This is a genomic window from Anoxybacillus sp. UARK-01 (genome assembly GCF_002075365.1).
GTDB classification, from domain to species: Bacteria; Bacillota; Bacilli; order Bacillales; family Anoxybacillaceae; genus Anoxybacteroides; species Anoxybacteroides rupiense.
This window is the reverse complement of the sequence record NZ_NASY01000030.1, coordinates 1-57,671: the sequence shown is the minus strand read 5'-3', so window position 1 is coordinate 57,671 and position 57,671 is coordinate 1. Positions and strand designations below refer to the sequence as shown.

Below are 57,671 nucleotides of genomic sequence, written 5' to 3'. Positions count from 1 at the left end.
GAACGATTGGTACGGTGGCAGATAAAACAGCCTACGGATTTGTCAAAGGATATGCAAGCGATCGTAATTTAACGCTAAGGGGCGCTGAGGTGGATCGGCTTGTTGCGGGATGCACAGGGGTGAAGCGTACAACAGGACAGCATCCGGGCGGAATTATCGTTGTTCCTGACTATATGGATATTTATGACTTTACTCCGATACAGTATCCGGCTGATGATACAAGCTCGGAGTGGCGGACTACACATTTTGACTTTCACTCTATCCATGATAACTTATTAAAACTCGATATTCTCGGGCACGATGATCCGACCGTGATTCGGATGCTTCAAGATTTAAGCGGCATTGATCCCAAAACGATTCCAACGGACGATCCGGAAGTCATGAAAATTTTTAGCGGAACAGAATCGCTTGGAGTGACACCGGAGCAAATTATGTGCAATGTCGGAACATTAGGCATTCCGGAATTCGGCACCCGTTTTGTGCGGCAAATGCTTGAGGAGACGAAACCAAAAACATTCTCTGAGCTCGTTCAAATATCGGGGCTGTCTCATGGGACAGATGTTTGGCTTGGTAATGCGCAAGAATTGATTCATAATGGCATCTGTACGTTATCAGAAGTGATTGGCTGCCGTGATGACATTATGGTTTATTTGATTTATCGAGGGCTGGAGCCGTCGCTAGCGTTCAAAATTATGGAATCCGTCCGCAAAGGAAAAGGATTAACGCCAGAATTTGAAGAAGAAATGCGTAAACACGATGTGCCAGAATGGTATATCGAATCGTGCAAAAAAATCAAATACATGTTTCCGAAGGCGCATGCTGCTGCATACGTGCTAATGGCGGTAAGGATTGCCTATTTTAAAGTCCATCATCCGCTGCTCTATTATGCATCGTATTTTACAGTCCGCGCAGAGGATTTCGATCTTGATGTCATGGTCAAAGGCTCTGCTGCCATTCGCAAGCGTATTGAGGAAATTAATGCGAAAGGTCTCGATGCATCTGCTAAAGAAAAAAGCTTGCTGACTGTACTAGAAATTGCTTTGGAAATGTGTGAGCGCGGTTTTTCATTTCAAAACATTGATCTGTATCGTTCGCAAGCAGCTGAATTTGTCATTGATGGAAACTCGCTAGTCCCGCCATTTAATACGATCCCAGGTCTTGGGACTAACGTGGCCTTGAGTATTGTGCGAGCTCGAGAAGAGGGCGAATTTCTCTCAAAAGAAGATTTACAGCAACGCGGAAAAGTATCGAAAACGATTCTTGAATATTTAGAGAGCCGCGGTTGTCTCGACTCTTTGCCTGACCATAACCAACTTTCCTTATTCTAGTCATCGGTTGCAAAACATTTTCCAATATGTTATAGTTTTAGGGGAAATGGCAAAGATAAGAGGTAAGAAAAGAGTGGGGAAACCCACTCTTTCGTATTGATTATAGCTTCCTGTCGATAAAGCGAATGGCGTTCTTAGGACGGCAAGTGAAGGATTTTTCGGTTTAGGAGGGACAAAATGAGCAAAAAAGTTACAGAAGTGGTGGGAGAATTAGTAACACCAATTCTTAACGACATGAACCTCGAATTAGTGGATATTGAGTACGTAAAAGAGGGGAAAAATTGGTTTTTGCGTGTGTTTATTGATTCAGAACAGGGAATTGATATTGAACAATGCGGGATCGTTAGTGAGAAACTGAGCGAAAAACTAGACGAGGTTGACCCGATTCCATACAATTATTTCCTGGAAGTGTCATCTCCGGGAGCGGAACGTCCGTTAAAAAAAGCCGCTGATTTTGCGAAGGCTGTCGGAAAAAATGTCTATATAAAAACATATGAACCGATTGAAGGAGAAAAGGAATTCGAAGGCGAACTTACTGCTTTTGATGGCGAGACAGCCACCATAACGGTGAAACAAAAGACGCGGACAAAAACGATCGATATCCCGTATGAAAAAATTGCCAACGCAAGGCTTGCCGTCATCTTTTTCTAATGTGCAGCTAAATGTAAAGGGGGATTTTCGTTTCATGAATACGCAACTATTGGATGCTTTGGCGGCTCTTGTAAAAGAAAAAGGCATTAGCCAAGAAGTGTTAGTCGAAGCGATTGAAGCGGCGATTATTTCCGCATATAAGCGCAACTTCGGACAGGCGCAAAATGTGCGCGTCGATTTTAATATGGATACAGGATCTATTCGAGTGTTTGCACGCAAAGAGGTCGTAGAGGAAGTATATGATTCTCGTTTAGAAATTTCCATCGATGAAGCACGAAGCATCAACCCGAACTACCAAGTCGGAGATATTGTCGAAATAGAAGTGACGCCAAAGGATTTTGGCCGCATCGCTGCCCAAACAGCGAAGCAAGTCGTAACCCAGCGGGTACGCGAAGCAGAGCGCGGAGTGATCTATTCCGAGTTTATGGATCGTGAAGAAGATATTATGACTGGAATTGTTCAGCGTGTGGATCCTCGCTTTGCTTATGTGAGCTTAGGGAAGGTTGAAGCATTGCTTCCGGCAAGCGAGCAAATGCCAAATGAAACTTACCGTCCTCACGACCGTTTAAAGGTATATATTACAAAAGTTGAAAAAACAACAAAAGGGCCGCAAATTTTTGTATCTCGCACACATCCAGGCCTTCTTAAGCGCTTGTTTGAGCTTGAAGTGCCAGAAATTTATGACGGAACGGTTGAGATCAAATCAATCGCTAGAGAAGCGGGGGACCGTTCTAAAATTTCCGTGCATTCTGATCAGCCAGAAGTCGATCCTGTTGGAGCATGCGTGGGACCAAAAGGACAGCGTGTCCAAGCGGTGGTCGACGAGCTTAAAGGTGAAAAAATTGATATTGTCCGCTGGTCTGAAGATCCAGTAGAATTTGTGGCTAATGCGTTAAGCCCAGCGAAAGTGCTTAGTGTCATCGTCAATGAAGAAGAACGGGCAACAACTGTTATTGTCCCTGATTATCAGCTGTCTTTGGCAATCGGCAAGCGTGGGCAAAACGCTCGTTTAGCCGCTAAATTGACGAATTGGAAAATCGACATTAAAAGCGAATCAGAAGCAGAGCAGTTAGGGATCGCATACGTTCCGAACCGTTCGCTTGATTCTTTTGACACACCGTTAAATAATGAAGATGAGCATGACCAAACATTCGATTTACCAAAAGAAGAAATCGAGTGAGAGGTGAGCAAATATGGCGGTTCAAAAAAAAATTCCGATGCGCAAATGTATTGTGACTGGAGAAATGAAGCCAAAAAAACAAATGATCCGCATTGTCCGCTCAAAGGAAGGGGACGTTTCCATTGACCCGACCGGCAAAAAAGCGGGACGGGGAGCCTATATCACGTTGGAAAAGGAATGCATTTTGCTTGCGAAAAAGAAAAATGTTTTAGCCCATCATTTGAAAGCAGAAATTGCGGAGTCTTTGTATGATGAGCTGCTTGAACTAGCAGAAAGGGAGAATGAAGCAAAGAATGGGCAATAAACAATGGACATCATTGCTTGGATTAGCAAACCGAGCTCGTAAAATTGTTTCTGGCGAAGAGCTGGTTGTCAAAGAGATTCGTAGCGGAAGAGCGAAACTTGTCATTTTATCAGAAGATGCTGCCGCTAATACAAGAAAAAAAATTCAAGACAAATGCACATCATATGAGGTTCCTTTATGCCAAGCGACTGATCGCTATGAGCTTGGAAGGGCGATTGGCAAGGACGCTCGTGTAGTCGTCGCCGTCATCGACGAAGGGTTTGCAAAAAAGTTAATGACGATGTTCGACGTATCATTGTGGGGGTGAATCTATGTCTAAAATGCGTGTATATGAGTACGCAAAACAAAATAACGTTTCTAGCAAAGACATCATTCATAAATTGAAAGAAATGAATATTGAAGTTTCAAATCATATGGCTACACTGGAGCCAGAAGTGGTTGAAAAATTGAACCATACGTATAAGAAAAATGAAGAAAAACAAAAAAACGCGGCAAAAGAAACGCAAAATGTAGCGGTGAAGCCAAAAGGGACCATTCGCGATTTTGATGACGAAGAAGCCGTGGCGAAGAAAGTGCCAATTAAAAAGGCAGTCGTGAAAAACAAAGAAAGCAAAAAGCATGATTTACAAAGCCAGCAACAGGAGAAAAAGGTGTTTACACATAAAAAAAATAAAAAACAAAAAAGCTATGAAGCTCCTCAACAAGAGGTGCAAAAGAAAAAAGAAAAAGAGCTTCCGCAAAAAATTACATTTGAAGGTTCTTTAACCGTTGCTGAATTAGCGAAAAAGTTAGGAAGAGAGCCGTCAGAAATCATTAAAAAGCTGTTTATGCTTGGAATTATGGCAACTATTAACCAAGACCTAGATAAAGATGCCATCGAATTAATTTGTTCCGATTACGGTGTAGAAGTTGAAGAGAAAATTGTGATTGACGAAACGGATTTTGAATCATTGGAAATTGTCGACGATCCAGCTGATCTAGTAGAGCGTCCGCCGGTCGTGACGATTATGGGGCACGTTGACCACGGAAAAACGACGCTTCTTGATTCGATTCGCAACTCAAAAGTAACAGAGCAGGAAGCGGGCGGCATTACGCAGCATATCGGAGCATACCAAGTGCTCGTCAATAATAAAAAGATTACGTTTCTAGATACTCCTGGCCACGAAGCCTTTACCACGATGCGCGCACGGGGAGCGCAAGTGACAGACATCGTTATTCTTGTCGTGGCTGCAGACGATGGCGTGATGCCGCAAACGGTCGAAGCGATTAACCACGCGAAAGCGGCAAACGTGCCAATCATCGTAGCGGTTAATAAAGTCGACAAGCCGACGGCTAATCCAGATCGCGTCATGCAGGAGCTGGTGGAATACAATCTTGTGCCGGAAGAATGGGGCGGCGATACAATTTATTGTAAGCTGTCTGCTTTAACTGGCGAAGGAATCGATAATTTATTGGAAATGATTTTGCTTGTTAGCGAAATGGAGGAGCTAAAAGCAAATCCAAAACGCCGGGCGATCGGAACAGTGGTTGAGGCTAAGCTTGATAAAGGAAGAGGTCCTGTTGCCACGTTGCTCGTGCAAACAGGTACGCTGCATATCGGCGATCCGATTGTGGTCGGAAACACATATGGACGTGTACGGGCGATGACCAATGATGTCGGCCGCCGTGTAAAGGAGGCAGGTCCTTCCACTCCAGTGGAGATTACAGGCTTAAATGAAGTGCCGCAAGCGGGCGATCGCTTTATGGTATTTGAAGATGAGAAAAAAGCGCGACAAGTGGGAGAAGCAAGGGCGCAAAAACAATTACTTGAACAGCGAAGCTCTAAAACCCGCGTCAGCTTAGATGATTTGTTTGAGAAAATCAAGCAAGGGGAAATGAAAGAGCTCAATATCATTGTAAAAGCAGATGTTCAAGGATCTGTTGAAGCGTTAGTGGCTGCGTTGCAAAAAATTGATATCGAAGGCGTTCGCGTGAAAATCATTCATTCAGGCGTTGGGGCCGTTACGGAATATGATATTATGCTTGCTTCGGCGTCCAATGCTATCGTGATTGGCTTTAACGTTCGTCCTGATGCAAATGCAAAACGGGTAGCGGAATCGGAAAAAGTGGATATTCGCTTGCACCGCATTATTTACAAAGTAATTGAAGAGATTGAAGCAGCGATGAAAGGAATGCTTGATCCGGAATATGAAGAAAAAGTCATCGGTCAAGCGGAAGTTCGTCAAACGTTCAAAGTATCAAAAGTGGGGACGATTGCAGGATGTTATGTCACGGACGGCAAAATCACGCGCGATAGCAGCGTTCGTCTCATTCGTCAAGGCGTTGTCGTATACGAAGGGCAAATTGATACGCTTAAGCGCTTCAAAGATGATGTGAAAGAAGTTGCACAAGGATATGAGTGCGGGGTTACGATTAAAAACTTCAACGACATAAAAGAAGGCGATGTTATCGAAGCCTATGTGATGCAGGAAGTCGAACGGAAATGATTGGTTACCTCCAATGCGAGTGCGTCATTTACGATGCCCAATCACTAAAAGAAAAAAGAGCCGTGTTGCAACGAATAATCACACGGCTCAAGCAAAAATATAATATATCAGTAGCCGAAATCGATTACCAAGATTTATGGCAGCGAACGAAGCTTGGGATTGTAGCGATTACAGCTGACCGATCCGCAACTGAAAGAGAGCTTCGTTTCGCGCTGCAATTGATCGATTCATTTCCGGAAATTGAACGGACGGTTACAACATTTGATTGGCTTTAGTCGAGGTGATAAAAATGAGTTTGCGGGCTACGCGTATTGGTGAACAAATGAAAAAAGAGTTGAGCGATATTATCGGTCGCAAACTTAAAGATCCGCGCATCGGTTTTGTAACCGTAACAGATGTGCGCGTGACGGGCGATTTACAGCAGGCCAAGGTATATATTAGCGTGCTTGGCGATGAAGAGCAGCGCCAAAATACGCTAAAAGGGCTAGCGAAAGCAAAGGGCTTTATTCGCTCGGAAATCGGCCAGCGCATTCGTTTGCGGAAAACACCGGAAATTTATTTTGAAATTGACGAATCAATCGATTATGGCAACCGCATTGAATCGTTAATTCGGGAAATTTCTCAAGAAAATAACGATGAGAAATAATGGATAGACGCGCGGTCTATCCATTTTCATTATGTGCAAAAAAGAGGTGGCAAAAATGGACGGGGTGCTTTTATTACATAAACCAGCGGGAATGACATCACACGATTGTGTTTTTCGGATTCGCCGACTTTTGCAGGTCAAAAAGGTAGGACATACAGGTACGCTAGATCCGGATGTGTCTGGCGTGCTGCCTATTTGCATCGGCAAAGCAACAAGAATTGCCGAATTTTTGACTGCGGATCAAAAAACATATGAGGGAGAAGTTACGTTAGGGACAGCGACGACAACAGAGGATGCTTCTGGTGAAATCATAGCTGTCAAAAAAGTGGATCGTCTGATTCGTCGTCCGGAAATTGAAGATGTTTTTCAACAGCTGACAGGAACGATTAAGCAAACGCCGCCCATGTATTCCGCTGTGAAGGTAAACGGAAAAAAATTGTACGAATATGCGCGGGCGGGAATGGAAGTGGAGCGGCCGACGCGCATTATCACCATTCACGAACTTGTCTTATTGGACGAAAAAGATACATTTTCCGGAGATGCGGTTTCGTTTCGTTTCCGTGTCACATGCAGCAAAGGAACGTATGTCCGTACGCTGGCCGTAATGATCGGGGAACGGCTCGGATATCCGGCTCACATGTCCCATTTAGTGCGGGTTGCTTCCGGACCATTTTTATTAGAACAATGTGTGACATTTGCGGAAATTGAAAAGCAACTAGCCGCTGGACGTATCGATAAACTGCTGTTGCCTATCGAAAAAGCGCTTTTTCATTTGCCGAAATATCAAATTAATGATAAAGTAGCAGAGAAAGTAAAAAACGGTGCGGTTTTACCGCTTCCCGACAGGCTGCAATCGGTAGATGAGCCAGTGCTTATGGTAGACGAGCAAAATCAAGCGCTCGCCCTTTACTGCAAGCATCCGGCTAAACCGCAAATGATTAAACCGCTCAAAGTGTTTCACTGAGCAAGAGAGCGAAAGGCAGAAGGTGAAGAACAAGCATGGAAACACGATTCATCACATATCCCCATTATCAAAAAAGAGAAGATTTTCCGCCAACGGTGATGGCTTTAGGTTATTTTGATGGTGTTCATCTTGGGCATCAAGAGGTCATTCGAACAGCTGTTCATTTAGCGGCGGAAAACGGATATAAAAGTGCTGTGATGACGTTCCATCCGCATCCCTCCATCGTGCTAGGAAAAAAAGAGCAGCACGTACAGCTGATTACTCCCTTGAAGGAAAAAGAACGGCAAATGGCTCGTCTAGGTGTAGATTATTTATACATCGTAGAATTTACACCTTCATTTGCTGAACTGCTTCCACAGCAATTTGTTGACGAGTACATTATTGATTTTCACGTGAAACATGTCGTAGCAGGCTTCGATTTTACGTATGGACGGCTGGGAAAAGGGACGATGGAGACGATCCCTTTTCATTCTCGGGAGCAATTTGCCCATACAGTGATTCCAAAGCTAACCCGAAACGGGGAAAAGATTAGCTCCACCTATATTCGCCGCCTTTTAAAAGACGGAGAAGTTCAGCAGCTTCCTGAATTGCTTGGCCGTTTTTATACGATCGAAGGAACGGTGATTGATGGCGAAAAGCGGGGAAGAACGATTGGTTTTCCAACCGCAAACATTGAACCGGAAGATGATTATCTTTTGCCGGCGCTAGGGGTTTATGCGGTGAAAGTGAGGATAGGAAACGAAACATTTGCAGGGGTTTGCAATGTAGGATACAAACCAACATTCCATCGTGACCGCCAAGGAAGGCCTAGCATCGAAGTCCACATTTTTCATTTTTCCAGAGAGATTTATGGAGAAACAGTCACAATTGAGTGGCATAAGCGGCTGCGGAGTGAGCAAAAATTTGCAAGTGTGGAACAATTAGTAGAACAAATCGAACGAGATAAGGAAAGAGCGGAAGATTATTTTCGAAAAATCAAGGAAAATACTTGCATTTTACCGCGAAAAGATGTATTCTAATAAAGGTATGTAAAATAACCATTGCTTGGCAGAGCGTATCACCGGCGCTTGCTAGGTAATTGGGGTTTCATAATGAGGAGGTGAACAAGGATGGCATTAACGCAAGAGCGCAAAAATGAAATTATTACCCAGTACAAAATTCATGAAACAGACACTGGTTCTCCAGAGGTACAAATTGCTATCCTTACTGAGCAAATCAACAACTTGAATGAACATTTACGCGTTCATAAAAAAGACCATCATTCACGTCGCGGACTGTTGAAAATGGTCGGTAAGCGCCGTAACCTGCTTACGTATTTACGTAATAAAGATGTTACGCGTTATCGTGAGCTAATTAACAAACTTGGATTACGTCGATAAGGAAAAAGCGGGAGCATTCCCGCTTTTTTGCTAGTTATATAAAGGTTGTTGATAACGGGATAGTTATTCGTTCATACTATTAAAGAGGAATCATTTATTTTGATTTGTACATAGAGAGGAGTACTCATCTGTATGGAGCAAGAAAAACAAGTATTTTCCATGGATTGGGCGGGACGGCCGCTTGTCGTGGAAATAGGTCAATTAGCAAAACAAGCAAACGGTGCTGTGCTTGTTCGTTACGGTGATACCGTCGTATTAAGCACAGCGACCGCATCGAAAGAAGCAAAAAGTGTAGACTTCTTTCCGTTAACCGTGAATTATGAAGAACGCCTCTACGCAGTCGGAAAAATTCCGGGAGGATTTATTAAGCGTGAAGGTCGCCCAAGCGAAAAAGCGATTTTGGCAAGCAGGCTGATCGATCGTCCGATTCGTCCGTTATTTGCGGAAGGGTTTCGTAACGAAGTGCAAATTGTCTCAATGGTGATGAGCGTTGATCAAGACTGCTCTCCAGAAATGGCTGCCATGTTTGGATCTTCGCTGGCGTTGATGGTTTCGGATATTCCGTTTGAAGGACCGATTGCCGGCGTCACGGTTGGTCGTGTCGATGGAAACTTTGTAATTAATCCGTCTGTTGAACAAACAGAAAAAAGTGACATTCAGCTTGTTGTGGCTGGAACAAAAGATGCGATTAACATGGTTGAAGCGGGAGCTGACGAGGTTCCGGAAGAAGTGATGCTGGAAGCGATCATGTTCGGCCATGAAGAAATTAAACGGCTGATTGCTTTTCAAGAAGAGATTACGGCACAAATCGGCAAAGAAAAAATGGAAGTTGCATTATATGAGCTAGATTCCCAGCTGGAGGCCGATATCCGCGCGCTTGCCGAGGCGGAAATTAAACGGGCTGTTCAGGTTCCGGAAAAACTTGCCCGCGAAGCAGCAATTGATGAAGTAAAGGCGGGAGTAATTGCCAAATATGAAGAGCAAGAGGCCGATGAAGAAACATTAAAACAAGCCAATGAAATTTTACATAAGCTTGTTAAAGAAGAAGTACGCCGTCTCATTACAGAAGAAAAAATTCGTCCGGATGGCCGGAAAATTGATGAAATTCGCCCGCTTTCTTCAGCAGTAGGGCTCTTGCCTCGCACGCATGGTTCGGGACTGTTTACGCGTGGACAAACACAGGCGTTAAGTGTTTGCACTTTAGGCGCGCTTGGCGATGTGCAAATTTTAGACGGGCTCGGCATTGAAGAGACCAAACGATTTATGCATCACTATAATTTTCCGCCATTTTCTGTCGGGGAAACGGGAGCGATACGCAGTCCGGGGCGCCGTGAAATCGGACATGGAGCTTTAGGAGAACGGGCGTTAGAGCCAGTGATCCCGTCTGAAAAAGAGTTTCCATATACGATTCGCCTTGTTTCAGAGGTCTTGGAATCGAACGGTTCTACCTCTCAAGCCAGTATTTGTGCTAGCACATTGGCAATGATGGATGCAGGGGTACCGATTAAAGCGCCAGTGGCAGGTATTGCGATGGGACTTGTCAAAAGCGGCGATCATTATACCATTTTAACAGATATCCAAGGTATGGAAGACCATCTTGGCGATATGGACTTCAAAGTGGCGGGAACGGAAAAAGGTGTAACCGCTCTGCAAATGGATATTAAAATTAAAGGATTATCGCGTGAAATTTTAGAAGAAGCCTTACAACAGGCGAAAAAAGGCCGCATGGACATTTTAAAACATATGATGCAAACCATCAGCGAGCCAAGAAAAGAGCTTTCTAAATATGCACCAAAAATTTTAACCATGCAGATCAATCCTGATAAAATCCGCGATGTCATTGGACCAAGCGGCAAGCAAATTAATAAAATTATCGAAGAAACAGGAGTTAAGATCGATATTGAACAAGACGGAACCATCTTTATTTCTTCAGTGAACGAAGAAATGAATCAGAAAGCGAAGAAAATTATTGAGGATATCGTGCGCGAAGTAGAAGTGGGACAAATTTATTTAGGAAAAGTGAAACGCATTGAAAAATTTGGTGCATTCGTCGAATTATTTAGCGGCAAAGACGGTCTTGTCCATATTTCTGAGCTGGCTGAGGAACGCGTTGGCAAAGTAGAAGATGTCGTCTCCATCGGCGATGAAGTTTTAGTGAAGGTTACAGAAATCGATAAGCAAGGCAGGGTCAACTTGTCGAGAAAAGCGGTATTACGTGAACAAAAGGAGAAGCAGAATCAATAAGGGAGCCTCAGGACCAGCCTCAGGCTTCTTTGTTGTTTATAATCAGTTCTATCTTGTCCTCTCTCGACATATTTGTAATAAAAAAAGAGGGGGGGATGAGCGATTTATAAGCGCTACGTAGTTTGGCTGATAGCTGCTTTTTTATTTGCGTGGGGCATTGCCAGCCAGCCGTCTGTCAATCAATATATGAATTCGTTAAAAGCAGGTAGCACAGAAGTAGCAAAAATGCGGGATAAGCTTTATATGGAAATTCAAACGAAGGCAAAGCGGTATGAAATCCCTCCGCAAGATGCTGTAATTGATCGAGTCTGGAAGGCGATTCCTGGGTATAATGGGTTAAAAGTGAATGTGGAAGCTTCTTATCAGAACATGAAAAAGGATGGTACTTTCGACAAACGCAAGCTTGTATACGAACAAATTTCTCCGAAGGTACACTTAAAGGATTTACCGCCTGAAGCTATTTATCGCGGCCATCCAGAAAAACCGATGGTTACCTTCTTGGTGAATGTCGCATGGGGAAATGAATATATCCCTAAAATGCTGGAGGTTTTGAAAAAATATAACGTTCAGGCGACCTTTTTTCTTGAAGGGCGTTGGGTAAAAAATTATCCGGATATGGCAAAAATGATTGCAGATGCGGGTCAGGAGATCGGCAATCATTCGTATAGCCATCCTGATTTAAAAACTATGAGCAATGAGGCGATTCGCCGAGAGCTGAAAAAAACAAACGAGGTTATAGAAGCAACGACAGGGGTAAAATGCAAATGGTTTGCTCCTCCAAGCGGAAGTTATCGAGATGATGTCGTAAAAATTGCCCACGATTTAAAGATGGGAACCATTATGTGGAGTGTTGATACAATTGATTGGCAAAAACCATCGCCATCTGTTATAGTGGAACGGGTAACATCTAAACTTCATCCTGGCGCCATCATTTTAATGCATCCAACATTATCAACAGCAGAGGCCTTAGAACCGCTCATTAAAGCCATTAAACAAAAATATGAAATTGGTAACGTATCAATGCTGCTAGATGAAAAAAGAATTGTACAAAAATAGGAGGAACGCTGATTTGATTAACAAGTACACATGCCAAAATGGGGTACGTATTGTACTAGAACAAATTCCAACAGTGCGTTCAGTTGCGATTGGCATATGGATTGGAACGGGCTCTCGCAATGAATGTGAACAAAGCAATGGGATTTCCCATTTTTTAGAACATATGTTTTTTAAAGGGACCAAAACGCACACAGCGCGGGAAATTGCTGAAGCGTTTGACAGCATTGGGGGACAGGTCAACGCATTTACTTCAAAAGAGTATACGTGCTATTACGCAAAGGTCTTAGATGAGCATGCTCAGTTTGCCCTTGATATGCTTGCTGATATGTTTTTCCATTCCACTTTTGTCGACGAAGAGCTGCAAAAAGAGCGGAATGTCGTGCTTGAGGAAATTAAAATGTATGAAGACACGCCAGATGATATAGTACATGATTTATTAAGCAAAGCATGCTATGCTTCTCATCCGCTTGGCTATCCGATTTTAGGAACGGAACAAGCCTTGCGCACATTTACAGGCGATTCTTTGCGCAAGTACATGGCCGATTACTATACTCCTGACAGAATCGTTATTTCTGTAGCAGGAAATGTGAAAGAGAGCTTTATCCAAGAAATCGAAGCATATTTCGGTACGTTTACAGCGAAGCAGCGCACTGAACGTCCACTTGTGCCGACGTTCCATCCGCAGAAATTAGCTCGCCAAAAGGAGACGGAGCAGGCTCACTTATGCATCGGGTTTAATGGCTTGCCAATTGGCCATTCTGATATTTATAGCTTAATTATTCTTAATAATATTTTAGGGGGGAGCATGAGCAGCCGCCTCTTCCAAGAAGTGCGTGAACAGCGCGGCTTGGCCTATTCTGTTTTCTCCTACCACTCTTCCTACGAAGACGGCGGGCTTTTAGCGATTTATGGCGGAACGGGAAGCAGCCAATTAGATGTTCTTTTTGAAACGATTCAAGAGACGGTTCGGAAGCTGAAAGAAGATGGAATTACGGCAAAGGAGTTGCAAAATAGCAAAGAGCAAATGAAAGGAAGCTTAATGCTTAGCTTGGAAAGCACAAACAGCCGAATGAGCCGCAATGGTAAAAACGAACTTCTCCTTGGCCGCCATCGCTCGCTTGATGAAATTATTGAGGAGATTAATCAAGTCAGCGCAGATGATGTTAATGAGATGGCACAGAAAATTTTCAGCGAAGATTATGCAGTGGCGTTAATCAGCCCAAGTGGACAACTGCCAGCGGCGCTGCAAAGCTAATAAAAATGCCTGCAAAAATCAATTGCAGGCATTTTTTTATGAATGACAACTTACAATGATAAAAAGGCATGAAAAAGGAGTGCATAGGCAATGAGGCTAAGCGAGCTAAGCGGAAAGGAAATTGTTGATGTCAGAAGGGCGGAACGATTAGGGGTGCTTGGGCAGACAGATCTTGAAATTAATGAGCAAACAGGGCACATTCAAGCGTTATTAATTCCAACAGGAAAGTGGTTTGGATTTCGAAAAGAAGGCAATGAGATTCGGGTTCCTTGGAACTATATTAGAAAAATTGGCACAGACATGATTATCATTGATTTTCCCGATGAATCATGATGTGCATGACGATTTATAGAGGTTCGGATAAAAAATCGGCATCAATAAAAAACGAAAATAGTTCAATCAATGAGAAGAAACACCACTATATATAAATGATTCATGATTTAGGCATAAGATTTATTTGCCAATGATAGAAATCCACTAGCCTCAAGAGCAAGGGCCCTTTTTGACGGCTGAAAACAAGTCCGTAACTTGTATTAGTCATGTTACATCAGGATCGTGCACTGGCCGTCATCGCGGACTCTTTACCTGCTCATTTGCGAGGAATTGTTGACACAACCAATGGAATTGATTATAAGCTACACTGGATTACGCTGTTAAATGGAAAATGACGAAAAGGAGCAGGGCGAATTCTCGCCATGCTCCTTTATTATTTGCTCTATTCACCTATTTTTATCTTTTACATAAGATGTGAAAGAGGCATTGTCAATCAATATGAGTTTTTATAAAGAAGGTGAAAATGCATGATGCTGACAGGGATGCACGTAGCTGTCATTGGCGGAGATGCGAGGCAGCTAGAAGTGATTCGCAAATTAACAGAATTGGATGCAAAATTATCCCTTATTGGCTTTGATCAGCTTGCCCATAGCTTTACTGGTGCTACGAAAACGTCGATTGATGAAATCGATGTTTCTGATTTAGATGCAATCATTTTGCCTGTTCATGGCACAGGTTTAGATGGAAAAGTCAATACCATTTTTTCCAATGAACCGATTTTTATTACAGAGGAGCTTCTCTTACAAACCCCGAAACATTGTACCGTTTATACCGGAATCAGTAATAGCTACTTAGATGAACTTATGGAAGCAACTCAGCGAAAGTATGTGCAGTTGTTTGAGCGGGATGATGTGGCGATTTACAATTCCATTCCCACCGCTGAAGGGACGATTATGATTGTGATTCAGCATACAGATTTTACGATTCACGGTTCACGCGTCGCCGTTTTAGGATTGGGGAGAGTTGGCATGACCGTTGCCCGCACATTCGCTGCATTAGGAGCGAAAGTGAAAGTAGGCGCACGACGAAGCGAGCATCTTGCACGAATAAGTGAAATGGGGTTTGAACCGTTCCAGTTGCAAGATATTGAAAAGGCAGTGCAGGATATCGATATATGCATTAACACGATTCCGACGATGATTGTGACCGCCAGTGTCATATCGAAAATGCCCGCCCATACACTCATTGTCGATTTAGCCTCAAAGCCTGGGGGAACGGATTTTCGTTATGCTGAAAAACGAGGAATTAAGGCGTTATTGGCACCGGGATTGCCAGGTGTAGTCGCCCCGAAAACGGCAGGACAAATTCTGGCAAATGTTTTATCACAGCTATTATTAAATGATTTAACGAAACGAAAGGAGAAAAAATAAATGAGTGTAAAAGGAAAGCGCATCGGCTTTGGTTTAACGGGCTCTCATTGCACATATGATGCTGTCATACCGGAAATTGAAAAACTTGTAAAAGAAGGGGCAGAAGTGTTGCCAATTATTACTTACACGGTGAAAACAACAGATACAAGATTCGGAGAAGGGGAGGAGTGGGTAAAAAAGCTAGAAGAAATAACAGGGAACAAAGTGATTGATACCATTGTTAAAGCGGAGCCACTCGGCCCCAAAATTCCTCTTGATTGTATGGTCATTGCCCCGTTAACAGGCAACTCTATGAGCAAGCTCGCTAATGCATTGACGGATTCTCCCGTGTTGATGGCCGCCAAGGCAACAATGAGGAATCATCGTCCGGTTGTAGTGGGGATTTCAACAAATGATGCCCTAGGATTAAATGGAGTCAATTTAATGCGACTTATGGCAGCCAAAAACATCTATTTTATTCCATTTGGCCAAGATGCACCATATACGAAGCCGAATTCGATGGTGGCTAAAATGTCGCTGTTGCGTGATACAGTGGTTGCTGCACTTGAAGGAAAACAGCTACAGCCAGTGATCATTGAAAAATATCGTGATGCAGATTAATAAATAATCAATAAAAAGAAAATTTATGCATATAAATAAAAAGTTTCTCTCCTTTAAAGATGAATATGTTAAAATAAAAACTATCGAAATGGATGCAGCTTATTGACTAGTTGGAAGGAGAATGAATGAATGGAACAAAAAAATTTGCATGTAGCAGTGGTCGGAGCTACTGGCGCAGTGGGCCAACAAATGATTCAAACATTAGAAAAACGAAATTTCCCGATTGGTACATTAACGCTGTTATCATCGGAACGTTCGGCAGGAAAAAAAGTCATGTTTAAAGGTCAGGAAATTGAAGTGCAAGCGGCAAAACCGGAAAGCTTTGAAACAGTTGATATCGCACTGTTCAGCGCTGGTGGTGCGGTGTCAAAGGCCCTCGCTCCAGAAGCTGTGAAGCGCGGTGCTATTGTCGTCGATAATACAAGCGCATTCCGCATGGATGAGAATGTGCCGCTTGTTGTGCCGGAAGTAAATGAAGAAGATCTAAAATGGCATAATGGCATTATCGCCAATCCAAATTGCTCGACGATTCAAATGGTGGTGGCGCTTGAGCCAATCCGTCAAGCGTTTGGGCTTAAAAAAGTCATCGTCTCTACCTATCAAGCTGTTTCTGGTGCAGGAGCACAAGCGATCACGGAATTAAAGTCACAGGCGAAAGCGATTCTTGAGGGGGCCTCATTTACACCGGAAATTCTGCCTGTAAAATCAGATCGCAAGCATTATCAAATGGCATTTAACGCGATTCCGCAGATTGATAAATTTCAAGACAACGGCTTTACGTTTGAGGAAATAAAAATGATAAATGAAACGAAAAAAATCATGCATATGCCTGAACTGGAGGTAGCTGCAACATGCGTGCGTATTCCAGTGATAACAGGACACTCTGAGTCTGTTTATATCGAAGTGGAAAAAGACGCCGTCAGCGCTGAAGAGATCAAGCATGTGCTTAAAGAGGCTCCGGGTATCGTTTTGCAGGATGATCCAAGCGAGCAGTTGTATCCGATGCCGGCGGATTGCGAAGGCAAAAGCGAAGTATTTGTCGGACGCATTCGCAAAGACTTAGACCGCGATCATGGCTTCCATTTATGGATCGTATCTGATAATTTATTAAAGGGTGCGGCGTGGAATTCCGTCCAAATTGCAGAAAGCCTCTTAAAGCTAGGACTTGTTAAATAAAGAGCGGAGAAGCATCGAGGTGTTAGCATGAAAATTATTGTACAAAAGTTTGGTGGCACATCGGTTCGCGATGAACATGGGCGTGACTGGGCGCGCAAGCATATTGCAAGAGCCCTTGACGAAGGATACAAGGTAGTGGTTGTCGTGTCGGCGATGGGGCGAAAAGGAGAGCCATATGCAACCGATACGCTGCTAAGCTTAATCGATGGCAGCCATACACATGTCAATAAGCGCGAGCAGGATTTGCTGATGGCTTGCGGAGAGATCATTTCTAGCGTCGTCTTTACCAACCTGCTTAACAAGCACGACATCAAAGCCACTGCTTTTACAGGGGCTCAGGCAGGGTTTTGTACAAATCATGATTATACAAATGCCAAAATTATTGAAATGCGTTGCGACCGCCTGTTGAAGGCTTTAGAAGAATATGATGTCGCCGTTGTTGCCGGCTTTCAAGGAGCTACCAAAGACGGCGACATAACAACGCTTGGCCGCGGCGGCAGCGATACATCAGCTGCGGCCTTAGGAGCGGCCCTTAATGCTGAATGGGTTGATATTTTTACCGATGTCGAAGGAGTGATGACAGCTGATCCACGCATCGTGGAAAACGCTCGTCCGCTTGATATTGTCACATATACAGAAATTTGCAATATGGCCTATCAAGGGGCGAAAGTCATTCACCCTCGCGCCGTGGAGATTGCCATGCAGGCGAAAGTTCCGCTGCGGGTGCGCTCAACCTATTCAGATTCTTTAGGAACGCTTGTTACATCCAGCGTAAAGCCGAATAAAGGAAGCGATGTTAGAGAGCGTCTTGTAACGGGAATCGCTCATGTTGCGAACGTGACACAAATCAAGGTGCAAGCAAAAGAAGGGCATTACGAGCTCCAGTCTGATGTGTTTAGTGCAATGGCAAACGAAGGAATTAGCGTCGATTTTATTAATATATCACCGAATGGCGTGGTATACACAGTAGCTGGTGACATGACCGATCGCGCGATTTCAGCATTGCGGAAGATTGGCTATGAACCTTCTGTAACAAGAGGGTGCGCAAAGGTGTCGACCGTTGGTGCAGGAATCGCTGGGGTGCCTGGGGTTACAGCGAAGATTGTGACCGCCCTTTCTGAAAAAGGAATTCAAATTTTGCAATCGGCTGACAGCCATACAACGATTTGGGTGTTGGTTAAGGAAGAAGATTTAAAGAAAGCCGTTAATGCGCTTCATGACGCTTTTCATCTTTCGGAAGCCGAACCGATGAAATATGATGATGAGGAGTGAAAATATTGGTTTCATTTGGAAAAGTTGTCACGGCGATGGTGACACCATTTGATCGCAAAGGAAACATTGACTTTGATAAAACGACTCAGTTGATTCAATACTTGCTTGAAAATGGCACCGATTCTCTTGTTGTGGCAGGGACGACGGGAGAATCTCCGACGCTGACAACTGAGGAGAAAGTCGCCCTGTTCCGCCATGTTGTTTCTGTGGTTAATGGCCGTGTTCCCGTCATTGCAGGAACGGGAAGCAATAATACGCGCGCATCCATTGAGCTGACAAGAAAAGCTGAAGCGGTTGGTGTCGACGCCATTATGATTGTGGCTCCATATTATAATAAGCCGAATCAAGAGGGACTTTACCAGCATTTTAAAGCGATCGCGGAAAGCACGAGCCTGCCTATCATGGTATATAACATTCCAGGTCGTTCCGTTGTTAATATTTCGGTTGATACGCTTGTTCGGTTAGCAGAGATTCCAAATGTTGTGGCTCTTAAGGATGCAAGTGGCAACCTTGATGCGATGGCTGAGGTTATGGCACGTACAAAGGAAGAGTTTTTGCTGTATAGCGGTGATGATGGACTGACGCTTCCGGTGATGGCCATTGGAGGTGCTGGTGTCGTGTCTGTTGCCTCTCATGTTATTGGTCATGAGATGCAGCAAATGATTTCGGCATTCGAAGCTGGTGACCATAGCAAGGCAGCCAAACTGCATCAAACGTTGCTTCCAATTATGAAAGGGCTATTCGCGGCGCCAAGCCCTGTTCCAGTTAAAACAGCGCTGCAGCTGAAAGGTCTGGATGTCGGCTCTGTCCGCCTGCCGCTTGTTCCATTAACAGAGCAAGAGCGGAACGAACTGATGGGCTTGCTCCAGAATATTTAACAGCTTTCCAAAAGAAGTCTCCCATCCTCAAGGAACGTGAAGGCGACAGCCCAGTGAGTAGGGGGAGATGAATTTCGGTTGGCAATCGCCACTGGATAGGATACTCTATTGTTCGAACGGACCCCTTCGGAACGAAGGGAAGCGTAAAGGGTTCTTGTGTGTGGATTACCGTTCAGCGAACACGCACAAGTCGCTTAAAGCCCCCTCCTCTAAGCGAAGCGCAGGTGGCGGGTAGTTCACTATATCTGCTTAAGAAACTTCCCGTCTTTAAATAGAGTGTAGGTGGGGAAGATGTATTCAGAGTAAAGTGGCCAATTCGCTGTATGGGCGGATTGGCCGTTTTTATTCCCATGAATGGTGACGAACAAATTAGCTTGTATTTAAAATCTGCCATCAGTTATAATAATGTCAAGTGACTTTGAGCGGGTTAGTTTGACATTAGGAGGACGTGCCATTGAGGACAAAAGTAGAAAAGATACGCATATTTTCCCTTGGAGGAGTAGGAGAAATCGGGAAAAATATGTATATTATCGAATTGGATGAAGATATTTTTATGGTTGATGCAGGCTTAATGTTTCCAGAGGATGAAATGCTTGGGATTGACAAGGTCATTCCCGATATTTCCTATCTTGTTGAGCGAAAAGAACAGATTAAGGGGATCTTTTTAACACATGGTCATGAAGAGCACATTGGCGCTATTGCCTACGTGTTGAAAAAAATTACAGCTCCTGTATATGGAACGAAATTGACGCTTGGATTAGTTGAGGAGAAGCTAAAAGAGCAAGGAATAAGCGCTAGCGCTCCATTAATCGAAATTCGTTCTGATTCCGAAATTGCTTTTGACAAAACGATCGTCACATTCTTTCGGACGATTCATAGCATTCCAGATTCTGTTGGAATTAGCTTCCATACGTCGCAAGGAGCGATCGTATATACCGGAGATTTCAAATTTGATCAAACTCCGTATGGGGCCAACCACGCCGATTTAGGGAAAATGGCGCAAATAGGCGAGAAAGGAGTTTTGTGTCTTTTATCGGACAGCACGAATGCGGAAAAGCCGGGATATACCGGATCTGATATGAGTGTTGCTGAAGCGATATCAGATGTTGTTTATAATGCAAGGGGAAGAGTGATTGCTGCCTGCTATGTGTCCAACATTACAAGAATACAGCAGGTGCTGAACGCGGCTAAAAAACACGGAAGAAAGGTAGCGATTGTTGGAAAGAACATACATAAAGTGATGGATGTGGCAGTCCGCTTAGGCTACCTGCAGCTTCCAGAAAAAACGATCATTTCTATTCATGATCTCCAACAATACGAAGATCGTGAGCTTGTCATTTTGACGACAGGCGGGCGAGGAGAGCACATGGGTGCTCTTGTGCGAATGGCGAAGCAAACACATAAGCATGTAAGCATCAAGGAAGGAGATACGGTTATTGTTGCTGCTTCGCCAATGCCGGGGCATGAGCTGCTGCACTTAAAGACAATGGATGCCTTATATCGTGCAGGAGCGCATGTGGTCTATAAAAATGTACATGTATCCGGCCATGGGTGCCAGGAAGAGCTCAAACTGATGCTCAATTTAATGAAACCAAGCTATTTTATTCCTGTTCACGGAGAATATCGCATGCAGAAAGCTCACGCTAATCTAGCTAAAGCTGTCGGTATTTCCGAAGAACGAACATTCTTAATTGATAAAGGTGAGGTCGTTGAATTCCGTAATGGTCAAGCGCGCTTTGGCGGCAAAGTTCCGTGCGGAAACATCTTAATCGACGGCTTAGGAATTGGGGATGTTGGCAACATTGTCTTGCGCGATCGCCGTCTTCTTTCCCAAGACGGCATTTTAATTGTCGTCGTAACATTAAGCAAAGAAGCGAAAAAAATTGTGGCTGGACCTGAAATTATCTCTCGCGGCTTCGTATATGTGAGGGAATCAGAAACGCTGCTGGATGAAGCGACGAAAATGGTAACGAATATTGTAAATAAATGCCTGCAAGATTATGTGATTGAGTGGTCTTCATTAAAAATGGGCATGCGCGAGGCGCTCAGCCAATATTTATTCGAAAAAACAAAACGCAAGCCAATGATTTTACCCATTATTATGGAAATTTAATGCAATCATGCTCAAAGTCGAATGTTGCTGCCGATGGGAGGAGAATCCTTCCATCGGCATTTTTATTTAATAGATAGAACATACTAATGGTATGATGATAAGAAAGGAGCATGTTGATGGAGAAGGAGCGATACATAGCATTTGAGTCAGAATCCGATCCAAATCGTGAAAAAAATGAACAGGTTGCGGAAAATATTCAACAGCTTGGCCAAACGAATGTACCGCAAATGACTCAGGATACCAATATACATTGTTTAACGATTGTTGGGCAGATTGAGGGGCATATCCAGCTTCCTCCGCAAAATAAAGCAACAAAATATGAGCATGTCATACCACAAATTGTAGCCATTGAGCAAAATCCAAATATCGAAGGCTTGCTTGTGGTGTTGAATACGGTTGGTGGCGATGTAGAAGCGGGGTTAGCCATTGCTGAAATGCTTGCATCACTGTCTAAGCCGACTGTTTCGATTGTTTTAGGAGGAGGACACTCCATCGGGGTGCCGATCGCTGTTTCGTGTCATTATTCATTCATCACCGAGACGGCAACAATGACGATTCATCCGATTCGCTTAACAGGGCTTGTCATTGGTGTACCACAAACATTTGAATACTTAGATAAAATGCAGGAACGAGTGGTTCGTTTTGTGACAAAGCATTCAAAAATTACCGAAGAAAAATTTAAAGAGCTTATGTTTTCCAAAGGAAACTTAACACGTGACATCGGTACAAATGTGGTGGGACCGGACGCCGTACAATATGGATTAATTGATGAGGTAGGCGGCGTAGCTCAAGCAATGAAAAAGCTGCGCGAAATGATTGATGCGAAAAAATCAGAGGGGACGATGCTGCAATGATCTTATATACGATGATGCCGGAGCATCTCATTTTTCAAACAGACAGCAGCGAGTACACGAAGCAAAAAGTGATTTATTATGACGGCATTCCATTTCTTGTGGAGGAAACAGAAACAAAGGAATGGCAGATTGTCCGCAATTTAAGCACAAATCCTGCTGATTTTTTGCAGCAAAAATATGCACCTGGCGCGAGATTTCCTTCGTCGTTCGAAACTTAATGAATTCTAGATCTAAGCATGATATAATAAATACAAGCGAAAAAAGCAGCCAGTCTTGGCTGCTTTTTTCGACATTTCCAGTTTTGTATCGGAGTGAGTAAATATGGCAAAACGTAAGCGTCAGCAAAAAAAACAAACAAAAAAACAAGCAAAAAACCAAACATGGAAAACAATTTTTCGTTTTGAACTGACAGGATTGCTTATGCTTGCTCTATCCGTTATTGGAATGGCGCGGCTTGGATTAGTAGGTCAGACGCTTGTATCGTTTGCCCGCTTTTTTCTTGGTGAGTGGCATATCCTCCTATTGCTCGGCTTGCTTTTAGCTTCTATCTATGTCATTTGGAAACGTATGTGGCCTCCGCTTGTTAACCGCTGGCTGCTCGGCGTTTATACGATGGCTGCTGCTCTTTTATTGCTAAGCCATCAAACGTTGTTTCATTTATTGTCTCGGCAAGGAAAGTTTCAAGATCCTAGCATTATCCGCACGACATGGGAGCTTTTTTGGCAGGAAATGAAGGGAGCATCCTCCTATCCAGATTTAGGGGGCGGGATGGTAGGTGCGCTTTTGTTCGCTGCAAGCTACCAATTGTTTGATGAGCTCGGCACAAAATGGATATGCCTGATTCTTTTCGTGGCTGGTGCGCTTTTAATTAGCGGAAAATCGCTGAATGAAACGGTCGGAAAAGTCATTGCTTGGATCGTTTCCTTTGTGCGCGAGCAATGGAACGAGTTTATCATCGATATCAAAGGCAGCTGGAAAAAAAGAACAAAAACGAGACGGAGATCGGATACGGCCAGTTCAGATACATATCAAACAAAGGAAGAAGAGAGGGAACAAGCGGCTGATGAGGAAGAGGAAATATCATTGCCCCCCATTATTTCTGATTTTAGTGCAGTAAGAGCAAATGAACAGACTGCAGATCCGATTGAGCAAGAAGAGGATGACGAGGAAGGACAGAATCCTCCTATGTCGTTTACGGAAATGGAAAATGTCGATTATCAATTGCCGCCGCTTGAGCTTCTTCGGCTTCCGAAGCCGGCAAATCAAGCAAAAGATCATGACAATATTTATGCAAATGCTCGGAAGCTTGAAAAGACTTTTCAGAGCTTTGGAGTCAAAGCGAAAGTCACGCAGGTTCATCTTGGTCCCGCTGTTACAAAGTATGAAGTATATCCTGATGTCGGTGTGAAAGTGAGCAAAATTGTCAACTTAAGCGACGACTTGGCTCTTGCCCTCGCTGCAAAGGACATTCGCATTGAAGCGCCGATTCCCGGAAAATCAGCGATCGGCATCGAGGTGCCCAATGAAGAAATAGCCACTGTTTCATTGCGGGAAGTATTGGAAGCCACCGAGAATTACAAGCCCGATGCTAAGCTTGTCATTGGCTTGGGAAGAGATATCTCAGGGGAAGCCATCGTGGCAGAGCTTAACAAAATGCCTCATCTGTTAGTCGCTGGGGCAACAGGAAGCGGAAAAAGCGTCTGTATTAACGGAATGATTACCAGTCTGTTGATGCGTGCTAAGCCGCATGAAGTCAAAATGATGATGATTGATCCGAAAATGGTGGAGCTTAGTGTATATAACGGCATCCCGCATTTATTAGCTCCCGTTGTGACAGATCCGAAAAAAGCGTCACAAGCATTAAAAAAAGTGGTGAGCGAAATGGAGCGACGATACGAGCTGTTTTCGCATACGGGAATGAGAAATATTGAGGGATATAACGAGTATATTCAGCGGTATAATCAACAATCGAGTGCCAAGCAACCGCTGCTTCCATATATCGTGGTGATTGTTGATGAGCTCGCCGATTTAATGATGGTCGCTTCATCCGATGTGGAAGACTCGATTACACGGCTTGCGCAAATGGCACGAGCGGCTGGCATCCATTTAATTATCGCTACCCAGCGTCCTTCTGTAGATGTCATTACAGGAGTCATTAAGGCGAACATCCCATCGCGAATTGCCTTTAGTGTTTCTTCGCAAACGGATTCGCGCACGATTTTAGATATGGGAGGAGCGGAGAAGCTGCTAGGCCGAGGTGACATGCTGTTTTTGCCAATGGGAGCCGCTAAGCCGATTCGCGTACAAGGCGCTTTTGTATCAGATGAAGAAGTCGAGGCGATTGTGCAGTTTGTCGTTTCACAGCAAAAAGCGCAATATCAAGAGGAAATGATTCCGGATGACACGGTAGAGGAAGAAGCCGATTTTGACGACGAGCTTTACGAGGAAGCGGTCCAGCTTGTTGTGGAAATGCAAAGCGCTTCTGTTTCCATGCTGCAGCGCCGCTTCCGCATCGGATACAACCGTGCTGCCAGATTGATTGATGCGATGGAAGCAAGAGGAGTTGTCGGCCCTTACGAAGGAAGTAAGCCGCGCGCTGTTCTCGTGGCAAAAGAAAACGCGAAAACATCGTAGCATAATGGATAATTCAAGCAAATCTTAAATGATTTGCTTGAATTATCATGTCATATTGAAAACGCTTACGTTAATGACATTTGCTTTTTTCGACAAAATTTTTATTCCCTATTTATTTATGAGCGAAAAAGTGTTATAGTAATGTCGATTAGGTTAATTTGTCTTACGTCAGAGGTCTGATATCTGCAAACTATTGAGTGGAGGCTTTTCGAATGTCGATTAAATCTGATAATCGCCATCTATATTTGCAAGTCATTGATCGTATCAAACAAGATATTGAAACAGGCGTTTACAAGGAAAAGCAAAAGCTCCCATCAGAGTTTGAGCTGTCGAAGCAGCTCGGAGTTAGCCGAGCTACATTGCGTGAAGCGCTTCGAATTTTAGAGGAAGAAAACGTCATTATCCGCAGACACGGAGTCGGCACATTTGTGAATGCAAAGCCGATGTTCACCTCCGGCATTGAACAGCTAAGCAGTGTAACGGATATGATTAAACAAGCCGGCCGAAAACCGGGCACGATTTTTCTTTCCTCTTCTGTTCAAAGTCCGACAGAGGAAGATGTACGTCGGTTTCAATGTTCGCCTTCTGAAGAAATTTTGCTTGTGGAACGGGTACGGACAGCTGACGGTGAGCCAGTCGTGTACTGTGTTGACAAAATTCCTTGTAAATACTTGCCGAAGGGAATTTCTTACGAACACGAATCATTGTTTGAAAATTTACAAAGTCAAACGAATCATGATATTGCCTATGCGGTAGCGCATATTGAACCGGTCGGTTATCATGAAAAGGTGTCGCCAACGTTGCAATGCGATCCGGAAACAGCTTTGCTTGTTTTAAAGCAAATGCATTTTGATAAAAACGATGAACCCATTTTGTATTCCATTAACTATTTCAAATCTGATAAATTCAGCTTTCATGTGCTGCGAAAACGGGTTCATTTTTAAGGGGGTGACATTTCATACATAGAACATCGACATCTATTGGATAATATAAAGGGGTTTTAGTTACTATTTTTACTAGGGGGTAAAAGTGATGAAGAAAAAACGCATGGGTCTTGCTCTTTCTCTTGTCCTTGCGGCCGGCACGCTGCTTAGCGGCTGTGGAAACGATGAGAACGCAGGAGAAAAGAAAGACAGCTTTACAGTAGCAATGGTAACGGATGTCGGCGGAATTGACGACAAATCGTTTAACCAATCTGCTTGGGAAGGATTGCAAAAATTTGGTGAAGAAAATGGCATGAAAAAAGGCAAGGATGGTTACGATTATTTGCAATCGCAAAACGATACCGACTATGCCACAAATTTAAACAAGCTTGTTAGAAGCGACTACGATTTAATCTATGGAATTGGTTATTTAATGACAGATGCGATTACGAAAATCGCTGAGCAAAAGCCAAAAAATCATTTTGCGATCGTAGACAGCACAGTGGACAAGCCAAATGTAGCGAGCATTACCTTCAAAGAGCATGAAGGATCGTTCCTTGTAGGAGTTGTCGCTGGATTGACAACAAAAACCAATAAAATCGGTTTTGTTGGTGGTATGGAAATCCCATTAATTGAGAAGTTTGAAAGCGGATTCCTTGCAGGCGTCAAGTCTGTAAACCCAAATGCGAAGGTAGAAGTGCAATACGCTGGAGCATTTGACCAAGCGGATAAAGGAAAAGCGATCGCATCTAGCATGTATGCTTCTGGCATTGACGTCATTTACCACGCAGCAGGCGCAACAGGTAATGGTGTCTTCTCTGAAGCAAAAGACTTAAAAACAAAAGATCCAAACCGTGAGCTTTGGGTCATCGGGGTTGACAAAGACCAGGCTCCAGAAGGTGAAGTCACAGTAGGCGGAAAAACGTACAATGTGACATTGACATCGATGGTTAAGCGCGTTGATGTTGCGGTATACGATGTAGCGAAAAAAGCGAAAGAAGGCCAATTCCCAGGCGGCAAAACGCTTGAGTATGGTTTGCCTGAAAATGGGGTAGGAATCGCGCCAACTCAAGATAACATCAAGCCGGAAGTGTTAAAGGCCGTTGATGAATGGAAGCAAAAAATCATTAATGGCGAAGTTAAAGTGCCGTCTACTCGCGACGAATACAAAAAATTTGAAGCAAGCTTAAAATAAGGGGTTAAATTGAATAAAAAGGCTAGTGCTTACTAGCCTTTTTATTCGCCCAAAATCATTAAATAAAAAGTTACAAACACAAATTTGTAGCTTTTTATTTAATGATTTTAACATGCTCATTTAAGAGGAGTGAATTTGTTTGGAATACGTAATTGAAATGTTAAATATCCGAAAGGTATTTGGAAACTTCGTCGCTAACGACAATATTACTCTCCAATTAAAAAAAGGCGAAATCCATGCTTTGCTTGGAGAGAACGGCGCTGGAAAATCGACGCTGATGAACGTGCTGTTTGGGCTGTATCAGCCAGACGGCGGAGAAATCCGAGTAAAGGGGCAATCTGTTAAAATCGCGAATCCAAATGTCGCTAACGATCTTGGCATCGGAATGGTGCATCAGCATTTTATGCTTGTCGATACATTTACGGTAACAGAAAATATTATTCTAGGAAGCGAACCGACAAAGGGTGGAAAAATTGATATCAAGCATGCGGAGCAGCAAGTGCGCGAGCTGTCGGAGCGTTATGGATTAGCGGTTGATCCAACGGCGAAAATCGCTGATATTTCTGTCGGAATGCAGCAGCGCGTAGAAATTTTAAAAACGTTATATCGCGGTGCGGAAATTCTTATTTTTGACGAACCGACTGCTGTTTTAACACCGCAGGAAATTCAAGAGCTCATTCAAATTATGAAAGCACTCGTCCGCGAAGGAAAATCGATTATTTTAATCACGCACAAATTAAAAGAAATTATGGAAGTATGCGATCGCGTGACGGTCATTCGCCGCGGAAAAGGCATTGATACACTCAATGTTGCCGATACGAATCCAAATGAACTCGCCGCGCTGATGGTAGGCCGTGAAGTGCAGTTTAAAACCGATAAAAAACCGGCACAGCCTAGCAAAGAAGTGCTAGAAATCAAGGATCTAGTCGTAAAAGATGCTCGGGGAGTCACCGTCGTTGACCATTTGAATTTAACTGTTCGTGCGGGGGAAATTGTCGGCATTGCCGGAGTGGATGGCAATGGACAAACCGAGCTCATCGAAGCCATTACAGGTCTTCTGAAAGCGGAATCCGGATCCATTCTTTTAAATGGACAAGATATCTTCAATCTTTCCCCGCGTAAAATTACAGAAGCTGGGGTAGGACATATTCCACAAGACCGGCATAAGCATGGGCTCGTTCTTGATTTTCCGATTGGCGAAAATATGGTATTGCAAACCTATTACAAAAAGCCGTATTCCAAGAATGGTGTCTTAAACTTTAAGGCGATTTATGACAAAGCACGCCAATTGATTGCCGAGTTCGATGTGCGTACACCAGACGAATATACGCCAGCTCGCGCTTTATCTGGCGGTAACCAGCAAAAGGCTATCATCGGCCGCGAAGTGGATCGCAATCCGGAGCTGTTGATTGCTGCACAACCAACACGCGGACTGGATGTCGGAGCGATTGAGTTTATTCATAAACGCTTGATTGAGCAACGGGATCAAGGGAAAGCGGTGCTGCTTGTTTCTTTTGAATTAGATGAAGTCATGAATGTCAGTGATCGCATTGCTGTGATTTACGAAGGAAAAATCGTTGCCATTGTCGATCCGAAGGAAACGACAGAGCAAGAGCTCGGTTTGCTAATGGCAGGTAGTAAACAGAAGGAAGCAGGTGTTTCTTCATGAATTCAAGTCGTCTAACGAAATTTCTTATTCCAGTATTTGCTGTATTGCTTGGAGTGATCGCCGGATCCATTGTCATGCTTGTAAGCGGGTATAATCCTATTGCGGGATATTCAGCCCTTTTATATGGATCGTTTGGCGACAGCTATTATATTGGGGAAACGATTCGTCAAACCACCCCTTATATCCTTGCAGGTTTAGCGGTAGCCTTTGCTTTCCGCACAGGACTTTTTAATATTGGAGTAGAGGGACAACTGATTGTTGGCTGGCTTGCTTCAGTATGGGTAGGGGTTTCGCTCGATTTGCCAAAAGTGATTCATTTACCGCTGGCAATTTTGGCAGCGGCAGCGGCGGGAGCGCTATGGGCGTTCATCCCCGGGTTTTTAAAGGCACGTTTTAAAGTGCATGAAGTCATTATCACGATTATGATGAACTATATCGCTTTGCATGTAACGAATGCCATTATTCGTTCTGTGCTTTCTGATAAAGGATTTAAATCAGAGACCGTTCATCCATCGGCATCATTGCAATCAGAATTTCTTCAATCCATTACTGATTATTCAACGTTGCACTATGGAATTATTATTTCCTTAATCGGTGCAATTATCATGTGGTTTTTGCTTGAAAAAACAGCAAAAGGATATGAATTGCGTGCTGTCGGCTTTAACCAGCATGCTTCTCAATACGCAGGAATGAATGTTCCGCGCAACATTATTTTATCAATGGTCATTTCCGGTGCGTTTGCCGGAGTTGCTGGAGCGATGGAAGGGCTCGGCACGTTCGGAAATATCTCTGTAAAAGCAGGCTTTACCGGCATCGGTTTCGATGGGATCGCGGTTGCATTAATTGGAAGCAATAACGCGTTCGGAATTATTTTATCTGCGCTTTTATTTGGGGCACTGAAGGTAGGAGCGCTCGAAATGCCGTCAAGTGCGGATGTACCTACAGAGCTTGTCGATATTGTCATCGCGTTAATTATTTTCTTCGTAGCATCTAGCTATCTTATTCGTCTATTATTATCTCGTTTTAAAAAGGAGGGAAAATAAGTGGGCGTTTACGAAATGTTACAAATTATTATTCCTTCGGCGCTTTTCTTTGCCGCTCCACTTATTTTCACTGCGCTTGGCGGTGTATTCAGCGAACGTTCCGGTGTTGTTAATATCGGATTGGAAGGCTTGATGGTAATTGGAGCATTTACGGGGATTGTCTTCAACTTGACCTTTGCCGATTCGTTCGGCGAGCTTACTCCTTGGCTGGCGCTTATTGTAGCGATGATTGTGGGTGCCATCTTCTCGTTGCTTCACGCTGTCGCATCCATTACGTTTCGTGCAGACCAAGTCGTGAGCGGTGTGGCGATTAACTTTTTGGCAGTGGGCTTATCTCTGTTTTTAGTAAAAAAAATATACGGGAAAGGTCAAACCGACCAAATTCAAGTGGGATTTGATAAAATTGATATTCCCGTGTTAAGCCATATTCCGATTATTGGCCCGTTATTTTTCTCAAACGGATATATTCCGTCCTATATCGCAATCGTCCTCGCTTTTGTTGTATGGTATATTTTATTTAAAACACCGTTTGGCCTTCGCCTTCGCTCTGTCGGCGAACATCCAATGGCAGCAGATACAATGGGAATCAACGTCGCGAAAATGCGTTATATTGCCGTCATGATCAGCGGTGCGCTCGGCGGACTTGGCGGTGCCGTCTATGCGACAATTATTTCCCGTGATTTTAGCCATGCCACCATTTCTGGACACGGTTTTATGGCGCTTGCCGCGATGATTTTTGGTAAGTGGCATCCGCTTGGTGCGATGGGGGCTGCGTTGTTTTTCGGCTTGGCCCAAAGCTTAAGTATTGTGGGACAAACCATCCCGTTCTTAAAGAACGTGCCAACGGTTTATTTGCTCATTGCCCCATATGTATTAACTATTTTAGCTTTAACGGGATTTATCGGCCGCGCCGATGCTCCAAAAGCGCTCGGCACACCGTATGTAAAAGGGAAGCGATAATCCTATTTAGAAGAACTCGATGGATTCGATCGAGTTCACAAACAAAAATGCTGAACGGAAATTTTTCCATTTCCTCGTTCAGCATTTTTATTTTTGGACTTATTGGACAGCCCCTTTTTTTGTTTGTTATTTGCATTTTATTTTGGCAAAAATGTATATTGGTGATAAGGAAAAATAAGCTAGAATGATTCGCAAAAAATACAAATGAAGAGGAGGAGTTTTTTTGATCCGTGAAAATACGATCACTACTCAAGGCTTCCGCACGCATTTCGTTCAAACGGATAAATATAAAACAAGTACGCTCGTTTGGAAGATGAAAGCCCCTTTATCTAAAGAAACGGTAACATTGCGCGCTCTTTTGCCATATGTGCTGCAAAGCGGCACAAAGACGCATCCAAGCATGAAAACGCTTAGAACTTATTTAGATGAGCTATATGGAGCCATGCTCAATGTCGATTTGACAAAAAAAGGAGAATTTCATATTATCACGATCCGGCTCGATGTGGCGAATGAAAAATTTTTAAAAGACGCCTCTCCTCTCTTGAATAAGGCGATTCAACTTTTAAGTGAAATTATCCTGCACCCAGCGTTAGAAAACGGGCGCTTTGTTTCGCAGATTGTTGAACAAGAGAAACGGGCGTTAAAGCAGCGGATTCAATCTGCATATGATGATAAAATGCGCTATGCCAATTTGCGGCTAGTGGAGGAAATGTGCAAAAATGAACCGTATGCGTTGCCGTCTCATGGCCAACTCGAAGATGTGGAGGCCATTACGCCAGACACATTATTTACTTATTACAAAAAGGCGTTACAAGAAGATGAGGTGGACCTATACATTATCGGGGACATTGAGGAAACCAGTGCGCTTGAAGCGGTTCAACAGCATCTTCAGCTTCCTGGACAGCTTCCGAGAACAGCCGAGAAACCGCATGTCGAGCCGAAAAAAGTGGAAAATGTCCATGAAGTTGTAGAAAAGCAGGATATCAAGCAAGGAAAACTGAACATCGGCTATCGGACCCAGATTACGTATGACGATGATGACTATTATGCCTTACAGGTATTCAACGGCATATTCGGGGGATTTTCGCACTCCAAGCTCTTTATTAATGTTCGCGAAAAAGCGAGCCTTGCTTATTATGCTGCTTCTCGGTTGGAGAGTCATAAAGGGCTTTTGATGGTGATGTCAGGAATTGAGCCAGCCAATTACGAAAAAGCGATGCAAATCATTCATGAGCAAATGAACGCGATGAAGCAAGGGGAATTTAGCGACAACGAAATCGAGCAAACAAAGGCGGTCATTCGCAACCAGCTGCTTGAGACGCTTGATACGCCAAGAGGGATGGTAGAAGTGCTCTACCATAACGTGGTTTCAGAACGAAAACGGCCTATTGACGAGTGGCTTTCTGGAACCGAAAAGGTACAGCGCGAAGATATCGTTCGTGTTGCTAATCAGATTGAGCTTGATACGATTTACTTCCTTACCGGAATGGAGGGGGAAAAGTAATGGAAAAGATTGTGTATGAACAGCTACAGGAGCAGCTTTATTATGAAAAAATGCCCAATGGCTTAGATGTATACATTTTACCAAAAAAATCCTTCAATAAAACATACGCAACATTTACGACTAAATATGGATCAGTGGATAATCAATTCGTCCCGCTTGGCACAACAGAGATGAAGCGCGTGCCGGATGGGATCGCCCACTTTCTTGAGCATAAGCTGTTTGAGAAGGAAGACGGCGATGTGTTTCAGCAATTCAGTAAACAAGGGGCTTCAGCCAATGCGTTTACATCGTTTACCAGAACCGCTTATTTATTTTCAAGCACGGCAAATGTTGAGAAAAATTTAGAAACGCTGATGGATTTCGTTCAAACTCCTTATTTTTCTGAGCAAACGGTCGAAAAAGAAAAAGGAATTATCGGCCAAGAAATTCGCATGTATGACGATAATCCAGATTGGCGTGTCTATTTTGGATTGATTGAAAGCATGTATCAGCAGCATCCGGTCAAAATCGATATTGCTGGAACAGTGGAATCAATCGCTGATATCACAAAAGACTTGTTATATGAGTGCTATGAAACATTTTATCATCCAAGCAACATGCTGCTGTTTATTGCCGGACCAGTCGATGAGAAAGCGATGATGGAGCAAATTCGCCGCAATCAAGCAAAAAAATCATTTCCAAAAGCATCTGAAATTCAACGATTTCACTATCAAGAACCAGAGGAAGTGGCCAAGGAAAAGCATGTGCTTCCAATGCATGTTCAAACGAGTAAATGCTTGGTCGGCATTAAGGCAAAAGCCGTCAAGCAAAAAGGGAAGGAAAAATTAAAACATGAGCTAGCGATGAATGTCCTGCTTGATTATTTATTTGGAAAAAGCTCACAGCATTATGAGCGATTATACCAGCAAGGGTTAATTGATGAAACGTTTGCTTACGACTATACGGAGGAAGAACAGTTCGGTTTTGCCGTTATTGGCGGTGATACAAATGATCCTGAGAAATTAGCTACGGAAATTAAGCAGGTGATTTTAACATTTCAGGACTCGCCGTTACCGCAAGAGGATTTAGAACGGGTGAAAAAGAAAAAGATCGGCGCGTTTCTACGCTCTTTGAACTCTCCAGAATATATCGCCAACCAATTTACGCGATATGCCTTTCATGAGATGAGTCTATTTGAAGTCGTGCCGGTACTGGAATCATTGACGATTCATGATATAATGAAAGTCGCTAACGAATGCTTTCATCAGAAGCAGTTGGCGGTTTGCCAGGTTGTTCCGAAAGAATAAAGCAAAAAAGCATCCTTTTGCACAAAAGGATGCTTTTTTAGGGGGATCTTGATGAAATATGCACTTATTACGGGAGCAAGCGGTGGCATTGGCGCGAGTATTGCTCAAGAATTAGCTGCTAAAGGGTACGGGCTTTTTTTGCATTATCACCGACATTATGAAAACGTTCAAGCCCTGCAACAGCAGTTGTCTAACGTTTATACTGCTGCGGTGCAAGCAGATCTTTCTCGGCAGGATGGCGTGCAGACGCTACTTGCTCAAATTGACCGCCCGCTCGATGTTATGATCCATAATTGCGGTATCAGCTACTACGGGCTAATAACGGATATGAGTGATGAGCTTGTACAAAGAATGGTACAGCTTCATGTGACAAGCCCTGTTCTATTAACGAAAAAATTGCTTTCGCCGATGATTAAGAAAAAACATGGAAATATTATTATCATTTCATCCATATGGGGATTGACAGGTGCTTCGTGTGAAGTGGTTTATTCAATGGTTAAAGGGGGACAGAACGCGTTTGTTAAAGCGCTGGCAAAAGAATTGGCGCCAAGCGGCATTCGCGTAAATGCTGTTGCTCCAGGGGCGATTCGTACAGACATGCTTGAGCCATTTAGCGAAACAGAGATAAAGGAATTAGAAGAGGAAATTCCGCTTGGAAGAATTGGAATGCCAAGTGAAGTAGCGAAAACCGTTTCTTTTTTACTCTCGGAAGACGCCTCCTATATTACAGGGCAAGTGATTAGTGTAAATGGAGGATGGTATTGCTAACACGTAAGTATATTTTTACGTCAAATAGATAAACTATTGGTGAAACTGAATAGGAGGAGGAAACAAACATGTCTGTACTCGATAACTTCGAACAATGGAAAGATTTCTTAGGCGAACGCCTTGAGCAAGCAAAGCATCAAGGACTTGGTCAAGAAGTGATTTCGGATGTTGCTTATCAGATTGGCGATTATTTAGCGAAGCAAATCGATCCGAAAAATCCTGAAGAGCGCCTTCTTTCCGATTTATGGAGCGTAGCTGATGAGCAAGAACAGCATGCGATTGCTAATATGATGGTGAAATTAGTACAGAGACACTAAGAGAGGGCTTTCCTCTCTTTTTTCATGAATAAATGAAATGGTTGTGTTTGCTTTCCTTTTCTATTGCGTTTCATATTGATATTATAGTAGTATGAATTTATCACCTCATACATGTGTCTCCTTAAGCGCGAGGGGAGGAAATGCGATGGAAAAACAAGAATGGTATTTAGAATATGAAATTCATATTAATCGTCCGGGGCTGCTAGGAGACATCGCATCTCTTTTAGGAATGCTGTCCATTAATATCGTTACAATTAATGGTGTTGATGATTCACGGCGCGGCATGCTTCTTCGCTGTCGGAATAACGAGCAAATTGAGCGGCTTTCCTCTATTTTGCGGACGATGGACAATATCACGATTATCAAGCTGCGGCAGCCAAGGCTGCTTGATCGTCTAGCGGTAAGGCATGGGCGCTATATCCAACGCGATGTAGATGACAAAAAGACGTTTCGGTTTGTGCGTAATGAGCTTGGCTTGCTTGTTGATTTTATGGCTGAAATTTTTAAGGAAAAAGGCCATAAGCTGATTGGTATTCGCGGCATGCCGCGCGTTGGAAAAACCGAGTCGATTGTTGCGGCGAGCGTGTGCGCCAATAAGCGGTGGCTGTTCGTGTCATCAACATTGATTAAGCAAACGGTTCGCAGCCAGCTTATTGAAGATGAATACAGTGAAAACAACATTTTTATCATGGATGGCATCGTATCGACCCGCCGAGCTAATGAGCGGCATTGGCAGCTTATACGCGAGCTGATGCGGCTGGAAGCGACAAAGGTTGTTGAGCATCCAGATATTTTTGTTCGCCATACGGAGTATTCGCTGGATGATTTTGACTATATTATTGAATTGCGGAATGATCCATCCGAGGAGATTACATACGATGTTGTGGATCAGCAGACGCTGTTTTCCCACGACGGTTTTTCTGAATTTGATTTTTAAGAAAAAGGTGGAAGGTGTTATCGTTGACGGAATTAGGTAAACGATTAAAAGAGGCGAGAGAAGCGAAAAAAATTAGTTTAGACGAATTACAGGACATCACGAAAATCCAAAAACGTTACTTACTTGGCATTGAAGAAGGAAACTATGCGATTATGCCAGGCAATTTTTATGTTCGGGCATTTATTAAGCAATATGCTGAGGCAGTAGGGCTGGATCCCGAGGAGCTTTTTCATGAATACGAGCATGAAATCCCTTCGTCGCAGCAGGAAGAATTTTCAGAGCAGCTTTCTCGCGTAAAAAGCAGGCAGCAGGTTTCGATGAAGCATGACAAGTGGCTGTCCATGCTTCCAAAACTGCTTATCGCGGCTGTTATTGTGGCAGTGGCAGTCGTGCTGTGGATTTTCTTGCAGCGCGGCGGTCAAAAAGCAGAACAGCAGCAACCAATGACCAGCGAAGCGACAGAAGTCGAACGTCCTAAAAATTCACCGCTGGAAAAAGCAGTGGAAAAAGAAAAGAAAAGCAGCAAAACTGCAAAAGAAAAGACACAGAAAGAAGCAGATAAGGATGATTCGAACGAATCCACTTCTGCTCCTATTTTCCATGTGATAGAAAAGACGGGGAATACGTCTACCATCGAGGTGGCCGCCAACGAGCTAAAGCTTGAGCTCACATCGAAGGGAGCTTCTTGGATCGGAGTATTCAACGGAAAGGGCCACAGCTTTTTCCAAGGGAACTTGACAAATGGACAAACCCAAACGTTTGATCTAACGTCGGAATCGGAGGTTTTAGTAAAAATCGGTCGGACATTAGATGTAGACATGAAGGTGAACGGACAACCGGTGACTTATCCGATTGATCCGAAAGAAGAGGTATACCAAAAAATTAAACTGATATTGAAAAAGCCTGAGTCATCTATGTCGTAGATGGCTTTTGCATGTTCAGCAGCGGAGGTATGGATTGTGAATTTACCGAATAAAATTACGATAGCACGCATTATGCTCATTCCTCTCTTTTTGATTGTGATGCTCGTTCCTTTTCGATGGGGGAACATTGAAGCAGGAGCCTATTCGCTGCCTGTAACCCATTTGGTCGGTGCGGTCATTTTCATTATCGCATCAGCTACGGACTGGATTGATGGCTACTATGCCCGTAAATATCAGCTTGTAACGAATTTGGGAAAATTTTTAGACCCTCTTGCGGATAAACTACTTGTTTCCGCAGCTTTGATTGTGTTAGTGGATTTGAATTATGCGCCATCTTGGATGGTGATCGTCATTATTAGCCGAGAGTTCGCGGTTACAGGACTTCGTCTTGTGTTGGCAGGAGAAGGAGAAGTGGTGGCGGCCAACATGCTTGGAAAAATTAAAACATGGACACAAATTGTCGCGATCGCCGCACTTCTCCTCCATAATTGGCCATTTGCGTTTATTTCTTTTCCGTTTGCCGATTTAGCTCTTTGGGTAGCGGTCATCTTTACGATTTGGTCTGGCTGGGACTATTTTTTGAAAAACAAGCATGCTTTTTTACATTCCAAATAACCAAGAAGAAAGGGGAAGCGGCCATTGAATGCTGAAATTATTGCGGTCGGCTCAGAGCTGCTATTGGGGCAAATTGCGAATACAAACGCTCAGTTTTTATCGCAGCAGCTTGCTGAATTAGGGATTAATGTTTATTTTCATACCGTTGTCGGCGACAATGCAACGAGGCTCGAAGCGGCGGTCAAAGCAGCCCAAAAAAGGGCCAATCTGATTATTTTTACAGGTGGGCTTGGACCGACAAAAGATGATCTGACGAAGGAAACGATCGCTCATCTCTTGCAGCGGGAGCTTGTGATGGATCAGGAAGCGCTTCGATCAATTGAGGAGTATTTCAAACGAACCAAGCGAACGATGACGGAAAATAATAAAAAGCAGGCGCTTGTATTACAAGGAGCAGAAGTGTTGAAAAATGACTACGGAATGGCTCCAGGCATGGCTCTGACGATTGCGTCGATTACCTACATGCTTTTGCCTGGCCCTCCAAAAGAAATGAGGCCTATGTTTATTCAATATGGCCGCCCCTTTCTTATGAGCAAGCTGGAGCGTCATGAGCGCATTGAATCAAGAGTATTGCGTTTTTTTGGCATTGGCGAATCTCAGTTGGAAACAGAAATTGCCGATTTAATTGACCATCAATCCAATCCGACGATTGCGCCACTTGCAGGTGATGGAGAGGTCACATTACGTTTGACAGCCAAACATGAATCATCTTTGGAAGCAAAAAAACTGCTTGATGAGACGGAAGCCGCCATTGCCCGCCGCGTCGGTCAATATGTGTATGGATATGACAACGATACGTTGTTTTCAAAGCTAGTCGAGCGGCTAAAGGAGCAAAATAAAACAGTGGCGGCTGCTGAGAGCTTAACAGGCGGTCGGTTTACTGCCGAGCTGACGGCTATTTCTGGAGCTTCTCAAATAGTAAAAGGCGGGGTTGTTTGCTATACAAACGAAATAAAGGAGCAAGTTCTTTCTGTCCCTGCTTCTGTGCTGGCAACAGACGGAGCGGTGAGTGAACCATGCGCGAAGTTGCTAGCGGAGCATGTCCGTTCCTTTTGCAAAGCGGATATTGGCATTAGTTTTACAGGAGTGGCAGGGCCTGATCCTCTAGAAGGAAAGCCGGTCGGAACGGTGTACGTAGGAATATCGATCAGCGGACAAGAAACGGAAGTGCATGCATTATTGTTAAGCGGAGACCGTGAAACGATTCGCACGCGTACCATCAAATATGGTTGTTTCGCTATTTTAAAAAAACTGACAGCTTCCTTATGACACAGCTGTCAGTTTTTGTGGCTTCCGTTTTCCTTTAAATTTTTTGATAATGTCCCCACTTATTTCTTACAGCGGAAATTCATTTATTCTTCTCCTTTACTTTCCCTGTTTACCAGCAAAAATAAAAAGAAAACGAATGAACGTTCGATTTTTTTCTTGGCAAAGCAGCAAAAAAACGTTATATTATTAGATAGGTAATGCATAAGGAGGAATGGCGAGTGAACCAAGATCGTCAAGCAGCCTTAGAACAGGCGCTAAAGCAAATTGAAAAGCAGTTTGGTAAAGGATCGATTATGAAGCTAGGAGAACAGACGGATCGGCAAATTTCCACCGTCTCAAGCGGGTCTTTAGCATTGGACATCGCGTTAGGTGTTGGAGGGTATCCGCGCGGCCGGATCATTGAAATTTATGGGCCGGAATCTTCAGGTAAAACAACAGTAGCCCTTCATGCCATCGCGGAAGTGCAAAAACTGGGCGGTCAGGCAGCCTTCATCGACGCGGAGCACGCTCTTGATCCTGTTTATGCACAGAAGCTAGGAGTCAACATTGATGAACTGTTACTTTCTCAGCCAGATACAGGGGAGCAAGCGCTTGAAATTGCGGAAGCTCTTGTCAGAAGTGGTGCAGTAGATATTGTTGTCATTGACTCGGTTGCGGCGCTTGTGCCAAAAGCAGAGATTGAAGGAGATATGGGGGACGCCCATGTCGGATTGCAGGCGCGCCTTATGTCTCAAGCGCTTCGTAAGCTATCGGGAGCGATCAATAAATCTAAAACGATCGCCATTTTTATTAACCAAATCCGTGAAAAAGTAGGGGTTATGTTCGGAAATCAACAAACGATCGCTGCTTAATCTTTGCCTTTTTATGCATCATCTAGAGATTAAGCTGCTGCTATTCTGGGTTTCCCTTGCTAGCGATAGCAAGAAAAAAACCTTGTGAACCCGATTGCCTAGGGGTGTGCGAGAAAGCTTCTCGTGCTAACGGTGGAGCCCTCCAATTTTTAATGGGGTAATACCGTGCCAAGCCTTACCATTCGTAAGGAAGGTGTAGAGACTACCGAAAAGAACAACGGTTCGAAGTAGGGTACAGCAGAGGATAGGCTACTGCTGGAAGCGCAAGGCTCTCCTATGCGGAGATGAAGAGATAGTCCAAGCTATAGAAATGGTAAATCTATAGGTATTGCCAGAAACAACCCCTGGTGGTCGCGCGTTGAAATTCTATGCGTCTGTGCGTCTAGAAGTGCGCCGTGCTGAGCAGATTAAACAAGGAAATGATATGGTCGGTAATAAGACAAAAATTAAAGTGGTAAAAAACAAAGTGGCTCCTCCATTCAAGACAGCAGATGTGGATATTATGTATGGAGAAGGGATTTCGCGTGAGGGAGAAATTATCGACATGGCCTCAGAACTTGATATTATCCAAAAAAGCGGTTCTTGGTATTCTTACAAGGACGAGCGTCTTGGCCAAGGTCGAGAAAATGCGAAACAATTTTTGAAAGAAAATCCGCACATCATGGAGGAGATCGCTCAAGAAATTCGCCAGCATTACGGTGTGGACGAGCTTGGCGGCAACGGTAGCGCTTCGGTGGATCAGCAAGAAGAACTAGGCTTTTTGGACGAATAGCCAAAAAGGGCCGTGGTTTGATAGCCACGGCTTTTTCATTTTTTAGTACAATGATGCCAAGCACATAACGTACGATACGAGAGCCAAAATGTCTTATTCAAGCAGTCTCTATTAAGCATTATTCTCTGATAACAGTCGAATCTTTATAAAGATGGAACCAATGAGGGTTTATAAACACCTGCGATCGGAAGAGTTCTGTAACTTGCCTGTTGATGGCGCCATTTGCATGACGAAGAGCCGAACCGTGCCGCCTTTATAGTCCGTCCATGATTCTGTGAAGCCGTGTTGCTCAATCACTTCACTCAATTGTTGAACAACCGTTCAAACTTGATATCGATACAAATGTTGACATGTCAACATAACATGATGATTATTACACATTTCCCCACAGTCCATGCGCAAAATGTTTGAAGTAAGAGCAAGTTACCCTATTGCACGAATGTCACACATTATATTCAAACGAAAAATGATCTTGTGCGGATGGAATATCTAGATGACAGGAAATTTATTTCCATTTCATCGTATTCCGATTAGTTTTTGAAACATTCTGTCATATTGCGATGCTTATTATCTTGACAACAAATGTTACCACCTTTAAAATTAACATGTATATTTTACAAGAAAAATGTAGAAGTCCGCACTTTCTCTCCAAGAGGGGACATGCTGAATAGGGCGGGCAAAGCATGAGTGGATCATGAAAATTTATAGCTGAAGGCCTTTTGTCGGAAATGCATTTGATCAGACAAGCTGAAAAAGCCTTTGCGCTGTATGTTGAATTTGTAACAATGTACACGCCGACATTCATGAAACAGCAAACCAGTTTATAGCAAGAGGAGGTGAAAAGGATGGGGGTCAGTACAATCATCTCCGCTTTGCTTGGTCTAATCGTTGGTGCAGTTGTTGGCTTTTTTGTTCGTAAATCGATTGCTGAGGCGAAAATTGGCGGCGCACAAGTAGCTGCGAACCAAATTCTTGAAGAAGCAAAACGTGAAGCGGATGCGTTGAAAAAAGAAGCGCTTCTTGAGGCGAAGGATGAGATTCATAAACTTCGAACAGAGGCTGAGCGCGAGATTCGTGATCGTCGCAGTGAATTACAAAGACAGGAAAACCGCTTGCTGCAAAAGGAAGAGAATCTCGACCGCAAGGATGAAATGCTGAACAAACGCGAGACGCTTTTAGAGAAAAAAGAAGACACTCTTAACCAAAGACAACAGCATATTGAAGAGATGGAAAGCAAAGTGGAAGAACTCGTGAACAAGGAACAGGCCGAATTGGAGCGTATTTCTAGCCTAACGCGCGAAGAAGCACGCCAGATTATTTTAGAGCGTGTTGAGAAAGAGCTATCCCATGAAATTGCTGTCATGATTAAAGAGGCCGAGATGCGCGCGAAAGAAGAAGCAGATAAGAAGGCTAAAGAAATTTTATCGCTTGCAATTCAGCGCTGTGCAGCTGACCATGTGGCAGAAACGACTGTATCTGTTGTAAACCTGCCAAACGACGAGATGAAAGGTCGGATTATTGGCCGTGAAGGGCGCAATATTCGCACGCTCGAAACATTGACAGGAATTGATTTAATTATTGATGATACGCCAGAAGCGGTCATTTTATCAGGGTTTGATCCGATTCGCCGAGAAACGGCCAGACTTGCTTTGGATAAGCTTGTTCAAGATGGCCGCATTCATCCGGCGCGAATTGAAGAAATGGTGGAAAAGGCGAGACGTGAAGTGGATGAACACATTCGTGAAGTCGGGGAACAAACGACATTCGAAGTGGGTGTTCATGGGCTGCATCCAGACTTAATCAAAATTTTAGGTCGTCTTAAGTTCCGGACAAGCTACGGACAAAACGTGTTGAAACACTCGATGGAGGTGGCTTTTTTAGCTGGGCTGATGGCTGCTGAACTGGGCGAGGATGAGATGCTTGCAAGAAGAGCCGGTTTGCTCCATGATATTGGAAAAGCTATCGATCATGAAGTGGAAGGAAGCCATGTTGAAATTGGTGTTGAACTGGCAACGAAATATAAAGAACATCCGGTGGTAATTAATAGTATCGCTTCCCACCATGGCGATACGGAACCAACTTCCATTATCGCCGTTTTAGTGGCGGCAGCAGATGCATTGTCTGCAGCAAGGCCTGGAGCGAGAAGTGAGACGTTGGAAAATTATATACGCCGTCTCGAAAAGCTTGAGGAAATTGCTGAATCGCATGAAGGAGTTGAAAAATCCTATGCGATTCAGGCAGGACGCGAAGTGCGGATTATGGTGAAACCAGATGCCATTGATGATCTTGAGGCGCATCGTTTAGCTCGCGACATTCGCAAACAGATTGAAGAAGAGCTTGATTATCCAGGACATATAAAAATTACCGTTATTCGTGAGACAAGAGCGGTGGAATATGCAAAATAAAGTGGCGGTATTGCCACTTTATTTTTTTTTGGTTTTATGACAAACTTGAACTAGTGAGACTTCTAATATTAGAAAGGGTTATAAGATGAAACTGTTGTTTATTGGAGACGTTGTGGGATCGCCAGGAAGAAAAATGGTCGAACAATATCTTCCGAAATTAAAAGCAAAGCATAAGCCGAGTGCCATTATTGTCAACGGAGAAAATGCAGCAGGAGGAAAAGGAATTACCGGAAAAATATATCGCAGTTTTCTTGATCAGGGGGCTCATGTGATTACACTTGGAAATCATGCATGGGATAACCGCGATATTTTTGAGTTTATAGATGAGGCGAAATCGCTTGTTCGTCCTGCTAATTTTCCGGAAGGGACCCCAGGAAAGGGACTTGTATACGTACAGACAGAGCATGGAGAGGTGGCTATCATTAACTTGCAAGGACGAACGTTTTTATCGGCCATTGATTGTCCTTTTAAAAAGGCGGATGAATTAATTGCAGAAGCGTTGCAGCGAACGCCAATGATTTTCGTAGACTTTCATGCTGAGGCTACAAGCGAAAAACAAGCGATGGGCTGGTATTTAGATGGCCGTGTTTCAGCAGTAGTAGGTACGCACACACATGTTCAAACAGCTGATGCCCGTATTCTTCCGCGAGGAACAGCATATATGACAGATGTTGGCATGACGGGCTTATACGACGGTATTTTAGGAGTAGATCGTGAAGCTGTGTTGCGGAAGTTTTTGACCTCTCTTCCTGTCCGATTTGAAGTGCCTGAAGGAAGAAGTCAGCTGAATGCTGTATTGATTCATATCGAACCGAAAACGGGAAAAGCCAAAGCGATTGAACGGGTTATGATCAACGACGATCACCCTTATTTTGAATAATGGTTGTTTTGAGAATTTTAAAAAAATATTTTTGATTCTAGCAGGAATACTTGAGAAAACAGTGAATATAGTAAAAATGGAACGAAATTTATAACGAATGAACTTATGTGGAAATTAAGGAGGAACCAGGAATGGAAATATTAAAAGTTTCAGCAAAATCGAACCCTAACTCTGTAGCTGGTGCACTTGCTGGAGTATTGCGTGAACGCGGAGCTGCCGAAATCCAAGCGATTGGCGCAGGTGCATTAAACCAAGCCGTTAAGGCCGTAGCGATCGCACGAGGATTTGTGGCACCGAGTGGAGTAGACCTTATTTGTATTCCTGCATTCACAGACATAATCATTGATGGCGAAGAGCGCACAGCGATTAAATTGATCGTCGAACCTCGCTGATGGGTCCAATCATATCATAACCTGTTTGCTCTCAAACAGGTTATTTTTATTTTGCTTCTGGGAGGGTTACAGATGATTTTTGATGCACATTGTGATGTTCTGATGAAGCTGTGGCTCAACCGGACTTTATCATTTTATGATAGCAAAGAACTCCATGTAACACTGCAATCGTTAATGAATATAAACAGCAAGGTGCAATGCTTTGCGATCTATGTTCCTGAGCGTGTGCCAGAAGAAATTCGTTTTACTGCTGCGCTGGAAATGGTGGACTTGTTTTTTGAAAAGATTGTTGCCCGTTTTCCAAATGTGAAATTTGTTCAGTCCAAGGCGGACATCTCGGCGTTGGCAGATGATGAGATCGGAGCGATGCTTACGCTTGAAGGCTGTGAGGCGATTGGAACAAACCTTGTCAAACTGAAAACCCTTTTGCGACTTGGTGTAATGTCAGTTGGATTAACATGGAACTGGGCTAATGCTGTTGCCGATGGGGCATGGGAAAAACGAGGAGCTGGTTTAACTCAGTTTGGAAAAGAAGTCATTCAACAATTAAATGAAATGAAACGATGGACAGATGTTTCTCATTTATCGGAAAAAGCGTTTTGGGATGTGATGGAGATCGCCCAATTTCCAATTGCTTCTCATTCGAATGCTTACCTTTTGTGTCCACATCCGCGAAATTTGCGTGATGAACAAATTCAAGCGCTCATTCGCAAAAATGGTATGATCGGTCTCAGCTTTGTTCCGTATTTTTTATCTGAAAACGCAGAGCAGGCTGCTGTTTTGGATGTTCTCCGCCATCTTGAGCACGTTTGCTCGCTTGGCGGTTCGCGCCATGTCGGCTTTGGTTCTGATTTCGACGGCATCGAAACAACAGCGGCGGGATTGGAGAATGCAAGAGGTTATGAAAATTTAATTAACGAGCTGCAAAAGCGCTATTCTGAAACAGATGTGGAACAATTTCTTTTCCGCAATTTTTATGAGCATTTGCCGCAATAGCTGTCATAATAAATGAAAAACGATTGTTTCACATTTAGAGGGCGCGAGGGATCAAACGTTTCGCCTCAGCGCCTTGCCCTTCGTTCGTGAATAATTAATTGGCTAGCATCGCTCTATGACCGAGAACCCTATAAAATACAACGTGAAATGCTAACACACTAAATTGGATTGATATCCTTACGCTAGATTACACCGTTAAAAGAAAGATGCAACGATGTTCCATGTTGTCGCAAATGTTAACATATCAAGTTACCTCTATATCGGATGAGGTTTATAAAGAGGAGCGGTCGATTCATTCCTATCTGTTGGATCGCTTAAAACACTTAGATTCTACATAAGAGGCTTGTTCTCGTTGATAAGCCGAATAGACTGCCTCATCAAGCTTTTTTGTGAATCGATTGCATCATGGGAAGAAGGGGACAAATTTTCAGAGAAAGGGTTGCATTTTTTTTTCGATGGGTCTAGAATGTAATCGTTTAGTATAAGATGTATGCTAAATTTTTTGAAAAAATCACAAGCTGAAATGGTAGTGATTTCATTTGAAAAGTGCTACACTTATGGATAGCAATGTATATGCTATAATCGATGGAAGCTAAAGGGGTGTAAGAAATGGTTAGTCAGCTTTCGTGGAAAGTTGGAGGACAACAAGGGGAAGGGATCGAGAGTACAGGCGAAATATTTTCTATTGCATTGAACCGTTTAGGTTATTACTTATACGGTTATCGCCATTTTTCTTCGCGGATTAAAGGGGGACATACTAATAATAAGATTAGAGTAAGCACGACCCAAGTTCGTTCCGTTGCTGACGATCTTGATATATTGGTAGCTTTTGATCAGGAGAGTATTGATTTTAATTTCCACGAACTTCGCGATGGCGGCATTGTGATTGCAGATGCGAAGTTTAATCCAGTCATTCCAGAAGGATCTCATGTCACGCTGTATGCTGTGCCATTTACAGACATAGCGACTAACCTAGGGACCTCTCTCATGAAAAACATGGTGGCCGTCGGCGCTTCCAGCGCGGTTCTCGGTCTTGATATAAATGTATTCCAAGAAGTAGTAGAGGGAATTTTTGGTCGCAAAGGACAGCAAGTAGTTGAAAAAAATATGGAGGCAATCCGGGCAGGAGCTCAATTTATGAAAGAACAGCTTGGAGAAAACCTCCAATTGATGAAGCTGGACCAAGCAGACGGCAAAAAGCGGATGTATATGATTGGCAATGATGCTATTGCGCTCGGTGCGCTTGCTGGTGGTGCTCGCTTTATGGCCGCTTACCCAATTACTCCGGCATCGGAAATTATGGAATACTTAATTAAGAAGCTTCCAGCATTAGGCGGCACAGTCATTCAAACAGAGGACGAAATCGCAGCATGTACGATGGCCATTGGTGCGAACTATGCTGGTGTGAGAACATTAACAGCTTCAGCTGGTCCTGGTCTTTCATTAATGATGGAAGCCATTGGGCTTTCCGGCATTACCGAAACACCATTAGTCATTGTCGATACGCAGCGCGGAGGTCCAAGTACGGGGTTGCCGACAAAACAAGAGCAGTCAGATTTAATGGCGATGATTTATGGAACGCACGGAGAAATTCCGAAAATCGTTATGGCGCCAAGCACTGTTCAAGAAGCTTTTTATGATATGGTTGAGGCCTTTAATTTAGCTGAAGAGTATCAATGCCCTGTCATTGTCTTATCTGATTTGCAGCTTTCTTTAGGAAAACAGACGGTGGAACCGCTAGAGTATGAAAAAATCCAAATTCGCCGCGGTAAACTTGTAGCGGACGAGCTCCCGCCTTTGGCAAATAAAGAGAATTTTAAACGCTATGAAATCACAGACGATGGCATTTCCCCACGCGTACTTCCTGGAATGATAAACGGCATTCATCACGTAACTGGGGTGGAGCACGCCGAAACAGGAAAACCGTCTGAAGTGGCTTCTAACCGTAACGCACAAATGGACAAGCGCTTACGGAAATTAAAGCAGCTCAAATTTCAAACACCAGTTCACAAAAATGCGAAACATGAGGAAGCAGATGTCTTGCTGGTTGGCTTTAACTCGACGCGCGGAGCGATTGAAGAAGCGATGGAGCGGCTTGAGCGGGATGGTTTGAAGGTTAACCATGCCCATGTTCGTCTCATTCATCCGTTTCCGACAGATGAAATGCTTCCGCTTGTACAAAAAGCGAAAAAAGTGATTGTCGTTGAGCATAATGCAACAGGCCAGCTTGCCAATCTGTTAAAAATGAATGTCGGACATGCTGAAAAAATCTCAAGCATCTTAAAATATGATGGCAATCCGTTCTTGCCAAATGAAGTTTACACAAAAAGCAAGGAGTTGTTATAATCATGGCGACATTTAAGGACTTTCGTAATGATGTGAAACCGAACTGGTGTCCAGGATGCGGCGATTTCTCTGTACAAGCGGCGATTCAGCGTGCTGCAGCCAACGTTGGCCTAGAGCCGCACCAATTGGCTGTTATTTCCGGAATTGGCTGTTCGGGACGGATTTCTGGCTATATTCATTCCTATGGCTTCCATGGCATTCATGGACGGGCGCTGCCAATCGCTCAAGGCGTCAAAATGGCCAATCGCGATTTAACCGTAATTGCAGCTGGAGGAGATGGTGACGGCTTTGCGATCGGTATGGGACATACGATTCATGCCATCCGGCGCAATATCGATATTACGTACATTGTGATGGATAACCAAATTTATGGGTTAACGAAAGGTCAAACATCGCCGCGGAGCGATGTAGGCTTTAAAACAAAAAGCACGCCGCAAGGTTCAGTTGAGCCTGCTTTATCCATCATGGAAATGGCGCTAAGTGCAGGAGCTACATTTGTTGCCCAGAGCTTTTCCAGCGATTTGAAGGAATTGACTCACTTAATCGAGGAAGCGATTAAACATAAAGGCTTCTCCTTAATTAACGTATTCAGCCCGTGCGTGACCTACAATAAAGTCAACACATATGACTGGTTTAAAGAGCATTTAACGAATTTAAGCACAATTGACGAATATGACCCATCTGACCGTACAATGGCTATGCAAACATTAATGAAACATAAAGGCTTGGTAACAGGTCTTATTTATCAAAATAAAGAACAAAAATCGTATCAAGATTTAATTCATGGTTATAGCGAAACACCGCTTGTCCATGCAAACCTTCAATTGAGCAGAGAAAAATTCGATGAATTAGTGGCTGAGTTTATGTAACGAATCATAAGCTCCTAGACGGGCGGTTGCCTGTTTAGGAGTTTTTTGTTACTATAAATTGTCTGGCATGTGGCCAGACAAGAAAATAGGAAAGGTTGCATCACGCTATTGTTTAACTTTGCGACAAATTATATACTATGATAGTGTGTAATATGGCACAGATAGAGTAGAAAGGAGATCGTTATGAACGAAAAACAACGTCTTGAGCAAACCAATCATATTCAAACGGCAGATCATCCAACGGACAAAAAATCCGCTTTGGATGAATTGAAGAAAAAAACAAGCAAGGATTATGAAAAATATTTTTCTACTGTTTTTATTCCGCCAAGCTTAAAAGAGGCCAAAAGACGCGGAAAAGAAGAAGTGAAGTATCATGAAGATTTTGCGATTCCGGAAGAGTTTCGCGGCATGGGGAATGGTCGTAAGTTTTACATTCGCACATACGGCTGTCAAATGAATGAGCATGATACAGAAGTGATGGCCGGTATTTTTATGGCGCTTGGATACGAAGCGACAGACCGTCCAGAAGATGCTAATGTCATTTTATTAAATACATGTGCGATTCGCGAAAATGCTGAAAATAAGGTGTTTGGAGAAATCGGCCATTTAAAGCCGTTAAAGCAAAACAATCCTGATTTGCTTCTCGGTGTATGTGGCTGTATGTCACAGGAAGAGTCGGTCGTTAATAAAATTTTAAAGCAATACCAATATGTTGATATGATTTTCGGCACACATAATATTCATCGTTTGCCCCATATTTTGCATGAAGCGTATATGTCAAAAGAAATGGTTGTAGAAGTATGGTCCAAAGAAGGGGACGTAATTGAAAACCTGCCGAAAGTACGCAAAGGAAATATTAAGGCATGGGTCAATATTATGTATGGCTGCGATAAGTTTTGTACGTACTGCATCGTCCCATATACGCGCGGAAAAGAGCGCAGCCGCCGTCCAGCCGATATTATTCAGGAAGTGCGCCATCTGGCAGCGCAAGGGTATAAAGAGATCACACTGCTTGGCCAAAACGTCAATGCTTACGGGAAAGACTTTACGGACATGAAGTACGGCCTTGGCGATTTAATGGATGAGCTTCGCAAAATCGATATCGCTCGTATTCGCTTTACGACGAGCCATCCGCGCGATTTTGATGACCATCTAATCGAGGTGCTTGCGAAAGGCGGCAATTTAGTGGAACATATTCATTTGCCTGTGCAATCTGGAAGTTCGGCTGTGCTAAAAATGATGGCCCGCAAATATACAAGAGAGCAATATTTAGAGCTTGTGCGCAAAATTAAAGCAGCCATTCCGGATGTAGCGTTGACAACAGATATTATCGTTGGCTTCCCGAATGAAACCGATGAACAGTTTGAGGAAACGTTATCTCTATATCGTGAAGTTGAATTTGACTCCGCCTATACGTTTATTTATTCACCTCGCGAAGGTACACCGGCCGCTAAAATGCAGGACAATGTGCCGATGGAAGTGAAAAAAGAGCGCTTGCAGCGTTTGAATACTCTCGTCAATGAAATTTCTGCGAAGAAATTGAAGGAATATGAAGGGCAGGTTGTCGAAGTATTAGTAGAAGGTGAAAGCAAAAATAACCCTGATGTCCTTGCAGGTTATACCCGCAAAAATAAGCTTGTCAACTTTAAAGGTCCAAAATCAGCAATTGGCCAGCTTGTCAAAGTGCGGATTACCAAGGCCAAAACGTGGACATTAGATGGTGAAATGGTAGAAGAAGCGATTGAGGTGAAATAGGATGGCGAAATATACAAGAGACGACATTTTAGCTCAGGCGAAAGAGTTAGCGAAAATGATCGCCGAGACAGAAGAAGTTGATTTTTTCAAGCGCGCGGAAGAAAAAATTAACCAAAACGAAAAAGTGCGCACGATGATTCAGCAAATGAAATCGCTGCAAAAGCAGGCTGTCAACCTTCGTCATTATGGCAAGCATGAAGCGTTAAAAAAAGTAGAGGCAGAGATTGATGACATTTACGAACAGCTTTCTCAAATTCCGATTGTTGATGAGTTTCAGCAATCCCAACTGGAAGTGAATGATCTCCTTCAGCTAGTCGCTTCTACCATTTCTAAAACAGTGGCTGATGAAATTATTACTTCCACTGGTGGCGATTTGCTCAGCGGAGAGACAGGAGCGCAAATGAGAAATCGTAGCTACGGCTGCCATTAAGCAAAAAGGAGACTCTAAAATGAACCGAACTCCAATCGTTTTGTCTAACTTTGGGGGGTTCAGTTCAAAAAGAGTCTCTTTTTTCTATATAGTGAGAGAAAGACACCATGCTTATCGTACTCTATGTGTCGAAATCGGCTCCTCGCTCTGTTCATTTTTATATAAATATTGGAATATTTGTAATTAAATAAGTAAGTTATTGTAATTTGAAAAAATAGGCACATATTCGAGCAACCCCGCATACAATGAACTATACGGATTTATTGATAACTTTATGTGCACATTAGGCGCAAAGATGCATAGGATGAATTGAAGATTTATTTGAGGAGGGTTTGCTCGTATGTCTGAATACAGAGAAATTATTACAAAATCAGTCGTCGGAAAAGGGCGCAAATTTTCACAGTCGACACATACGCTTGCTGCGCCAAATCATCCGTCAAGTATTTTAGGATGCTGGATTATTAACCATCGCTATGAAGCAAAGAAAAACGGCCGAACCATTGAAATTCATGGACGCTATGACATTAATGTGTGGTATTCGTATCATAACAACACAAAAACAGAGGTAGTGAATGAAACAGTTTCTTATACAGATATTGTAAAATTAAAATATCGCAATGACGATGAAGTGATCAGTGATGATAGCGACATCATTGTTCGTGTGGTCCAGCAGCCGAATTGCTTAGAATGCACGATTTCTGCCAATGGCAACAAGATTGTAGTGCAGGCGGAAAGAGAATTTGTGGCAGAGGTGATCGGAGAAACAAAAGTATGGGTGGCGATTCATCCAGATGGCTATGGCAGTGAAGAAGATTTTGATTATGATGTAGATGATGAATTAGAAGGCTTAACCCCAGATGTTCTAATTGGGGATGACGAGTAAGCTAGGAAAGCGATTTTCCTAGTTTTTTCTTTTATCCCTTGTTATAATAAAAAGCGTGAAATCGTAACGGTTGGAGGAGAGCAATGGCTACATACACACCGATGATACAGCAATACTTACAGATCAAGGCACAATATCCAGATGCCTTTTTATTTTTTCGTTTAGGGGATTTTTATGAAATGTTTTTTGAGGATGCGGTGAAGGCGGCTCAAGAATTAGAGATCACGCTGACAAGCCGCGACGGTGGAGCAGAAGAACGGATTCCAATGTGCGGTGTCCCCTATCATTCGGCGCAAGGATATATCGAGCAACTCATTGAAAAAGGTTATAAAGTTGCCATTTGCGAACAAGTGGAAGATCCGAAGACAGCTAAAGGAGTCGTTCGCCGTGAGGTCGTTCAGTTAATTACGCCGGGAACGGTGATGGAAGGAAAGCGGCTGCTTGAGAAAGAGAACAATTATTTGGCAACTGTATCGGCTTTTCAAGATGGAACATACGGATTGGCTTATATGGATTTATCGACAGGAGAAAACAGAGTGACACTGCTTTACTCGTGGGAAGAGGTGATGAATGAGCTCTATGCGATTGGTGCGAAGGAAATCGTTATTTCACCAGATTTTCCAGAAACGTTGCGCCAGTTATTGAAAGAGCGTTACGATATGACCGTGTCTGAGGAAGAAAACACGGTACTCCCAGAAACATTTTTTACCGTTGCGGCAGCTTTGGAGCAGGACAAGCTAAAAATGACGTTTGCCCGGCTCGTCCATTATATTGTGCGGACACAAAAACGGAGTTTGGATCATTTGCAGCCGGCTCAAGTCTATCAGGTCGATCAATACATGAAAATGGATGTGTATTCGAAGCGCAATCTAGAGCTGACGGAAACGATTCGGTCAAAAGGGCGCAAAGGCTCACTGCTCTGGCTTTTGGACGAAACAGTGACAGCCATGGGCGGCCGTTTATTAAAGCAGTGGCTTGATCGTCCTTTGTTGGATCGCGAAGTGATTGAATGGCGATTTAGCATTGTGGAAACATTGCTTCAGCAATATTTTGAACGCCAAGAACTGCGCACGCTGCTGCGCGAGGTTTATGACTTAGAGCGGCTTGCTGGACGTGTCGCCTATGGCAATGTCAACGCTCGTGATTTTGTTCAGCTCAAAAAATCATTGCAGCAAATTCCTGCTTTAAAGGAAGTGGTTCAACGTTTAAACCATCAAGAGGCGGAGCAGCTGGCTGAACGTCTTGACCCTTGCTTTGAGCTTGTGGAGCTGTTGGAGCGAGCGATTCAGGAGCAGCCGCCGCTATCGGTTAAGGAAGGGAATATCATTAAAGACGGTTATAACGAAACATTGGATCGCTTTCGAGATGCCAGCCGCAATGGCAAGACATGGATTGCCCAGCTGGAAAGCAAAGAGCGTGAGATCACGGGCATTAAGTCGCTGAAAATCGGCTATAATCGCGTGTTCGGATACTATATCGAAGTGACGAAGGCCAACCTTCATTTACTGCCGGAAGGACGTTATGAACGAAAGCAAACGCTAGCCAATGCAGAGCGGTTTGTCACTCAGGAATTAAAGGAGAAAGAAGCGCTCATTTTAGAAGCGGAAGAAAAAAGCATGGAGTTAGAATATGAGCTATTTGTACAAATTCGGGAACAGGTTAAACAGTTTATTCCTCGCTTGCAAATGCTGGCCAAAATGATCAGCCAGCTTGATGTGCTGCAGTCGTTTGCTACAGTAAGTGAAGAGCGTCATTATGTAAGGCCGCGCTTTTCTCATGAGCGTGAGCTATGGATTCAGGCTGGACGCCATCCTGTCGTCGAAAAGGTGCTAGGATCACAAACGTACGTTCCAAACGATTGTATGATGAATCGTGAGCGTGAGCTTTTGCTTATTACAGGGCCTAATATGTCGGGGAAAAGCACCTACATGCGTCAAGTGGCGCTCACAGCGATTATGGCGCAAATCGGTTGTTTTGTACCCGCGGATCAAGCGGTGTTGCCGATTTTTGATCAAGTATTTACCCGAATCGGAGCGGCTGATGACCTTGTATCTGGGCAAAGTACGTTTATGGTTGAAATGTTAGAAGCACGTAACGCGATTGTCCATGCAACGCAAAACAGCTTAATTTTATTTGACGAAATCGGGCGGGGCACTTCCACTTATGATGGCATGGCATTGGCACAGGCGATTATCGAGTATGTTCATCATAAAATTGGGGCGAAAACCCTGTTTAGTACACATTATCACGAATTGACGGTATTAGAACAAGCGCTTCCACGATTAAAAAATGTCCATGTTAGAGCCATTGAAGAGGATGGAAAAGTCGTATTTCTTCACAAAATCGAAGACGGCCCAGCTGATCAAAGCTATGGCATTCACGTCGCGGAATTAGCAGAACTTCCAGCTGAATTAATTCAGCGTGCAAAAGAGATTTTAGCGGAGCTAGAGCGGCCGGGACAAGAAAAAACAAAGCCATTTGAGCAATTAAGTTTATTTGCTGAAGAAGCGCCAGCGAAATCAAAGGATGCATTGTTGTCTAAAAAAGAAAAAGAAGTGATTCGTTGGCTTGAATCGTTGAATTTACTGGATATGACGCCGCTTCAAGCGCTTAATCAATTATATGAGATACAAAAAATGCTTAGATAGCGAGGGATAAGGTCATGGGAAAAATTCGCAAGCTCGATGATCATCTTTCCAATAAAATTGCAGCCGGCGAAGTGGTAGAACGTCCTGCTTCTGTCGTCAAGGAGCTTGTTGAAAATGCGTTGGATGCCAACAGTACAGTAATTGAAATTGATTTGGAGGAAGCTGGGCTTGCGAAAATCCGTCTCATTGACAACGGAGATGGCATGGAAGAGGAGGATTGTTTGCTTGCTTTTGAACGCCATGCGACAAGCAAAATTAAAGATGAACATGATTTATTTCGCATTCGCACACTCGGTTTTCGCGGCGAGGCGCTTCCAAGCATCGCTTCCGTATCGGAGGTGGAGATGAAAACAAGCACAGGTAGTGGACCAGGGACGCTCATTATGCTTAAAGGGGGCCAGCTTGTCAAACATGAGCGCACAAATAGCCGCAAAGGAACGGAAATTACCGTATCGCATTTGTTTTTCAATACACCGGCACGATTAAAATATATGAAAACCATTCATACAGAGCTTGGACATATCACGGATATTGTGAATCGTCTGGCGCTGGCTCATCCTGATGTTTCGTTTCGCTTGCGTCATCATGACAAGCAATTGCTTTATACGAGCGGAAACGGCGATGTCCGTCATGCGCTCGCCGCCATTTATGGAATGGATATAGCGAAAAAAATGATTTCCATTCAGGCGGAATCATTAGATTTTACTGTGAAAGGCTACATTTCGTTACCGGAAGTGACGCGCGCTTCGCGGAACTATATCTCTTTGATTGTGAATGGGCGATATGTGCGCAACATTCCATTAATGAAAGCCATTGAGTCAGGATACCATACATTGCTGCCGATCGGCCGCTATCCCATTGTCTTGCTTGCGATTGAGATGGATCCCATGTTAGTGGATGTGAATGTTCATCCTGCCAAACTGGAGGTGCGCTTTAGTAAAGAGGCTGAATTAAATCAATTGGTGGAATCCGCGATTCGCCAAGCCTTCCAATCGCGAACGCTGATTCCAGAAGTGATCGTGAAGCGGCCGGAAAAACCAAGAAATGAGCAAGCTTCTTTTGTATTTCAGCATACGGTTGACAAAACGGCGGAAGCACCTGCCGAAACGAGTGGCCAAGAAGAGACGCGCCGTGAATGGTCAACCGTTCGCGAGGAAGCGCCGTCCATCGAACGTTCAAAGGCTGCATGGATAGAAGAGAACCAAAGGGATATAGAGAAGCCTATGGAATCAGCAGCGGACATGCCGGTGGAAGGTAGTGTAAAAGAGCAGTCTGTCGAAAGAATTCCGCCTCTTTATCCGATCGGCCAGCTGCATGGAACTTATATTTTAGCGCAAAACGAGAATGGTTTATATTTAATTGATCAGCACGCTGCTCAAGAACGAATTAAGTACGAATATTTTCGTGAAAAGGTGGCGCATGTAACAAATGAGGTGCAAACATTGCTTGTGCCGCTCACGCTGCAATATGCCGCCAATGAATATGTATTAATCGAGGCACATCGAGAAGAATTAGCAAGCTGCGGGATCTTTCTGGAGCCGTTTGGCCACCATACCTTTATAGTGCGCGAGCATCCCGCTTGGTTTCCGAAAGGAAAAGAAACAGAAATTATTGAAGAGATGATTCAGCAAGTGCTCGCCATGAAAAAAGTGGATCTTAAACAATTGCGCGAGGAAGCGGCCATCCTTATGAGCTGCAAACAGTCGATTAAAGCGAATCAGCATTTGCGCGATGAAGAAATGTTCGCGCTGCTGGAAGCGTTGCGCAAAACAACGGATCCATTCACTTGTCCGCACGGAAGACCCATCATGATTCATTTTTCTACCTATGAACTTGAAAAAATGTTTAAGCGCGTCATGTAACCCCATCAGCGCAGCCTCCTTATTATATATAGGAGCTGTGCTTTTTGTTTGGTTTTTGATCATATGTTGCCCATATTATTTAAATTTGATAAGGGATTGGCAGTGCCTGGTCCGAAGCGCATAATCAGAGGTTTCATCTTCATTTCAATCGATGAACGTCCAAGGTGGCTCCGAAATGATTTTTAGCTGCTCTCTTAAATGAAGCATAATAGTAGTGTGAGTATGATGTGAATCGTGAAAGTGACTCCTTTTTCTTTCTGCCTTTTCGATCCATCTCGAGAAATGGTTTGGATTTGTTGATTTACTCGTACCTATTTTTTGAATAAGAGATTTAGTAACTACTAAATAAGCCATCCGATCATGAACCGTAGATGCCTGCACAAAAGAGGATAAGATCACCGTACAGAAGAAACTACAAGCTGTTATGAAGCGAGGAGAATTGGCAATCTCTCGGAGATGAGGTTAAAAATAGAGTAAATAACCCAAAATATGCATAAGAATACGTGTTGAAGTATGCGAATAATAGAAATGAAACAGGTATGCACGAGGTTGTTTGAATCCTTCGATTTTGAATCAATTGAATATGCATTGAATATTGGTGATTGAAGAACGTGCAATTTAAGAGAACATTTTCATAGACAAGAGTATATTTTTCGATTTGCTAGTTTTACCGCCTGTACAGCATGTACATTACTTGAATAGAAATATATTGTAAGAAAAAATCCTGTTGAGAAAAGGGGGGACGAATGATGAACAAGCACTGGAAAGATCATGATGAGGTAGGAGGCGTTTCCGATTTTGGCTGCAACGGATCAAACAACAACAACACTGAAAAAACGATTGTTTATCCCACAAGAACGATTGTGAACACGACAACCAACCATCATGTGATTCGACGAGTTCATCCAACAAGAATTGTGAATGTCACACGCGATGTTTATAGAGTAGAGGATTATTATCCAACAACAGTGGATGCAGTCAATGAAAGAGAAACTCAATACTACGATTGCGGAAACGATTTAAACAATCCAAATTGTAGACGTGTAGGTGGAGCTAGTACGGGAAATGGATCCAACAATAACAGTGGAACAGGTTCTAACCATGGAAATAAGCATCGTTGGAATGGTAGCAAAAATGATTGTAGTAATGCAAAATTGTTTTTTGAATAATCTAAAGAAGAGAAAATGTATTATTTAAGGAACACTATGAAGCATCCCTCGGGGTGCTTTTTTAGTTGAATTGATTTTATGGCCACATATGATGGTATTTTACCTATGTGCCTAGTTCGTCATTGCACGCAACGATCCATATTACTTGATCCTTCAATATTTGATATAAGCAGGTGATGCTCCGCTTTCGCCTATATTTTATTTACGACTAATGGAGCTTCAATATAAAATAAAAAAATCCACTTGTTTATGAACGATCCATTATAAAAATGAACGAAGCAAACGAGGGAGAAAAACTAAAAAGAAACCTCCTGCTTTCTTGGACATAAATGATGAAAAGCAAAGAGATTCACGTAACGTTTCACTTGAAGAAATGATGTTAGTCTAAAAAGTGGACATGGAGAACAGGGAGATTATAATAAACTTAATTCCAATAGGTTCGAGGTGTCCAATCATGAAAAAGAGAACATTTGACAAAGAGTACAAGATTCAAGCGGTTGAGTTATGCTTGGAGGGGGACAAGTCCATCGCCCAAGTGGCAAAAGAGTTAGGTTTGGCTTACAACACTCTTCACCGTTGGGTGAAAGAATACAAAGAAAGCAACGGAAAGAGTTTTGTGGGTTCAGGCAACATCAAGCCACAAAATCAAGAAATCATTGAGTTACGCCGTCGTAATCAAGAGTTGGAGGAGGAATTAGCGATCCTAAAAAAGGCGTTAGGCATCTTCACCAGAAACCAGAAGTAATTTACGCATTCATTTTTCAACACCGAAACGAATTTCGCGTGGTGAAGATGTGTCAAGTGCTCGGTGTTTCAAGAAGTGGGTATTACGACTGGCTCAAGCGTCCGAAAAGTAAACAGAAAAAACGAAAAGAACAACTCACTCAACAGATTCGAAATGAGTATCTAAAGTCCCGTAAGATTTACGGAAGCCCGAAAATTACGCAAGAACTAGGCAAACAAGGGATTCGAGTGTCTCAAAAGACGGTCGCTCGCATCATGAGGGAAGAAGGCTTGAGATCCATTACCGTCCGTAAATTCAAAGCCACTACGAACAGTAACCATCCTTACAACGTATATGACAATCTATTGAAACAAAACTTCCAAGCAACGGCTCCGAATGAAGTATGGATGGCAGATATTACGTACATTTCTACCGATGAAGGCTGGTTGTATTTAGCCAGTATCATGGATTTATATACTCGCAAGATGGTAGGATGGTATATCGATACACGAATGACGAAAGAGTTAGTCATCAAAGCGTTACAACGAGCTCTAAAC

General features: G+C 43.3%; 50 protein-coding genes and 2 pseudogenes (1 of these 52 running past the window's edge). All 52 read left to right on the top strand.

Annotated elements, in window-relative coordinates; genetic code table 11:
* A protein-coding gene (locus tag B6A27_RS04230) for a PolC-type DNA polymerase III (RefSeq protein WP_080860398.1) crosses the window boundary here: on the top strand, positions 1-1,328 show its 3' end. Its footprint begins 2,980 nt before the window's first position; only the last 1,328 of its 4,308 coding nucleotides appear in the window; its start codon lies off the left edge, out of view; it ends in the stop codon at positions 1,326-1,328.
* A gap of 177 nt (positions 1,329-1,505) precedes the next feature.
* The gene (gene rimP, locus B6A27_RS04225; RefSeq protein ID WP_066147283.1) at positions 1,506-1,979 is read left to right on the top strand and encodes a ribosome maturation factor RimP; all 474 of its coding nucleotides are present in this window, start codon (positions 1,506-1,508) and stop codon (positions 1,977-1,979) included.
* A 34-nt stretch (positions 1,980-2,013) separates the two neighbouring features.
* Positions 2,014-3,159: a transcription termination factor NusA gene (gene nusA / locus B6A27_RS04220; RefSeq protein ID WP_044746104.1), complete on the top strand. Its 1,146-nt coding sequence runs from the start codon at positions 2,014-2,016 to the stop codon at positions 3,157-3,159.
* A gap of 13 nt (positions 3,160-3,172) precedes the next feature.
* Positions 3,173-3,463, top strand: coding sequence for an RNase P modulator RnpM (gene rnpM, locus B6A27_RS04215; protein WP_044746103.1), 291 nt, complete (start codon positions 3,173-3,175; stop codon positions 3,461-3,463).
* On the top strand, positions 3,453-3,770 hold the full coding sequence (locus tag B6A27_RS04210; RefSeq protein ID WP_044746102.1) for a YlxQ family RNA-binding protein: 318 nt from the start codon (positions 3,453-3,455) through the stop codon (positions 3,768-3,770). The genes rnpM and B6A27_RS04210 overlap by 11 nt, the downstream gene beginning before the upstream one ends.
* Positions 3,771-3,774: 4 nt before the next feature.
* Positions 3,775-5,949 carry a translation initiation factor IF-2 gene (gene infB / locus B6A27_RS04205; protein ID WP_066147286.1) on the top strand — a complete coding sequence of 725 codons (2,175 nt, stop codon included), beginning with the start codon at positions 3,775-3,777 and terminating at the stop codon, positions 5,947-5,949.
* Positions 5,946-6,224, top strand: coding sequence for a DUF503 domain-containing protein (locus B6A27_RS04200; RefSeq protein WP_044746100.1), 279 nt, complete (start codon positions 5,946-5,948; stop codon positions 6,222-6,224). Before infB ends, B6A27_RS04200 begins: the two co-directional genes overlap by 4 nt.
* A gap of 14 nt (positions 6,225-6,238) precedes the next feature.
* Positions 6,239-6,595 carry a 30S ribosome-binding factor RbfA gene (rbfA, locus tag B6A27_RS04195; RefSeq protein WP_044746099.1) on the top strand — a complete coding sequence of 119 codons (357 nt, stop codon included), beginning with the start codon at positions 6,239-6,241 and terminating at the stop codon, positions 6,593-6,595.
* A 55-nt stretch (positions 6,596-6,650) separates the two neighbouring features.
* Positions 6,651-7,559 (top strand): tRNA pseudouridine(55) synthase TruB, encoded by a 909-nt coding sequence (gene truB / locus B6A27_RS04190; protein WP_066147288.1) that lies wholly within the window; start codon positions 6,651-6,653, stop codon positions 7,557-7,559.
* A 35-nt stretch (positions 7,560-7,594) separates the two neighbouring features.
* Complete coding sequence (ribF, locus tag B6A27_RS04185; protein WP_044746097.1) at positions 7,595-8,578, top strand: bifunctional riboflavin kinase/FAD synthetase; 984 nt, start codon at positions 7,595-7,597, stop codon at positions 8,576-8,578.
* 90 nt (positions 8,579-8,668) lie between these two features.
* A complete protein-coding gene (gene rpsO / locus B6A27_RS04180) occupies positions 8,669-8,938 on the top strand; it encodes a 30S ribosomal protein S15 (protein WP_044746096.1) in 270 nt (89 codons plus the stop codon).
* Between the two features lie 132 nt (positions 8,939-9,070).
* The gene (pnp, locus tag B6A27_RS04175; protein ID WP_080860396.1) at positions 9,071-11,182 is read left to right on the top strand and encodes a polyribonucleotide nucleotidyltransferase; all 2,112 of its coding nucleotides are present in this window, start codon (positions 9,071-9,073) and stop codon (positions 11,180-11,182) included.
* Between the two features lie 186 nt (positions 11,183-11,368).
* Positions 11,369-12,238 (top strand): polysaccharide deacetylase family protein, encoded by an 870-nt coding sequence (locus tag B6A27_RS04170; protein WP_139788064.1) that lies wholly within the window; start codon positions 11,369-11,371, stop codon positions 12,236-12,238.
* Between the two features lie 13 nt (positions 12,239-12,251).
* The gene (locus tag B6A27_RS04165) at positions 12,252-13,493 is read left to right on the top strand and encodes a M16 family metallopeptidase (protein WP_066147294.1); all 1,242 of its coding nucleotides are present in this window, start codon (positions 12,252-12,254) and stop codon (positions 13,491-13,493) included.
* Between the two features lie 90 nt (positions 13,494-13,583).
* Complete coding sequence (locus B6A27_RS04160) at positions 13,584-13,826, top strand: YlmC/YmxH family sporulation protein (RefSeq protein WP_044746092.1); 243 nt, start codon at positions 13,584-13,586, stop codon at positions 13,824-13,826.
* A gap of 467 nt (positions 13,827-14,293) precedes the next feature.
* Entirely contained in the window at positions 14,294-15,196 is a 903-nt protein-coding gene (gene dpaA / locus B6A27_RS04155) for a dipicolinic acid synthetase subunit A (protein ID WP_044746091.1), read from the top strand.
* A complete protein-coding gene (locus B6A27_RS04150) occupies positions 15,197-15,796 on the top strand; it encodes a dipicolinate synthase subunit B (RefSeq protein WP_044746090.1) in 600 nt (199 codons plus the stop codon).
* 129 nt (positions 15,797-15,925) lie between these two features.
* A complete protein-coding gene (gene asd / locus B6A27_RS04145; RefSeq protein WP_044746089.1) occupies positions 15,926-16,972 on the top strand; it encodes an aspartate-semialdehyde dehydrogenase in 1,047 nt (348 codons plus the stop codon).
* A gap of 27 nt (positions 16,973-16,999) precedes the next feature.
* The gene (dapG, locus tag B6A27_RS04140) at positions 17,000-18,244 is read left to right on the top strand and encodes an aspartate kinase (RefSeq protein ID WP_080860393.1); all 1,245 of its coding nucleotides are present in this window, start codon (positions 17,000-17,002) and stop codon (positions 18,242-18,244) included.
* A 5-nt stretch (positions 18,245-18,249) separates the two neighbouring features.
* The gene (gene dapA, locus B6A27_RS04135; RefSeq protein WP_080860391.1) at positions 18,250-19,122 is read left to right on the top strand and encodes a 4-hydroxy-tetrahydrodipicolinate synthase; all 873 of its coding nucleotides are present in this window, start codon (positions 18,250-18,252) and stop codon (positions 19,120-19,122) included.
* Positions 19,123-19,576: 454 nt separating this feature from the next.
* Complete coding sequence (locus B6A27_RS04130) at positions 19,577-21,235, top strand: ribonuclease J (protein WP_080860389.1); 1,659 nt, start codon at positions 19,577-19,579, stop codon at positions 21,233-21,235.
* 116 nt (positions 21,236-21,351) lie between these two features.
* Positions 21,352-22,089, top strand: coding sequence for a ClpP family protease (locus tag B6A27_RS04125; RefSeq protein ID WP_066147306.1), 738 nt, complete (start codon positions 21,352-21,354; stop codon positions 22,087-22,089).
* On the top strand, positions 22,086-22,307 hold the full coding sequence (locus tag B6A27_RS04120) for a YlzJ-like family protein (protein WP_080860386.1): 222 nt from the start codon (positions 22,086-22,088) through the stop codon (positions 22,305-22,307). Before B6A27_RS04125 ends, B6A27_RS04120 begins: the two co-directional genes overlap by 4 nt.
* Positions 22,308-22,410: 103 nt before the next feature.
* Complete coding sequence (locus B6A27_RS04115) at positions 22,411-24,723, top strand: DNA translocase FtsK (RefSeq protein WP_080860384.1); 2,313 nt, start codon at positions 22,411-22,413, stop codon at positions 24,721-24,723.
* Between the two features lie 212 nt (positions 24,724-24,935).
* Positions 24,936-25,667 (top strand): GntR family transcriptional regulator, encoded by a 732-nt coding sequence (locus tag B6A27_RS04110; RefSeq protein WP_044746082.1) that lies wholly within the window; start codon positions 24,936-24,938, stop codon positions 25,665-25,667.
* Between the two features lie 88 nt (positions 25,668-25,755).
* Positions 25,756-26,841, top strand: coding sequence for a BMP family lipoprotein (locus B6A27_RS04105; RefSeq protein ID WP_080860382.1), 1,086 nt, complete (start codon positions 25,756-25,758; stop codon positions 26,839-26,841).
* A gap of 139 nt (positions 26,842-26,980) precedes the next feature.
* Positions 26,981-28,510, top strand: a complete 1,530-nt coding sequence (locus B6A27_RS04100) for an ABC transporter ATP-binding protein (RefSeq protein ID WP_044746080.1) — start codon at positions 26,981-26,983, stop codon at positions 28,508-28,510.
* Complete coding sequence (locus B6A27_RS04095; protein ID WP_044746079.1) at positions 28,507-29,553, top strand: ABC transporter permease; 1,047 nt, start codon at positions 28,507-28,509, stop codon at positions 29,551-29,553. Before B6A27_RS04100 ends, B6A27_RS04095 begins: the two co-directional genes overlap by 4 nt.
* Complete coding sequence (locus B6A27_RS04090) at positions 29,554-30,513, top strand: ABC transporter permease (protein WP_044746078.1); 960 nt, start codon at positions 29,554-29,556, stop codon at positions 30,511-30,513. It begins immediately after the preceding gene.
* A gap of 223 nt (positions 30,514-30,736) precedes the next feature.
* Positions 30,737-32,017: an EF-P 5-aminopentanol modification-associated protein YfmF gene (gene yfmF, locus B6A27_RS04085; RefSeq protein ID WP_236631787.1), complete on the top strand. Its 1,281-nt coding sequence runs from the start codon at positions 30,737-30,739 to the stop codon at positions 32,015-32,017.
* Positions 32,017-33,303, top strand: a complete 1,287-nt coding sequence (gene yfmH / locus B6A27_RS04080) for an EF-P 5-aminopentanol modification-associated protein YfmH (RefSeq protein WP_080860380.1) — start codon at positions 32,017-32,019, stop codon at positions 33,301-33,303. The genes yfmF and yfmH overlap by 1 nt, the downstream gene beginning before the upstream one ends.
* A 51-nt stretch (positions 33,304-33,354) precedes the next feature.
* On the top strand, positions 33,355-34,071 hold the full coding sequence (ymfI, locus tag B6A27_RS04075; protein ID WP_066147318.1) for an elongation factor P 5-aminopentanone reductase: 717 nt from the start codon (positions 33,355-33,357) through the stop codon (positions 34,069-34,071).
* A 68-nt stretch (positions 34,072-34,139) separates the two neighbouring features.
* Entirely contained in the window at positions 34,140-34,388 is a 249-nt protein-coding gene (locus tag B6A27_RS04070) for a DUF3243 domain-containing protein (RefSeq protein ID WP_044746074.1), read from the top strand.
* Between the two features lie 145 nt (positions 34,389-34,533).
* Positions 34,534-35,325 carry a DUF3388 domain-containing protein gene (locus B6A27_RS04065; protein WP_044746073.1) on the top strand — a complete coding sequence of 264 codons (792 nt, stop codon included), beginning with the start codon at positions 34,534-34,536 and terminating at the stop codon, positions 35,323-35,325.
* 23 nt (positions 35,326-35,348) lie between these two features.
* A complete protein-coding gene (locus B6A27_RS04060) occupies positions 35,349-36,248 on the top strand; it encodes a helix-turn-helix domain-containing protein (protein ID WP_080860377.1) in 900 nt (299 codons plus the stop codon).
* Between the two features lie 36 nt (positions 36,249-36,284).
* A complete protein-coding gene (gene pgsA / locus B6A27_RS04055) occupies positions 36,285-36,863 on the top strand; it encodes a CDP-diacylglycerol--glycerol-3-phosphate 3-phosphatidyltransferase (protein WP_044746072.1) in 579 nt (192 codons plus the stop codon).
* A gap of 24 nt (positions 36,864-36,887) precedes the next feature.
* A complete protein-coding gene (locus tag B6A27_RS04050) occupies positions 36,888-38,132 on the top strand; it encodes a competence/damage-inducible protein A (RefSeq protein WP_066147322.1) in 1,245 nt (414 codons plus the stop codon).
* 197 nt (positions 38,133-38,329) lie between these two features.
* A pseudogene (gene recA, locus B6A27_RS04045) lies at positions 38,330-38,971 on the top strand (recombinase RecA); the annotation flags it as partial.
* A 340-nt stretch (positions 38,972-39,311) separates the two neighbouring features.
* A complete protein-coding gene (locus B6A27_RS04040) occupies positions 39,312-39,755 on the top strand; it encodes a recombinase RecA family protein (protein ID WP_369815494.1) in 444 nt (147 codons plus the stop codon).
* Positions 39,756-40,600: 845 nt separating this feature from the next.
* On the top strand, positions 40,601-42,160 hold the full coding sequence (rny, locus tag B6A27_RS04035; RefSeq protein WP_066147324.1) for a ribonuclease Y: 1,560 nt from the start codon (positions 40,601-40,603) through the stop codon (positions 42,158-42,160).
* 85 nt (positions 42,161-42,245) lie between these two features.
* Complete coding sequence (locus B6A27_RS04030) at positions 42,246-43,040, top strand: TIGR00282 family metallophosphoesterase (RefSeq protein ID WP_080860374.1); 795 nt, start codon at positions 42,246-42,248, stop codon at positions 43,038-43,040.
* A 131-nt stretch (positions 43,041-43,171) separates the two neighbouring features.
* Positions 43,172-43,432 carry a stage V sporulation protein SpoVS gene (gene spoVS, locus B6A27_RS04025; RefSeq protein ID WP_027408762.1) on the top strand — a complete coding sequence of 87 codons (261 nt, stop codon included), beginning with the start codon at positions 43,172-43,174 and terminating at the stop codon, positions 43,430-43,432.
* Positions 43,433-43,504: 72 nt separating this feature from the next.
* Entirely contained in the window at positions 43,505-44,428 is a 924-nt protein-coding gene (locus tag B6A27_RS04020; protein ID WP_080860372.1) for a dipeptidase, read from the top strand.
* Between the two features lie 609 nt (positions 44,429-45,037).
* Positions 45,038-46,774: a 2-oxoacid:acceptor oxidoreductase subunit alpha gene (locus B6A27_RS04015; RefSeq protein WP_080860370.1), complete on the top strand. Its 1,737-nt coding sequence runs from the start codon at positions 45,038-45,040 to the stop codon at positions 46,772-46,774.
* Between the two features lie 2 nt (positions 46,775-46,776).
* Positions 46,777-47,643 carry a 2-oxoacid:ferredoxin oxidoreductase subunit beta gene (locus tag B6A27_RS04010; protein WP_066147329.1) on the top strand — a complete coding sequence of 289 codons (867 nt, stop codon included), beginning with the start codon at positions 46,777-46,779 and terminating at the stop codon, positions 47,641-47,643.
* A gap of 183 nt (positions 47,644-47,826) precedes the next feature.
* Positions 47,827-49,398: a tRNA (N6-isopentenyl adenosine(37)-C2)-methylthiotransferase MiaB gene (gene miaB / locus B6A27_RS04005; protein ID WP_066147330.1), complete on the top strand. Its 1,572-nt coding sequence runs from the start codon at positions 47,827-47,829 to the stop codon at positions 49,396-49,398.
* A gap of 1 nt (position 49,399) precedes the next feature.
* Complete coding sequence (locus B6A27_RS04000; protein WP_066147332.1) at positions 49,400-49,828, top strand: YlbF/YmcA family competence regulator; 429 nt, start codon at positions 49,400-49,402, stop codon at positions 49,826-49,828.
* A gap of 340 nt (positions 49,829-50,168) precedes the next feature.
* A complete protein-coding gene (locus B6A27_RS03995) occupies positions 50,169-50,711 on the top strand; it encodes an outer spore coat protein CotE (RefSeq protein WP_080860368.1) in 543 nt (180 codons plus the stop codon).
* Positions 50,712-50,794: 83 nt separating this feature from the next.
* Entirely contained in the window at positions 50,795-53,359 is a 2,565-nt protein-coding gene (gene mutS, locus B6A27_RS03990) for a DNA mismatch repair protein MutS (RefSeq protein WP_080860366.1), read from the top strand.
* A 14-nt stretch (positions 53,360-53,373) separates the two neighbouring features.
* Positions 53,374-55,221 (top strand): DNA mismatch repair endonuclease MutL, encoded by a 1,848-nt coding sequence (mutL, locus tag B6A27_RS03985; protein WP_080860364.1) that lies wholly within the window; start codon positions 53,374-53,376, stop codon positions 55,219-55,221.
* 749 nt (positions 55,222-55,970) lie between these two features.
* Positions 55,971-56,390, top strand: coding sequence for a CotD family spore coat protein (locus tag B6A27_RS03980; protein ID WP_080860362.1), 420 nt, complete (start codon positions 55,971-55,973; stop codon positions 56,388-56,390).
* A 454-nt stretch (positions 56,391-56,844) separates the two neighbouring features.
* A pseudogene (locus tag B6A27_RS03970) lies at positions 56,845-57,671 on the top strand (IS3 family transposase); the annotation flags it as partial.

Bases quoted from the DNA above. Each gene is read 5' to 3' on its own strand.
- B6A27_RS04120 (WP_080860386.1), top strand. From the start codon at position 22,086: ATGATCTTATATACGATGATGCCGGAGCATCTCATTTTTCAAACAGAC.
- miaB (WP_066147330.1), top strand. From the start codon at position 47,827: ATGAACGAAAAACAACGTCTTGAGCAAACCAATCATATTCAAACGGCA.
- B6A27_RS04115 (WP_080860384.1), top strand. From the start codon at position 22,411: ATGGCAAAACGTAAGCGTCAGCAAAAAAAACAAACAAAAAAACAAGCA.
- ribF (WP_044746097.1), top strand. From the start codon at position 7,595: ATGGAAACACGATTCATCACATATCCCCATTATCAAAAAAGAGAAGAT.
- B6A27_RS04010 (WP_066147329.1), top strand. From the start codon at position 46,777: ATGGCGACATTTAAGGACTTTCGTAATGATGTGAAACCGAACTGGTGT.
- dapG (WP_080860393.1), top strand. From the start codon at position 17,000: ATGAAAATTATTGTACAAAAGTTTGGTGGCACATCGGTTCGCGATGAA.
- B6A27_RS04015 (WP_080860370.1), top strand. From the start codon at position 45,038: ATGGTTAGTCAGCTTTCGTGGAAAGTTGGAGGACAACAAGGGGAAGGG.
- rpsO (WP_044746096.1), top strand. From the start codon at position 8,669: ATGGCATTAACGCAAGAGCGCAAAAATGAAATTATTACCCAGTACAAA.
- mutL (WP_080860364.1), top strand. From the start codon at position 53,374: ATGGGAAAAATTCGCAAGCTCGATGATCATCTTTCCAATAAAATTGCA.
- ymfI (WP_066147318.1), top strand. From the start codon at position 33,355: ATGAAATATGCACTTATTACGGGAGCAAGCGGTGGCATTGGCGCGAGT.
- B6A27_RS04200 (WP_044746100.1), top strand. From the start codon at position 5,946: ATGATTGGTTACCTCCAATGCGAGTGCGTCATTTACGATGCCCAATCA.
- spoVS (WP_027408762.1), top strand. From the start codon at position 43,172: ATGGAAATATTAAAAGTTTCAGCAAAATCGAACCCTAACTCTGTAGCT.
- B6A27_RS04095 (WP_044746079.1), top strand. From the start codon at position 28,507: ATGAATTCAAGTCGTCTAACGAAATTTCTTATTCCAGTATTTGCTGTA.
- B6A27_RS04125 (WP_066147306.1), top strand. From the start codon at position 21,352: ATGGAGAAGGAGCGATACATAGCATTTGAGTCAGAATCCGATCCAAAT.
- truB (WP_066147288.1), top strand. From the start codon at position 6,651: ATGGACGGGGTGCTTTTATTACATAAACCAGCGGGAATGACATCACAC.
- B6A27_RS04170 (WP_139788064.1), top strand. From the start codon at position 11,369: ATGAATTCGTTAAAAGCAGGTAGCACAGAAGTAGCAAAAATGCGGGAT.
- B6A27_RS03980 (WP_080860362.1), top strand. From the start codon at position 55,971: ATGAACAAGCACTGGAAAGATCATGATGAGGTAGGAGGCGTTTCCGAT.
- B6A27_RS04030 (WP_080860374.1), top strand. From the start codon at position 42,246: ATGAAACTGTTGTTTATTGGAGACGTTGTGGGATCGCCAGGAAGAAAA.
- B6A27_RS04210 (WP_044746102.1), top strand. From the start codon at position 3,453: ATGGGCAATAAACAATGGACATCATTGCTTGGATTAGCAAACCGAGCT.
- yfmH (WP_080860380.1), top strand. From the start codon at position 32,017: ATGGAAAAGATTGTGTATGAACAGCTACAGGAGCAGCTTTATTATGAA.
- mutS (WP_080860366.1), top strand. From the start codon at position 50,795: ATGGCTACATACACACCGATGATACAGCAATACTTACAGATCAAGGCA.
- B6A27_RS04110 (WP_044746082.1), top strand. From the start codon at position 24,936: ATGTCGATTAAATCTGATAATCGCCATCTATATTTGCAAGTCATTGAT.
- B6A27_RS04070 (WP_044746074.1), top strand. From the start codon at position 34,140: ATGTCTGTACTCGATAACTTCGAACAATGGAAAGATTTCTTAGGCGAA.
- nusA (WP_044746104.1), top strand. From the start codon at position 2,014: ATGAATACGCAACTATTGGATGCTTTGGCGGCTCTTGTAAAAGAAAAA.
- dpaA (WP_044746091.1), top strand. From the start codon at position 14,294: ATGATGCTGACAGGGATGCACGTAGCTGTCATTGGCGGAGATGCGAGG.
- B6A27_RS04105 (WP_080860382.1), top strand. From the start codon at position 25,756: ATGAAGAAAAAACGCATGGGTCTTGCTCTTTCTCTTGTCCTTGCGGCC.
- rnpM (WP_044746103.1), top strand. From the start codon at position 3,173: ATGGCGGTTCAAAAAAAAATTCCGATGCGCAAATGTATTGTGACTGGA.
- pnp (WP_080860396.1), top strand. From the start codon at position 9,071: ATGGAGCAAGAAAAACAAGTATTTTCCATGGATTGGGCGGGACGGCCG.
- B6A27_RS03995 (WP_080860368.1), top strand. From the start codon at position 50,169: ATGTCTGAATACAGAGAAATTATTACAAAATCAGTCGTCGGAAAAGGG.
- asd (WP_044746089.1), top strand. From the start codon at position 15,926: ATGGAACAAAAAAATTTGCATGTAGCAGTGGTCGGAGCTACTGGCGCA.
- B6A27_RS04000 (WP_066147332.1), top strand. From the start codon at position 49,400: ATGGCGAAATATACAAGAGACGACATTTTAGCTCAGGCGAAAGAGTTA.
- B6A27_RS04150 (WP_044746090.1), top strand. From the start codon at position 15,197: ATGAGTGTAAAAGGAAAGCGCATCGGCTTTGGTTTAACGGGCTCTCAT.
- rbfA (WP_044746099.1), top strand. From the start codon at position 6,239: ATGAGTTTGCGGGCTACGCGTATTGGTGAACAAATGAAAAAAGAGTTG.
- B6A27_RS04020 (WP_080860372.1), top strand. From the start codon at position 43,505: ATGATTTTTGATGCACATTGTGATGTTCTGATGAAGCTGTGGCTCAAC.
- rimP (WP_066147283.1), top strand. From the start codon at position 1,506: ATGAGCAAAAAAGTTACAGAAGTGGTGGGAGAATTAGTAACACCAATT.
- rny (WP_066147324.1), top strand. From the start codon at position 40,601: ATGGGGGTCAGTACAATCATCTCCGCTTTGCTTGGTCTAATCGTTGGT.
- B6A27_RS04160 (WP_044746092.1), top strand. From the start codon at position 13,584: ATGAGGCTAAGCGAGCTAAGCGGAAAGGAAATTGTTGATGTCAGAAGG.
- B6A27_RS04065 (WP_044746073.1), top strand. From the start codon at position 34,534: ATGGAAAAACAAGAATGGTATTTAGAATATGAAATTCATATTAATCGT.
- infB (WP_066147286.1), top strand. From the start codon at position 3,775: ATGTCTAAAATGCGTGTATATGAGTACGCAAAACAAAATAACGTTTCT.